Origin of the sequence: Rhodopseudomonas sp. WA056, assembly GCF_010906995.1 — a bacterium.
Taxonomy (GTDB): Bacteria; Pseudomonadota; Alphaproteobacteria; order Rhizobiales; family Xanthobacteraceae; genus Rhodopseudomonas; species Rhodopseudomonas palustris_G.
The window spans coordinates 1-55,769 of sequence record NZ_QPFS01000006.1 but is presented as its reverse complement, the minus strand read 5'-3'; the positions used below and the strand labels follow the sequence as shown (position 1 = coordinate 55,769).

Here is a 55,769-nt window from a genome sequence, read left to right as displayed (position 1 = left end):
CCGAGCAGGATCGACAGCAGCATGGTCATCACCAGCGCCAGAAACAGGCTGTGCTCGCCGAGCCCGATCACCCAGCTCCCGAACACGGTGCCGACGCCGGTCTGCGTCATCATGCCGATGATGGTGCCGACGATGGCGCAGGCCATGCCGACGGTGAGCGCCGATTTGGCGCTGTCCGCCAGCGAATCCCGGCACGCGACCAACGTCGCGCGGCCGCCGCGGGTGATCGCCGTGATTGCCACCAGCACCGCGACCACGATCAGGATCTGCATGATGTCGAGGCCGTCGCGCGACACCGCGCCGACCACCAGCGCCAGCCCGATCCAGAACACATAACGCAGCACCGGCCTGGAGAAGCCTTGCACGATGGAAGCGCCGAGGATCAGCGCCACCGTCAGCGCCAGCCCCATCGAGCCGGCATACAGCGGGGTGAAGCCTTCGAACAGCATGAACACCAGCGCCGCCAGCGGCAACACCAGGTACCAGCGGGCGACCACGGCGCGCCACGCGCTCGGGATCTCGGACTTCTTCATCCCGACCAGACCATGCTTGCCGGCCTCGAGATGCACCATCCAGAACGCCGACGCGAAGTACAGAAACGCCGGGATCACCGCCGCCTTGACGATCACCGAGTAATCGACGCCGAGCGTCTCGGCCATAATGAAGGCGACCGCGCCCATCACCGGCGGCATGATCTGGCCGCCCATCGAGGCGGTGGCCTCGACGCCGGCCGCGAAGGCGCGGCGGTAGCCGAACTTGATCATCAGCGGGATGGTGAACTGGCCGACGGTGACGACGTTGGCGACGCCGGAGCCGGAAATCGTGCCCATCAGCCCCGAGGCGAACACCGACACCTTGGCCGGACCGCCGCGGCTGCCGCCGAACAGGCCGAGCGACACGTCGGTGAAGAGCTGGATCATGCCGGCGCGCTCGAGGAACGAGCCGAACAGGATGAACAGGAAGATGTAGGTCGCCGAGACGTAGATCGGCACGCCGTAGAAGCCCTCGGTGCCGAACGACAGATGGGTGACGACCTGATCGAAATCATAGCCGCGATGATTGAGCGGCGCCGGCAGATACTGGCCGAAGAACCAGTACAGCAGGCAGACGCCGCACATGATCGGCAGCGCCGGCCCCATCAGCCGCCGCGTGCCCTCGAAGATCAGCACCGCCAGCAGCGTGCCGACCACCAGATCGAGATGGGTCGGGTCGCCATCGCGCAGGATCAGGTCGGCGTAAAAGATCCACTGATACAGCCCACACAGAAAGCCGAGCGCGCCGATCGACCATGCGATCGCGCGGCCGAGATCGGTGCGGGCGGTGAAATTGCCGATCAGCCCGAAGGTGAGCAGCAACAGGAAGCCGACATGAACCCCGCGCACCACCTGGCTCGGCAGCACGTTCCAGGCCGCGATGACGAGCTGGAAGCTGGCAAAGGCGATCGCCACCGCATAGGCCAGATGACGCCAGCCGCGCGGACCGAACCCGGCCGGAAACCCGTGCTCGAAATTGTCGAACTCGACCTTGACGGCTCCGGGAGCCTGTTCGACCGCAACCTCAGCCTTCAGCATGGACGCCCGTTTCCGCCGCGTGGTTCGTTGTGGGGTTTGTTATATCGGCGTCATGGCCGGGCTCGACCCGGCCATCCGTCCTCTTCGAAGAGCGATGGATGCGCGGGTCAGGCCCGCGCATGACGATATCACGGGTGTTCGAGGTCGCGCTTACTTCAGCACGCCCTTTTCCTTGAAGTACTTGATCGCGCCGGGATGCAGCGGGACGGGACTGTCGGCGGCAGCGGCCTCCAGCTTGATACCCTTGCCGGCCGCATGGGCGGTGGCGAGTTCCGGCAGCGATTCATAGACCAGCTTGGTCATCTGATAGGCGAGATCGTCGGACACCGCGCTCGAGGTCACCAGATAGTTGACCACAGCGGCGGTCGGCACGTCCTTGTCCTGCCCCTTGTAGGTGCCGGCCGGGATCGTCTCGGCAACGAACGGCGGGCCGATCTTGTCGACCACCTCCTTCGGCACCGCGACGACGTTGATCTCGGTGGAGTTCGACAGATCCTTGAGCGAGGCAACGCCTAAGCCAGCGGACTGCAGCGTGGCGGCAAGCTGGCGATTCTTCATCAGGTCGACAGACTCGGCGAATGGCAGATACTCGACCTTGCCGAGATCCTTGTAGTCCATTCCGGCCGCTTTCAGGATCGCCCGCGAGTTCAGCTCGGTACCGGACTTCGGCGCACCGACCGAAAGACTCTTGCCCTTCAGGTCGGCGAGGGTCTTGATGCCGGTGTCCGCGGAGGCGACGATCTGGATGTAGTTGGGATAGATCGCGCCGATCACCCGAAGCTTGTCGAGCTTGGCCTTGAAGCCGGCTTCGGCATCGCCGTCCCAGGCGGCTTTCAACGAATCGCCGAGGCTGAAGGCGATCTCGCCGCGGCCCTGCTGCAACAGGTTGAGATTCTCGACCGACGCCTTGGTGGCCTGCACCTGCGCCTTCACGTTCGGGATCTTCTCGCCGTAGATCTTGGACAGTGCGACGCCGAGCGGATAATAGACGCCCGAGGTGCCGCCGGTCAGCACATTGACGAATTGCTGAGCGCGGGCCTGCGGCGCCGCCAGGATCATGACCGCAGCCGCGGCGACACCGAACAATCGGACCTTCATGGACAGTTTTCTCCCCTGGGTTGTTTGATACAAACCTGACCGCCCGGACAGCCGCGGTCAACCCGCCAAATCGGCGATCCCGGCCGACGGCGGAACCCGAAGGCGCCGGCGCGGTTTGTATGGTCCCGTTCTGTCCAGCCGAGAGGTCGCCGTGCCGCCTCCCTCGACCCAGCCGTCGACGCAGCCGCTGGACGCGCTCAATTTCTTTCTCGCCGACGTCCGCGATGGTCTCGGCCCATATCTGGCGATCTATCTGCTGGCGGTACAGAACTGGAATGAGGCGTCGATCGGACTGGTGATGTCGATCGCCGCCGCGACCGCAATCGTGGCCCAGACTCCGGCCGGCGCCCTGATCGACCGCTCCACCGCCAAGCGTGGCCTGATCGTCGCGGCGGCGGTCGTCGTCACGGTGGCGTCGGTGCTGCTGCCATTGCTCGACAGCTTCGCCCTGGTCGCCGCCACCCAGGCGGTGGCGGCTGCGGCCGGCGCGATCTTTGCCCCCGCGGTGGCGGCGCTGACGCTCGGCATCGTCGGTCCCCGCGCCTTCGCCCGCCGGACCGGCCGCAACGAAGCCTTCAACCATGCCGGCAATGCGGTGGCGGCGACGGTCGCCGGCGCGTTCGCTTACGGGTTCGGCCCGGGCGTGGTGTTCTGGCTGATGGCCGCGATGGCGGTGGCCAGCATCCTCGCCACGTTGTCGATTCCGGCCGACGCGATCGACGACGAGGTCGCCCGCGGCCTTGGTGACGCCCCCGCGCCCGGCGCGCATCACGAGCAGCCCTCCGGCTTCAAGGTGCTGCTGACCTGCCGGCCGCTGTTGATCTTTGCCGGCGCGACCGTGCTGTTTCACTTCGCCAACGCGGCGATGCTGCCGCTGGTCGGGCAGAAACTGGCGCTGGTGAACAAGAACCTCGGCACCACGCTGATGTCGGTGTGCATCGTCGCCGCCCAACTGGTGATGGTTCCGGTCGCGGCGCTGGTCGGACACAAGGCCGACGTCTGGGGCCGCAAGCCGATCTTCGCGGTCGCGCTCGGCGTGCTGGCGCTGCGCGGCGCGCTGTATCCCTGGTCCGACGATCCATATTGGCTGGTCGGGGTGCAACTGCTGGACGGCGTCGGGGCCGGGATCTACGGCGCGCTGTTTCCGCTGGTGGTGGCGGACCTCACCCACGGCACCGGGCATTTCAACATCAGCCAGGGCGCGATCGCCACCGCCGCCGGCGTCGGTGCGGCGCTGTCGACCGGCTTCGCCGGCCTGATCGTGGTCAGCGCCGGCTACAGCGCCGCCTTCCTGGCGCTCGCCGCGATCGCCGCCGCCGCCCTGCTGCTGTTTCTGATGCTGATGCCTGAAACCCGCGATCGCGGCACGACCGCGCCGCCCGCAACGTCAGCGGTGCGAACCTCATCCGTCGCGTAGCGGCGTCGGCAGCCCCGCGCGGGTCAGCGGGGCGCCTCGGATCCGGTCAGCAGCCGCAACGCCTCGAGCAGCCGCCGCTCGTTGGTGGGCTTGCCGACGTTGGGCACTCCAGCCAGGATTGCGCCGCCGACGTTTTCCGGCTTGTCGTAAGCGCTGGCGATCGCGAACGGTATATTGTGAGCCCTGAGCTTCTCGGCGACCGGAGTAACGACTTCGCCTCCCAGGTTGACGTCCAGCATCGCCACCGTCGGCAGGCCGTCTTCCAGCAGCCGCAGCGCCTGCTGAACGCTCGGGACCGGACCAATGACCGTCCAGCCGTCGCCTTCGATCATCCGAGCGAGGTCCATGGCGATCAGGAATTCGTCCTCGACGATCAGAACGGTCTTCTGCACGAGCAACTTTCAACTCGGGAGCGGTGCACTCCTCAGCGGGATGGCGATCTCGGCTTTCAAACCATCGACCGCATAATCCAGTTCCGCCCGGCCGCCGAGGCTGTAGCCGGCGACCGCGCGGATCAGCTCCGTTCCGTACCCGGTCGTCTCCGGCGGCGTCACGGCCGGCCCTCCGGTCTCGATCCATTCGAGCCGGAGTTCGTCGGTGGCCGGATCGATCCGCCAGCTCACGCGGACCTGACCGCGGCCTGCCGCCAGCGCACCGTATTTGACGGCGTTGGTCGCCAGTTCGTGAATGATCAGGCTGAGCGACACCAGGGTACGCGAGGCGAGCTCGACGGCCGGCCCGGGCTCGATCGCGATCGCCGCCGGGCTGGACCGATACGGCGCAAGCACGCGATCGAACAGGCTGATCAGCGCGGTCTCGTCCTGCTTGGAGAAGGCGAGCTCCTCGGCCTCCATCAACGCGGTGAACCTGCCCAGGAAATCGTCGCGGAACTGGGCTGCGGAGCGCCCGTCCACCGCGGTCCGGCGGGCGATGGATTGAATGACGCCGAACAGGTTCTTCATCCGGTGCCGAATCTCGCCCAGCAGGATGTCCTTGGCGGCGTCGCGCTTGTAGCGCTCGGTGGCGTCGACGATCGACAGCAGCATCGCATGGCTGGCATTGTCCGGGTGCACCAGCGTCCGCGCCGTCAGCAGCATCGTTCTGGGCCCGAGCCCCGGGAAGTCGTGCTCGACCTCGTAGTTGATGATCGCTGTCGCCTTGGGAATGACCTCGAGCAGCAACCGGCGCAGGTCCGGAATGTCCCATTGCCCGTTGCCGAGTTCGAACAGCGGCTGGCCGATGGTCTCGTAACGGTCGACCTTGAATGTCTCGAAGAAAGACCGGCTGGCACTCTGGACCGTGAGACTGGCGTCCAGCACGAGCATCGGGTCGGCGACCGTGTCGACGATGCCCTGCGCCTGGACGTGGCTGGTGCGCAGCAGTCGATAAAGATCTTCCATATTCATACTGGCTACTCAGCAATGACGGCGCAGGCTATCGATAAAATCCAACAATCACAATCCGGTGTCGTTGTGGCTGTCGGCCGCGCTTCATATCGCGATGATAGTCAGATCAGGATACGCCTTCGGCGTGCAACCGAGAGTCAGACTGCGATGTTCCGCTTCCCAAACATGCCCGACTTCGACCGCCGCACGCTCCTGCGCGGCTTGCTCGGGGCCGGCGCGCTGGGGCTGGTTTCGCGCCGCTCCGATGCGGCGCAGCCGGTATCGTTCAGTTCCGATCCGTTCACGCTCGGTGTCGCATCCGGCGACCCGGCGCCGGATGGCTTCGTGCTGTGGACCCGGCTGGCACCCGAGCCGCTGAAGGCTCGCGGCGGCATGCCGGCCCACCCGGTCGACGTGACAGTGGAGATCGCCGACGATCCAGCGATGACCCGCATCCTGCGTAGCGAACGGACCATCGCCTATCTCGAACTGGCGCATGCGGTGCACCTCGAGGTCGAGGGGCTGTCGCCGGCGCGCGACTATTTCTACCGCTTCCGTGCCGGCGGCGCCGACAGCCCGATCGGTCGCGCCCGCACCTTGCCTGCGCCCGACTCAAAGCTGCAGCAGCTTCGCTTTGCCGCAGCCGGCTGCCAGCGCTGGGAGGGCGGCTACTATTCGGCGTGGCGTGCGATCGCCGAGGATCAGCTCGACTTCGTGTTTCACTACGGCGACTACATCTACGAATACGGCTTCGTGGAAACCGACAAGGTCGGCGCACCGTGGCCGCGCACGATGCCGAAAGACTTCGCCGCCTGCTACACGCTGACCGACTATCGCCGGCGCTACGCGCTTTACAAGTCCGATCCGGATCTCAAGGCCGCGCACGCCGCCTGCCCGTTTCTGCCGAGCTTCGACGACCACGAGATCGCCAACAACTGGGCCGGCGACAGCGACCCGAAACACACCCCGCCCGAGGCCTTTCTGTTTCGCAGGGCGATGGCGCTGCAGGCGTGGTACGAGCACATGCCGGTGCGCCGGGCGCAGCGGTCGCGCGGACCGGACGTTACCGCGTATCGCGGCTTCCGGTTCGGCGCGCTCGCCGACCTCGCAGTGCTCGACACCAGGCAATATCGCTCGCGCCAGCCCTGCGGCGACGGTCTCGTGACGAACTGCACCGAGGCCGAAGCGGCGGACCGCACCATGCTGGGCGCCGCGCAGGAGCAATGGCTCGCCGCCCGGCTGAAGCAGAGCGACGCCACCTGGCGGGTACTGGCGCAGCAGGTGCTGTTCGCGCCGCTGGACTGGCGCGGCTTTCCCAGGATCGCCGACACCGGCGTTCCGGTGACCGATGTCGATACCTGGAGCGGCGCCGCCGCGGCGCGCGACCGGGTGGTCGCGATGCTGAGCGATGCCGGAGCCAGCAATGTCGTGGTACTGAGCGGCGACCTGCACCGGGCGTTCGCGCTCGAGCTGCGTCGCGATTGGCGCGATCCCGGCTCGCGGTGCGTCGGCGTGGAATTTCTCTCGACGTCGATTTCCTCCGCCGGCGGCGCGCCCCAGACCGAAGCCGCACTGGCCACAATGTATCGCAACAATCCGCATCTGAAGTTCTTCAGCGATCAGCGGGGCTACACAAGGCACACCGTGACGCCGCAGCAATGGCTGGCGGAATTCCGCGCCGTCGACACCATCGCCGTACCCGGACACCCTGCACGGACCGTCCGCTCGCTCGTGGCCGAAGCAGGCCGGCCCGGACTCATCACTCGCTAACGACGATCACAGGACGTAGCACCGCCGCGCGCGGCCGCGCTGGTCCTGGTCGAATTGCGCGCGTAGGATCATGCTGGCTGCTTGATGTCGCCGGCTGCGCGCTGCACGTAGGCGCCGGACGCAACAGCCGAAGGCAAGCAGCGCCAAAGGAATCGATGATCGAATTCATCCCTCCGCGATCGCATATCGACCGGCGCAGCCTGCTGTGCGGGGGCGCCGCAGCGGTCGCGCTGCCGCTGCTGCCACGCACCGCATGTGCCGCCGACTGGCCGGCTCGGCCGGTGAGGCTGGTGGTACCGTTCTCGCCGGGCGGCACCACAGACATGCTGGCGCGGGTGATCGCCGCGCGCCTGACCGCGCATTACGGGCAGGACTTCGTCATCGACAACAAGGGCGGCGAGAGCGGCAACATCGCCGCGTCCTTCGTCGTCAAGGCGCCCGCGGACGGTTACACCTTCATCGTCGGCACCCCCGGCATTCACGCCACCAACCGGCTGGTGTATCGCTCGATGAGCTACGATCCGGTGACCGACTTCGCGCCGGTGATCGTCATCGCCCACGTCCCCAACCTGCTATCGGTCACCAGATCGCTGCCGGTCCACAGCGTCGCTGAGCTGATCAGCTACGCGCGTCAGCGTCCGCGCGAGCTGTTCTACGGCGTCTCGGCGCTGGGCTCGACCGGCCACCTGTCGACCGAATTGCTCAAGACCCTGACCGGGATTGAGATCACGCCGGTGCCCTACAAGGGATCGGCGCCGATGCTGCGCGATCTCGCCGAAGGCGGGGTGCATCTCACCATCGACAATCTCCCGGCGTCGAAGCCGCTGCTCGACGCCGGCAAGATCCGTCCGCTGGCGGTGACCACCGCCAGACGCTGGTCGCCGCTACCCGACCTGCCGACCGTCGCAGAGGCCGGCGTGGCCAACTTCGAAGCCGCATCCTGGTTCACCATCGGCGCGCCACGCGGGACATCCAGCGAAATCATCACCAACCTCAACGCCACCATCGCGGCCTTTCTCGGCAGTGACGCCGGGACAGCACAACTACGCCGGATCGGAGCCGAACCCGGCGGCGGCTCGCCGCAAGATATGCGCCATCACGTGCTGGCAGAGGTCGCCCGCTGGGACAAAGTGGCGAAGATCGCCGGAATCTCTCCGCTGTAATTGCTGGCCACGCGTTGCAGACGTGCAAGATGGATCAGCCCTCGCCCGGCTGGCGATCTGAATCGCGACGGCAGCATGAACCTAAGCCCGTCCAATCGTGCGCGTTTCAAAAGATCGCATTTGAATCATAGGCATCCGTTTAACCCTACCCGGGACTTAGTGTGGGTTTCGGTTTAATTCCACATTTTGAACGCTCTCCAACCCGTAAAGTTTGGCGCGTTATTTCGGGGGGTGGGACCATGAGAGCAACGACAGAAGCGGACGTGTGCGTATCTGCTGGCGGTTTCGGCCGCCGCAAGGTGGCACCGCGCGTCTGCATCGTCGATCGCAAGCCGCACTTGCGAGCTTTCCTGGCCGACGCGCTGGAGGAGTTTCGATTCGTGGCCGCGGAATGCGCCGGCGCGCTGGAACTGCCGGCGCGGCTGGCCGAGCATCGGCCCGACCTGCTGGTGATCGGCTCGACCATCGACGGCATCGAGGCGGAGGCGATTCTCGATACGCTCGCGGCGACCTGCTTTACCGGCAGCGTACTGACGATCGCGCCGCGCGAAACCATCATGTCGGACGCGATCCGCCGGCACGGCGCCGCACGCGGCCTGACGATGCTGTCGCCGCTGGCGGCGCCGTTCAGCGCCCACACGCTCGCCCTCAGTCTCGCGCCGCTGCTGCCGCAGGAACCGCCGCCCGAACCGGAGGTCGACGCCACCGAAGCGCTCAAGGCGGGCTGGCTCGAACTGTGGTATCAGCGCTGCGTCGATGCGCACTCGCTGACGCCGCAGGGCGCCGAAGCGCTGCTGCGGATGCGACATCCGAATTGGGGGGTGGTGTCACCCTCGGCTTTCCTGCCGGACGGCAGCGATCCGCATTTCCGGGCGCTGTCGGAATTCGTGATCACGCGCGTGGTTGCCGACTGGCACTATCTGCTCGAGCATCAGGGCCCGATCGACCTGTCGATCAACCTGCCGGTGAGTTTCCTCGGCAACGAGCAGGCGCTCGCCGACCTCGGCGCGTGGATGCCGCAGCACCCGGCATTCGGCGGGCTGATCGTCGAGGTCGACGCCGCCGAGGTGGTCGATCACCTGGTCGAACTGACCGAGATCGCGCGCCGGCTGCGGCTGCGCAACGTCGCGATCGCGATCGACAAGGTCGGTGCCGAGTGGCCGGCCCTGATGCATCTCGACGCCTTCCCGTTCGTCGAACTCAAGGTCGACCGCTCGTTCGTTACCGGCTGCGCCGACGACCGGCTGAAGCGTTCGGTATGCAGGCGGATCGTCGAGCTCGCCGGCGACTACGGCGCGCGCTGCACCGCGACGGGAATCGAGACCCGCGCCGATTTCCAGGCCGCGCACGAGCTCGGCTTCGACAAAATGCAAGGCTATCTGTTCGGCAAGCCGATGGGACTGAAGAAGTTCGCCCGCGCCGCGCATGCCCGTCCCGTCGCGATGCACGATTGAGCGCCTGCCACCATCAGGACAGCATCGCCTAGTCGAACGCCATTTCCAGGCACTTCGACACGTCGTCGCCGAGGCCGGACGCGATGGTGACGCAGCCGCGCACCCGGCGCTGCTTGGTGTCGGCCGCCCACACCACATAGCCGCCGGCGCCGAAGAACGCGTTGGTGTTGGCCGGCTCGGTCTCGGCACCGTCGAACTGATAATCGCCGTCGGCATCGAAGATCCGCGGCCGCCTGAAACAGCCGCCGTCGGTCTGGACGTTGATCACTTCCTTGTTGTCGCGCGTCATCGCCAGGCTGATGACGCAGCGGAAGTTCTCCGAGGTCTTGACGTTGAACAGATAGGCGTAGGACCGGCAGGTGGCGGTCACCAGCTTGCCGGGGCTCAGGCCGCGGCTGCACGAGATTCGCTGGTTGCTGCTCAGCCGGTACTCGTCGGCCGAAGCTGGCACCGCTGCGGCCGGCGACAGCATCGTGACGGCCAGCCCGGCGCAGATCCATCCAGCTCGCATGGCGCGTCCGTGCATCGTCATCCTCCTGCTGCGGTCGTCGGGCATCGATCGCGACTCGCGTGAGCGGACCATAGCGGCGCGCCGGTGCCCGCAAAATCACAAAGTCGCATCGCGCCGCGATGACACGCTTCCGACATCGAGGTTCGGCAATCTTGACGCAGGATCGTCGTTCGTGATTTGTTCAAGCTGCGCGTCATGCGGTGGCGATGGACGGTCCATTTCGAATCGCCGCCGACGCGCCCGCCTCGGAGCCCACCGATGACTGCCTCTCGCATCGCCCTGTTGCTGACCGCCGTGACGCTGGCGGTGCCGATCCCGGCCGTCCGCGCCGACACCGGCGGGCCGTGGATGCTGTCGACCGACACCGGCTACGGCTATACCCGCGACGGCAAGACGATGACGTACCGGATGGGCACCAACAACGCCAAGGACCTGTTCAAGGGCGCCAAGAAGGTGCCGCGCGAGACGCTGTTCTTCATGGGCGCCAACGGCCAGCTCTACATGCGCTCCGGACCGTTCCTCGAAGGCGACGGCCACTTCAGGTTCGGTGCCGATCAGTAGCGCCGAACTCGACTGCGCTTCAGCGCTGTGCGCTGGTTTCGAACGCGGCGAATAGTTCACGCGCGCCGGGATTGTTGCTGTTGGCGTCCATCCGCGCATCGGTGATCGCGAGCAGCTTCGCCACCGTGTTGTGGCGGATCGCCACCGGATTGCGCTCGTAGCCGGAGCGCTGGAAGAAGTTCGCGGTCGGCACCACCTCGCGCATCTCCTGCGGCATCGTCACCATGTCGAGCCCGGTGCTGTCGCCGGTGAGATTCATCATTTCGAGTTCGGCCGCGGTGAGCCGCTCGCGATAGCCCTTGCGCTGCGCGAACACCACCGAGGTCAGGAGCTTGTGGGTCTGCAGCAGCGGTCCGACGTCGACGTCCAGCACCAGCGCGTGCACGCCCCAACCTTGCGGGGTGCGGCCGAGCTTTTCGTGCTCGCTCCAGGTGCCCGGGATCGAGCGCGCGAACGCCACCATCCGCTTCACCACCGCGATCTTGCGATCGAGCGCCTGCCGCCGCGGGCCCGACATGGTCGCGGCCTTGTCGTTCAGCGATTTGATGATCTGATTGCCCTGCTCGGCCAGCAGCACCAGCGTGTTGGTGGTGAGGAGCTGATTGTAACCGATCGCGGTCGAGATCGCGCGCGAACCCGGCCGGGTCTTGCTGAGCCCCGACTGCATGTCGTGATCGCCGTTGCCGCCGGTCTCGAACGCATAGACCCGCACCGCCTGATCGCGGGTGAGGCCGGCTTCGCGCGCGGCACGGGCATAAGCGCGCTTGAACTCGGCTTCGCTCGACGGGCGCTGCGGCGTGAACTGATAGTGTTCGGCGGCGGCGCGCACGAAATCGGCGACCACCGGCAGCGACTTGCGCTCGCGCGGCGGTTCGGTCGACGGCTCCGGATCGATCGGCCGCTTCGGCCCGGTATAGACCGGCGGCTGCACCAGCACGTAGTCGTCCATCGTGATCTGCTCGCCGGTGCGGCGCTTGGCGTTGCGGATGCGGCGCCGCTCAGCGATCGCATCCCAATAGGCGCCGGCATCACGCTCGAATTCGGCGCGGGCGGCCTGATATTGCTGCAGCCGGTAGCGATATTCGGCGATCGCCTGCGGCGAGGCGGCCTGCGCCATTGCATTGGCGATCGACGACGGCAGCGGCACCGCGGTCTGGGCGAGCGCATGTGAGCCGAAAGCGAGCAGCGCGACCGGTGCGAGCCGGGCGAGATGGATGATCGAATGAGCCATGCCGCATCCTCGCCCGATAGGGTGAATGAACCGTTGCCTCACAGTTTGCGAGCCGCATCACAAGCTGTGAACCCGGCGATTGTTTGTTTGAGAAAACCGTTCCGCATTCGTGCGACAGCGCACGGCGCCAGGCTACTTCCAGGCGAACACCGGCTGTTCGAGCTCGGCGACGCGGGTGACGCGGCCGGCCAGCACTTCGCGAAACTGATAGATCAGCGCCGCGGTCGGAGCGTGGATGAAGTCGCCGTCGTAACGGAACCGGACCACGCGGCGGTCGCTCTCCGGGATCGAAGTAAAGTCGAACGCATCCGGCGGCGCAATCTCGCCGAGCCCGACATGATGCACCGAGGCGACTTCGTCCGGATTCGGCGCCAGCGGCCCCGCAGCCGCGGCCCACGCCACCACCGGCGTCACCAGATAGCCGGAGCGGGTCGGATAGTCGTCGAGGATGCCGAGCACGTCGCCGGCGCGCAGCGCGAGGCCGAGCTCCTCGTGCAATTCCCGCAGCGCGGTTTCGGGCGCGGTCTCGCCGGCATCGCAGCGGCCGCCGGGCAGCGCCCATTGATACGCATGCGAGCGCAGCCGCGGCGAGCGCCGTGTCAGCAGGAACGCCGCGCTGCCGTCGTCCGCCGCCACCAGCGCGATCGCAACCGCGGCGCGCTTCAATCCGGCCGGCGTCAGCCCGTGATCGTGACGCGGAAAATCCGCGCAGCGCGCGGCGATCAGGGCTCGGGTGGCGGCGTCGTGCGCGTGGCTCATCCGTCTTGACTACACTGCGCGCCTGACCGAGGAAACCGTCGCCGCGCCGCAAAAAGATAGGCCATGCGGCGACGGAGAGCCGATCGATGACCGAGACCACCACCGCCCGCAGCATGAAGGCCGACGGCTGGAGCGTGATCCACGACGACGGCTTCATCGATCTGGTCGGGCCGCTGTGGCACCGCTGCGTCGACGGCACCCACGAATACGCGATCGCGACCGCGGCCAAGCACCGCAACAAGCGCGGCCTAGTGCAGGGCGGGCTGATGATGACGCTGGCGGACCGCACCTCGGGCATCGCGGCGCGCGATCAGTCCGGCGCGCCGCATCTCGCCACGGTGCAGATGGACACGCATTTCGTCGATGCCGCCGAGATCGGCGATGTGCTGATCTCGCGGCCGCGGGTGGTGCGATCGACGCGCAGCCTGATCTTCACCTCGACCGAAGTCAGCGTCGACCGCCGCTGCATCATCCTCGCCCACGGCGTGTTCAAGATCGTGCGGCCACGCTGACGGCAGCTCTGCGTCTCAGGCCGCGCGGCACCACCGCGCCAGCGCGTCCAGCGTCACCAGCGAGTCCTCCGCTCCGGCGCCGGCGAGATGCCGATACGGCGCGTCCGGCTCGCCGAGATCGCTCAGAACCGCCAGCGCGCCGGGAAAATCGTCGCCCTCGGTATAGATCCCCGGGGTGACGATGGTCGGCAGCCCGGCGGCGCGCGCGGCGCGGACCCCATTGGTGGAATCCTCGAACGCGACGCAATCGGCGGCCGGCAGCTTCAATGCGTCGAGCACGTGGAGATAGATGTCGGGCGCCGGCTTCTTGGCCGGCACCACGTCACCGGCCCCGACGGCGTCGAACAGCGCCATCGCGTCCGGCCCGAGCGAGGACTGCAGCAGCGCCTCGACATTCGGCAGGCTGGTGGTGGTGGCGATGCCGAGCTTCACGCCGGCCGCCTTGGCCTCGCGGATCAGCCGCGCCACGCCCGGGCGGAGCGCCGTGCCGGCGGCGACCAGCGCGGTGTAGCGGTCGGTCTTGGCCCGGTGCAGGTCGGGGATCCGATCGGCCGCGCGCGCCGCGCCGTCCGGACCGGACTTCAGGAAGTGCGCGATCCGCTCCTTGCCGCCGGTGACGTCGAGCAGCCTGCGATACAGGGCCTCGTCCCAATGCCACGGCAGTTGCTCGGCCGCGAAGGTGGCGTTGAAGGCCTGACGGTGCAGTTCCTCGGTCTCGGCCAGGGTTCCATCGACGTCGAAGATCAGGGCTAAGGGTAACATAGAACCGCTTCACTCCCCGGCTGTGCCCGGCGTTCAAAAAATGAACAAAAAACACCCCTGACAATGCCTTAGGCAAGGTGTAAAGCAAACTTTACAATTACCAGCAAGCGTCCCGATGTCAGATATCGAACACGACTATTCGGCTCCGCGCCGCTGCGAGAAGTGCGGCGGTGAGATGAAGCTGATTGGCCGCCTGCCGCGGCGTCCCCAGCACCCGCCGCGGACCGTGTTCCGCTGCGGCGCCTGCGACAACGTGGTGCAGGAGTAGACCGGTTGCGTTGCAGCCCGACCCCGCTGTCGATCCGGTGAGGGTTCTCTGCGGTTTTGCAGCCGTCACGCCAGCGCGGCCTGCATCAGCCCCTCAAGTTGCTTGGCGGTGAACGGCTTGGCAAGACAGTACACGCGATTCTGAACCGTCATTCCCTCGCGCTCCAGCATCGCCGCATCGAATTCCGGCAGCATGCCGCTGATCACGATGATCGGCAGGCGCGGCTCGGCGGCCCGCACAGCCGCCAGGACGGTGAGATCGTTCACCTTCGGCAGGCTGAGATCAATCAGGACGATCGCCGGCGTACTGCGGGAGAGCAGATCGAGCGCGGCCGCACCGCTGTCGCACACAGTCACCCGGTGACCGGCTTTGCTCAGCACCAAAGTCAGCACCGTGCGCACCGCCGGCTCGTCGTCGACGACCAGCACCTCCATCACCACCTCTCGGCAGGGTTAGGACCGTGAGCGCCGCGACGCAGAACAAAGACCGGCGATGACGGTGTCAGACTGCCGCAGTTTGCGAAACGAGCGCAACTGGTAACGCTACGAGCGCGGGCGGCCTCTGCACAGAGTGAACATACGTCATCCCCTCCGGAGCCGAGCGCGTGCTTCCCGACCTCCTGCACCACAACCTCATCAGTGATGGGGTCGATGTCAGTGGGGAAGTCGTCCGTGATCAGCGCGGGATCACGCTCCGCGGCGCGGCTGCCGGCAGGCGGGGTCGAGCAGGCCTCACATGCGCATCGCGCGAGGCAATTGGGCGCGCGTTCAACTCATCGCGGCAAGTCAACTCTGAAAGAAGCAGCCCGGCTATGAGACGCTGCCGAAACGGCTCATCACGAGGGCGACATGGTCGGCAAATCGATCTGAAACGCGGCGCCGTGCTCGCTGCCGATCAGCTCGATCGTGCCGCCGAGCGTCGAGGCCACGAGGTTGAAGGCGATGTGCAGGCCGAGGCCGATGCTGCCGCCGTCGCGTTTGGTCGTGAAGAACGGATCGAAGATCCGTTCGGCGCGATCGGCCGGGATGCCGACGCCATCGTCCGCCAGTGTGATCCGGACCCGGTCCGGCGCGATCCGCGCGGCCTCCACATGCAGCACGCCCTCGGCGTCGCCCGGGTAGGCGTGGATCGCCGCGTTGAAGGCGAGGATGCCGAGCACCTGACCGAGCGCGCCGGGGCGGCTGATCAACGTGATCCCTTCCGGCACGTTCAGCTCCACCGTCAGGCCGCGGCGCGATAGCAGCGGCCTCAGCTTGTCGAAGCTGGTGGACAGCCAGCCCCGCAGCTCGAACCCTTCGCGCTGCTCGTTGGCCTGATCGACCGCGACCTGCTTGAAGGCGTGGATCATCTCGGAGGCGCGCAGCAGGTTCTGCTGCGTCATCCTCAGTCCTTGGTCGAGCCGGCCGATGCCGCGGGTCAGATCGGAGCGCCGCACCGCAGCGCCTTCAAGGGCGCGGGCAAGATCGCGGACGTCGGCCTGCATCGCGCTCGAGGTCGTCAACGCCAGCCCGATCGGCGTGCTGACCTCATGGCCGACGCCGGCGACGAGCTGCCCCAGCGCCGCCAGCTTCTCGGCTTGCACCAGATGCGCCTGGGTGGCTCGAAGCTCGCGCAGCGATGCTTCCGACCGCGCGGTCTCGCGCTGCAGCGCCTCGGTGGTGGCGAACTGCCGGCGCGCCCGATGTTCGCGGGCGCCGACCGCGTACAGCGACAGCAGATAGGAATTGCCGATCAGGAAGTGATTGATGAAGCCGAGTCCGGGCGACATCTCCGGCGCCAACCGCTCGGCGAAGGCGAACGCCAGCCAGGTCGTCACGCAGAAGATCAGCAGCGAGCCGATCCGCAGCGGCAGCATGGTCGAGACGAACAGGATGACGATGATCATCCCGGCGGACGCGTAGGTGAAGCCGGACGGCAGCACCAGATACACCGACGGCAGCACGCAGCCCGGTATCACGCAGTACAGCAGCAGGATGGTCTCGGCCCAGCGCCGCGCTATCCCCAGCAGCAGCGTCAGCGGCAGCAGCACCAGCAGCGCCGTGCCGCCGCGGATCGCCAGCGTGATCGGCACGACCTCGGGATACAGCATCCAGTCCCAGAAGGTGTAGCCCGCATAGGTCAGCGCGCCGAGGACCATCGCCGCCTGGGTCCAACCGATCTGGGACCGGACGTAGCTATCGACGAAGCGGCGCTCTTCCGCCGGATCGTCGAACCGCAGGCCGGCGGCTTTCAATAGATCGTGGAGCCACTGACGGCGCGGCGCCGGCCCGCCGCGAAGCGGCAGCGACAGGGGCTTCGGATCGGTTCGATCGCTCAACGACATGGGAAATGCAAAGCGGAACCGCCGCAAACCGCGGCCACATCCGGCGCGGCCCCGCTCAGCACGCGCAAGCCAGCGGTATCATTCGACGGGAGGTCGAGGCAAGCCGCACGCTCCTACAGGCGGAGTTAGAAACGGAGCCCGGCGATCAAGGGAAGGGGAGTGCCCTGGGGCGGGTTGCGCAGTCCGAAGCTATTGGCGTTGATTTCATGAGATATTTTCTATCAGGCTTTGCGGGAATGCCACACCCCAGTTACACAGGATAGCATCCCCCTTCGCCCGCCATTGAAGGCGCGGTACTGCCGCAGATTTCGCGCTTCAACGTCCTGCGTTCCAATCGTAGCATTCAAGGTGATCCGAGCTTCCAACAACGGAGTTGAGAACGTGGACAGCAACGGCCTTCCATGGGCGTGGATCACTATAAGCGTGACAGCAGGCGCTTCGCTCATTACGGCAATCCTGACCGCCTATCTGACCTCACGTTTCAGTAAGAGCCGAGAACATGAGGCGGATTGGCGACGGCTTAAATTGGCACGCTACCAAGAGTTTATGGATGCCGCTTCGGGTCTAATTGAAGGACGCTTCACGCCGGAAACGGTTGTCCGCTTTCATGATTCCGCAAACTCAATCCAATTGGTCGCGTCTCGTCCGGTATTGGAGGCGCTATGGGATTTTTTGGACGTGAACGCGTGTAGCAATCCAAATCGGAATGCAGAGACCTCAAGCGTCGCTTTGGATAAGTTGATACGAGCCATGAGGCGCGATGTTCGCCCTAGAGTAGAAGCGGACCCCGATCGGCAATTTGGCTTTATTCGCCCTCCTCCGAACCCTCCCATCCACCCCTGATAGAATGGAAAGCTCACGTTATGCGCTTGGAATTTTCGAGGGTCACAAACGCGAAGGGTAGGACGTGGAGGCTGCAACGTGAGTTTCTCCGTATGCCCCCGCGGCACCCGCCCCTCACCTGTTAACTTCGCCCATCAAGCGGCGTCGTCAATCCGCCGCAGTAGGTTAGCCACAGAGGACGGATAGGCGTCATCATCTCGCGGGCATTCAGATCTTAGGCAATGGCCTGAAGCGTCACAGCGCCTCCGGTACGGATGTCCGCGACAACCGGCGCTAGGTCTCGGGCACGCTGGTCAGCATTGGCCGCGACGGTGGTGATCACCGCGTGGTTGCCCTTCCCTGCCCGCCTCAAGCCGCTGCACTCGGATTGAGCCGCTTGACCCTTGGCTCGCCTCGCTGCCCCGTCTACCAGGAGCCTTCGCTTCATGGGGCAGACCAGCCGAAACAGCATTGTCGCGTGCCGTTGTTACACTGTCAGGCGCACGCAACTCACTGTAAGGGCTCAGGCTTTTGAATCTTCAGAAGGATGGTGCCCAGGGGCGGGATCGAACCACCGACACTGCGATTTTCAGTCGCATGCTCTACCAACTGAGCTACCTGGGCGTCGTCCGCCCGGTTCGAAACCGGGGGAGCGCCGGGTTATAGTCAGACACGGCGGCGCTGTCCACCCGTCGTGACGGTGTTTTGCCGGGGAAAAATTCACCGGATCGTCGCACAGCCGCCGCCCGGAATTCCGGCTCAATCCTCTTCGTCGTCGGCGGGCCGGCCGGGAATGGCGTAGGAGCCGGACAGCCAGCGATTGAGGTCGACGTCGCGGCAGCGCTCGCTGCAGAACGGGTGCGATTCGGCGGTCGCCGGCTTGCCGCACACCGGGCAGGGCTTGGCGCCGCGTGCGGGCCGCTCGACCGGATCAGCCGGCATTGAGCCAGCCATGGCGGATCGGGAAGCCCTCGCCGCCGAGCAGCGAAATCGTCTCATACAGCGGCAGCCCGACCACGTTGGTGTAGGAGCCGACCAGCTTGACCACGAACGAGCCGGCGATGCCCTGCACCGCGTAGCCGCCGGCCTTGCCGCGCCATTCGCCGGAGCCGACGTAGCCGGCGATGTCCTCTTCGGACAGCCGCTTGAACCGCACCCGGGTCTCGACCAGACGCTGGCGGAACGCCTCCTTCGGCGTGACCAGACAGACGGCGGTATAGACGCGGTGATTGCGGCCCGACAGCAGCCGCAGGCACTGCGAGGCTTCGTCGGTCAGCTCGGCCTTCGGCAGGATGCGGCGGCCGACCGCCACCACGGTATCGGCGGCGAGCAGATACGAGCCTCGCAGATCGTCGTCGAGCTGGATCGACTGCAGCGCCGCTTCGGCCTTGGCGCGGGCCAGCCGGTTGGCGCAGGCGCGCGGCAGCTCGCCGCGGATCGGCGTTTCGTCGACGTCCGCCGGCCGCAGCGCATCGGGCTCGATGCCGGCCTGGTTGAGCAGCGCGAGCCGTCGCGGCGAGCCGGAGGCGAGAACGAGTTTGGGGCGGCCGAGCATGCGGAACTTTTGATTCGACGGGGTGGCGGGAGAGAGCGCGGAACCTATCGGAAGGCGAGTGCCGGGACAACAGCACAGGCAGGGTAGCGCCCGGCAGAGGCTTCGGGTGAGTTGTCACCAAGCGCCGATACTTGCTTTTTTCGAAAAACCTTACGCCCCCCGAAACAGCCAATAGTGTGAAGAGGGAAACCAACGCCTTATCGGCTAAAGTCCCAGACGTTCGCAGTGCCGATCACACGTAGCCCATTGCTCATCAAAGGCGCGGCAACGCCAGCGGCCACCAACAATGCGGTGCAAATAACTGCCAAGGCCAGAAGACCGCGCCAACCGTATCCGCGCAGATACCGGCCGTTGCCAAACCCGAAGTCGTAATCAGGCGGCGGCTTCATGGCTTCCCCCTTGACTTCGAGGTCGCATCATCAGACGAGCAGCGCTCCAGGCACTTGATGATCCAAGCATTTAGAGACTGGCCGTTTTTCTTGGCGCGGATTGCGAGGCGATCCCGCAAGCTGTCCGGTAGCCGGAGCGTGAATTTACTTTCCCCCGTTCCAGCTTCGGGTAGTTCGCCGAACAACGCCTCAAAGAGATCAACGTCTGAACTACGATACCTTTGCAGCCACTCCTGCGCTTGCTCTGGCGTGTAAGGCGTCAAGCCTTCTTCGGGACCCTCAGGGCCATCATCCGCATAGTAATACAGAAAAAAGGCCCCAAACCGGTTTTGGTAAAGATGCTGACCATGCGTGAGCGGGTATTCATCCTCTGTCACATCCCATCCCGCCAATCGCGTCGCGGTTTCGGTATTGTAAGTCTTACCTTCGATGATCCTCTTACACTTATGCATATCCAGCTCCGACGAACATTAACAGATGACGGCACCTCAACATCAGGTGACGGCACCTGAGCATCAGATGACGGCATCTGTCAAGCACATGCCGTCACGTGATTCTCGAAAAATTTCGACTGGATCGCAGCTATTCATTCCCGCCGCTGTGGCGGCCGAAGCGTTTGTAGATGCGTTGCATCAGGGAGTCGGCGACCTCGCGGTAGGCGGCGAGCTTCTGGTCGCGGTTGCCTTCGGTGCCGGTCGGATCGTAGGTCGGCCAGTATTCGACGTCGACCGCGTGGGCGCGGGTCAACTCCAGCGCCTTGTGGTGCGCTTCCGGCGACAGCGTGACGATCAGGTCGAAGTTCAGGCCCTCGTAATCGTCGAGCTGTTCGAATGTGGTCGGCTTGTGCTTGGAGATGTCGAGGCCGCGCTCGGCCATCACCGCCACCGCGAACGGATCGAGCTCGTGGGTCTTCACTCCGGCGGAGCGCACATACATCGTCCGCGGCGCGATGCCGCGCAGCATCGCCTCGGCCATCGGCGAGCGCACGCTGTTCATGCCGCAGGCGAACAGCACGGCGTGCGGCAGGCCGGTCCGCGACGGCGGGGTCATCGCCGCCGTCCGCCGCTCGGCCCACGCCAGGTTGCCCCGCGCGCGCCGCGCATCGTCAGCCCTTCCAGTGCAGCACGGAGATCAGCGTGAACAGCCGCCGCGCGGTGTCGAAATCGATCCGCACCTTGCCGGCGAGCCGCTCCTGCAGCGTGCGCGAGCCTTCGTCGTGGATGCCGCGGCGCCCCATGTCGATGGCTTCGATCTTGTCGGGCGTGGCGGTGCGGATCGCCTGATAGTAACTGTCGCAGATCATGAAGTAGTCCTTCACGATACGGCGGAACGGCGTCAGCGACAGAAGATGGGTGATCACCGGCGCGCCGTCCTCGCGGCGGATGTCGAACATCAGCCGGTTGCCGGTGATGCCGATGTGCAGCGTGAACGGCCCCTCGCCCGCGCCCTCCGGCGCGAAAAGATTCTTCTCGACCAGATCGTAGATCGCGATGGCGCGCTCGTGCTCGATGTCCGGTCCCGAGCGCCCGATCGATTCCTCGTCGAGCGTGACCGCGACGATGCGATTGTTGGAATCGTCTGGTTCCGGATTGCTCATCGCTGATTCAGACGCAGTCCCACCGATCGCGCATGCGCGTCCAGGCCTTCGGCGTTGCCGAGCGCGATTGCGGCCGGCCCGAGCGCGGCGAGCTGCTCGGGACCGCATTTCAGGATCGAGGTCCGCTTCATGAAGTCGAGCACGCCGAGCCCCGACGAGAACCGCGCCGACCGCGCGGTCGGCAGCACGTGGTTGGAGCCGCCGACATAATCGCCGATCGCTTCCGGCGTATGGCCGCCGAGGAAAATCGCGCCGGCGTTGCGGATCCTGGCCGCGAACGCTTCCGGATCGGCGGTCATGATCTCGAGATGCTCGGCCGCGATCGCGTTGGCGAGCGGGACCGCATCGTCCAGCTTGGCGACCTTGATGATGGCGCCGAACTCGTCCCACGAGGCGCGCGCGATCTTGGCCCGCGACAAGGTGATGAGCTGCGACGCGACCGCACGCTCGACGTCTGCAGCCAATACGGCGCTATCGGTAATCAGAATCGATTGCGCGTTGGCGTCGTGCTCGGCCTGCGCCAGCAGATCGGCCGCGATCCAGTCCGGATTGGCGGTCTTGTCGGCGACCACCACGACTTCCGACGGGCCGGCGATCATGTCGATGCCGACGCGACCGAACACCAGCCGCTTGGCAGCGGCAACGTAGGCGTTCCCCGGGCCGACGATCTTGGCGACCGGCGCAATCGTCGCAGTGCCATAGGCCAATGCGGCCACCGCCTGCGCACCGCCGATGCGGTAAATCTCCGTTGCGCCGGCGAGCTGCGCCGCGGCCAGCACCAGCGGGTTGAGCGTGCCGCCGGGCGACGGCACCACCATCACCACGCGCTCGACGCCAGCCACCTTGGCCGGAATCGCATTCATCAGCACCGACGACGGATACGCCGCGGTGCCGCCGGGCACGTACAGGCCGACCGCCTCGATCGCGCTCCAGCGCCAGCCGAGTTCGACGCCGAGCGGATCGGTGAAGCGGTCGTCCTTCGGCAACTGCCGGCGATGGAAGAATTCGATGCGGTCGCGCGCCAGCTTCAGCGCGTCGATCGTCTCGGAATCGCACGCCTTCACGGCGGCTTCGACCTCTGCCTCGCCGACCCGCATCCCGGCTGCGTCCAGCGTCAGCCGATCGAACTTCTCGGTCGCCTCGAGCAGGGCAGCATCGCCGCGATGCGCCACATCGTCGACGATGGCGCGGGTGGCGGCCTCGATATCTGCCGCAACCTCCCGCTTCATCGCCAGGAAGGCTTTGAACTTGGGAGCGAAATCGGGACTGGCGTTGTCGAGACGAAGGGGCATGTCGATTGATCCGGCGGGCGGCTGCGGCGGGGCGGCCTCTGCTCAATGGCGCGGCGTCTTACCGTCGTCAACCCTCATAACCCGCGCGGTTTTCGGCGGCTAGCGCGACGTCTGCCACGGGCCGCCGGATCAGCCGAGCCCATCACGATCATCCGGCAAAGTCCCGGGGCCACCGACCGGATCCGGGCCGAGATCGGTCAGCGCGCATTCGAGGCATTCGACGTCGAGCCGCAGCACGCCGCCGCGGGAGAACATCATCACCACGCTGCCGCCCGGCGGCTCCGGCGCGGAATAGAATTCAAGGCCGATCAATTCCAGCGCTTCGGTCCCGGCGGTCATGTCGATTGCGCGGGACTTGCAGGCCAGTACCCGTTCGAACCGCAGCGCCGCGATCAGCCGGCCGGGCACCGGCTCGCCGGACAACGTCTGCTCCCAGTCCAGCCGGTGCAGCCCGATCACCAGACGCTTCTCGGCCTGACGCCAGACGATGTCGCCGATCTCGACACGGGCATCCTGGACGTGCGCGGAAATCACCGCGAGATCGTCGGGATCGAAGGCGAGCAGTTTGAGATCCGCCACAGCCGGCCCCTTTGCGGCGTCAGCCGCTGATGCGCTCGATATTGGCGCCGCAGGCCGACAGTTTCTCTTCGAGCCGCTCGAAGCCGCGATCGAGGTGATAGATACGATTGACCATGGTCTCGCCCTCGGCCGCGAGCGCGGCGATCACCAGCGACACCGAGGCGCGCAGGTCGGTCGCCATCACCGGCGCGCCGCGCAGCCGCTCGACGCCGTCGATGGTCGCGGTCTCGCCGTCGAGCGAGATCTTGGCGCCGAACCGCGCCAGCTCCTGGACGTGCATGAAGCGGTTTTCGAAGATCGTCTCGGTGATATGCGAGGCGCCCTTGGCGCGGGTCATCAGCGCCATCAGTTGCGCCTGCAGATCGGTCGGGAAGCCCGGGAACGGCGCGGTGGTGACGGTCACCGGGCTGATGCCGGCGCCGTTGCGCGACACCTTGATGCCGTCGTTGTTGACCGTGATGGTGGCGCCGGCCTCGGTCAGCACGTCGAGCGCTGCCTGCAGCAGTTCTGGGCGGGCGCCGGAGAGCTGAACCTCGCCGCCGGCCATCGCCACCGCCATCGCATAGGTGCCGGTCTCGATCCGGTCCGGCAGCACGGTGTGGCGGGCGCCGTGCAGCTTGGCGACGCCCTCGATGATGATCCGCGGCGTGCCGGCGCCGGTGATCCTGGCGCCCATCTTGTTGAGGCAGTCGGCGACGTCGACAATCTCGGGTTCGCAAGCGGCGTTGTCGATGATCGTGGTGCCATTGGCGAGCGCCGCCGCCATCACCGCCACGTGGGTACCGCTGACCGTGACCTTGGGGAACGGGATGGTGGCGCCCTTCAGGCCGCCCGGCGCCTTGGCAATGACGTAGCCGCCGTCGATCGTGATCTCGGCTCCGAGCTTTTCAAGTGCCATGATCAGAAGATCGACCGGCCGGGTGCCGATCGCGCAGCCGCCCGGCAGCGACACTTTGGCTTCGTGCATCCGCGCCACCAGCGGCGCGATCACCCAGAAGCTGGCGCGCATCTTCGACACCAGATCGTATGGCGCGGTGGTGTCGACGATGGACTTGGCGGAGATGTGCAGCGTCTGGCCCTGATATTCATGATCGCCCGGTCGCTTGCCGGCCGCCATGATGTCGACGCCGTGGTTGCCGAGAATACGCTGCAGCAGCGCGACGTCGGCCAGACGCGGCACATTGTCGAGGATCAGGGTTTCGTCGGTCAGCAGAGCAGCGATCATCAGAGGCAGCGCCGCGTTCTTGGCCCCCGAAATCGGGATGGTGCCCCGCAGCTCGTTGCCGCCGATGATCCTGATCCGATCCATGCCGATTCCCGCTGATTTGCCTTGGAATTATACGGCAGAAGCGCCGCCCGTGGCAAAAGCGTGGAATTTGAGGCGATTTCATGGGCGCCAGCAACGGCGCACCGCGCCTTTCAACGCCCAATCAGGGGCCGGGTGCCGTTCGCCGCGCACTCCGGGCGTTACCAGCCCTGGCCGTAAGTGCGGTAATCGCGATGGCGGGGCTCTCGGAACGCCGCGCGCGGATTGACGATGCAGTCGGCCAGACGCCCCGAAGCCGCCGCACGGCACTGACGGTATGAAGCATAGCTGCAATCGCCAGGATAGCCGTAGCCCGGGGAGGTCAGACAATACCCGTAAGTGCGCGCTTCCGCCGCCGGCGTCACCGCGAACAGGGCGGCCGCAACGACCGCAACCGACGACAATGCGAGCGCAGCAGCCCGCGAACGCGCGGCAGTCTTGACCTTGGACAACATGGAAGCTCCTCCTTGGATGTGCGGTGACAACCCGTCGCCGGATTTGTCGTTCCTGCCACGCCAGCGGTTCGCCCCCTTCGCGGCACGACAGGCCCTTTTTGCTCCCTGTTCGGGGGATCACGATTTGATACCCTGCCGACGCGGAAGTTATCGCCTCGGCGGCGCGCAACAGGAACGGCCCGAACAGCCGTTCGTTGGGACCTTATCGGTGCGATCGCACCATTTACCCAAGGAGGTCCTATGAAATCCCGACTTACCCGACTGACCGGTGTTGCCACTGCTGCGCTGCTCGCAACCACGATGGCCGCGGCTGCCCAGAGCCAGACCGACTCGCGCGGCAACGCGATGGGGTCGCAGAATGTCGACAAGGGCGCACCGCGCGCCGGGACCATGGCGCCCGGCACCACCACCGGCATGGGCGGCGACCGCATGAACGCCCCCAACACCCCGGCCGCTCCGCCCGCAGCCCAGGGCGAGGTCGGAACGCGCGGCAACACCAATTCCAATGGTGCGCCGGCCGGAAGCGTCGGCCGCTAAGGCACGACGGCCTGGTTTGCAAAGCCCTGGCGATTGGAGGCTCCGGTGTGACCGGGGCCTCTTTTCATTTTAGACAGCGGCCGAGCTGATGTTGATGGCGCGGAGGATGCTAGGCGACAATGGAGAGCCGCGTGGTCCGGGGACATCCGGCCGATCGTCCGCCGCGTCGGGTCCGCCATCGCAATCCGGCGGCCGGCTGTGTCAGTTGCCGCCAGCGTCGCCACGCCGGCCAGCAGGACCATGACTGCCGCCATCCGGTGCGTCTTGAACGATCCCAACCGGGCATGCGGCCACCGGCTCGGCGCGACCGCGAGCCTGCGCCTTGCGGCGCTTCAGATTGGCGCGCAACGCGTCGGCCAGCCGCTGCTCACGACTGGCTCCCCGAGGTGGCGAATCCTGCATATCGGCCATGGTGAATACCACTGAACTCCAGCCTCTATTCTTCGACATAATGGTCTCGGCATATTGCCGCGAGTGAGACAGCTATGACAATCGATGCTTCGGGGATCGCGCCGGCGGCGCAGCGGACGCTGGCCGTCTGGCATGACGTATTCGTCAGCCGGAACTCCGACCGGATGCGACCGCTGCTCGCCGAGGACGTCGTGCTGCACTCGCCCGTTGTCCGATCGCCGATTGGCGGGCGCACCGCCTGTCTGCTGGTTCTGTGCACCGTCTCCAGCATCTTTCAAGGATTTCGTTACCATCGCACCTATGTCGGCGGTCGTCAGGAGATCGCGCTGGAGTTCAGCGCGGCGATCGACGGCTGGGATCTCAAGGGTATCGACCTGATGCGGTTCAACGACGACGGCGAAATCGCCGAATTCGAGGTCTTGATCCGCCCGCTGCGGGCGCTGTCGGCGCTCGGCGAGGAAATCGGCCGCCGCATCGGCCCGCAACTCATGCAAATCAAACGTTCCACACCGATCCACTGAGCTCTCGCAGGGCGCGAACGCCCGAACGGGGCGCCCGAAGGAGCGCCCAAAGGGGCGATGCGCCCCATTCGCCATGGCGGGGACCGGTTTTTCCTCATCATCCGGCGTGATCCGCTTGCGCCGGATGATGCCCTGTGGCAAGGAACGGCCGCGCCGCGCGGGAGCCCCACTGGCTGATTCCCCGCCCGGTCGATGCTGCCGTAGCTCAGTGGTAGAGCACTCCCTTGGTAAGGGAGAGGTCGACAGTTCAATCCTGTCCGGCAGCACCAGCGATTTTCACAACTCTTCCCCAATTCGACCGAATCTTGCGCTCGGCGCGTGTCTCTGAAGCCGCTCGTCCTTGATCCCCAGGTAGGGATCGCCGGGAGCAGACGCGCCAAGGAACGCGACAGCGAGGCATAGCTTGCGACGACCGTGTCGTCTGCGCGCCTCAGTACGACTTCGCCAGACCGAGAACTTTCTCGGCGATGAAGCTGAGCGCCAGTTGCGGGCTGACCGGGGCGATGCGCGGGATCATCACCTCGCGCAAGTAGCGCTCGACGTGATACTCCTTGGCGTAGCCGAAGCCGCCATGGGTCATCACCGCCTGCTCGCAGGCGGTGAAGCCGGCCTCGCCGGCCAGATACTTCGCCGCATTGGCGGCGGCGCCGCAGGCCATGCCGTGGTCGTATTGCCAGGCCGCCGACATCACCATCAACCACGCCGCTTCCAGTTCGACCCAGTTCTTGGCGAGCGGATGCTGAATCCCCTGGTTCTGCCCGATCGGGCGGTTGAACACGATCCGGGTCTTGGCGTAGTCGGCCGCGCGCGACAGCGCCAGCTTGCCGAGCCCGACCGCCTCGGCCGCGATCAGGATGCGCTCCGGGTTCATGCCTTCGAGGATGTAGTGGAAGCCCTTGCCCTCCTCGCCGATCCGGTCCTCGACCGGGATCTCGAAATCCTCGAAGAACAATTCGTTGGAGTCGACGATCTTGCGGCCCATCTTCTCGATCTCGTGCACCTTGATTTTGGTGCGATCGAGATCCGCATAGAACAGGCTGAGGCCGTGGGTCGGCGATTTCACCTCTTCGAGCGGCGTGGTACGCGCCAGCAGCAGAATCTTGTTGGCGACCTGTGCTGTCGAGATCCACACCTTCTGGCCGTTGACGAGATAGCGGTCGCCCTTCCGCACCGCACGGGTCTTAAGCTGCGTGGTATTGAGGCCGGTGTTGGGCTCGGTGACTGCGAAGCAGGCCTTGTCGCGGCCCTCGACCATCGGCGGCAGCATCCGCCGGCGCTGCTCCTCGGTGCCGAACACGACGACCGGATTGAGGCCGAACACGTTGATATGCACCGCCGAAGCACCCGACATGCCGGCACCGGATTCCGAGATCGTGCGCATCATGATCGCGGCCTCGGTGATGCCGAGGCCGGAGCCGCCATAGGCTTCCGGCACGCAGATGCCGAGCCAGCCGGCGTCGGCCAGCGCCTTGTGGAAGTCGTGGGGAAAGCCGCCCTCGCGGTCCTTCTTCAGCCAATAGGCGTCGTCGAAACCGCTGCAGATTTTGGCGATGGCGTCGCGGATGGCTTGCTGCTGATCGGTGAGTGCGAAGTCCATGGTGGGTGATGTCCTTGGGTGCCGGCGGAGCCGTTCAGCGAATGCGCGACGACAGATTCCGTCGCACGGAACGGCGTTGCCTGGAGCGGCGCGCCTTCCGGGGGGCGCCATCATTGTTGTTTGTGCGGCAAAACGTTCCTATAGGTCGAATCCACTGTCAACAATCGCATCCGCAATGCGATGCGCCGGAATCGCGGAGCACGCCCGATGCGTTCGATGTTGTTCGTTCCAGGCGACAGCCCGCGTAAGTTCGACAAGGCCGTACAGGGCGCAGCCGACGCGCTGATCCTCGATCTCGAAGACTCCGTCGTGCCGGAAAAGAAGGACGAAGCCCGCACGCTGACGCGCACGATGTTGCAGGCCCCGCGCACCGGGCAGCAACTCTACGTTCGCGTCAACGCGCTCGACAGCGGCCGCACTCTCGACGATCTCGCGGCGGTGATGCCGGCGGCGCCGGACGGCATCGTGCTGCCGAAGTCACGCGGCGGCGACGAGGTGCGCACCTTGACGCTGTGGCTCGATGCGTTCGAGGCCGCGGCCCGGCTTGCGGCGGGCACAACGCGCATCGTGGTGGTGGCAACCGAGACCGCCGGCGCGATCTTCGGTCTCGGCAGCTACCAGGATTGCTCGCCGCGGCTCGAGGGGCTGATGTGGGGCGCGGAAGATCTCGCCGCCTCGCTCGGCGCCAGCCAGAACCGCAGCGGCGGCGAATTGCACTCGCCCTACCGATTGGCGCGCGATCTGTGCCTGATGGGCGCTGCAGCGGCGGGCGTCACCGCGATCGACGCGGTGTACACCGACATCGACGACCTCGCCGGGCTGGAGCAGGAGACACGCGCCGCGCGGCGCGACGGTTTCGGCGCCAAGGCGCTGATCCACCCCAAGCAGGTCGAGATCGTCAACGCCGCGTTTGCGCCGACCGCAGCGGAGCGCGCGTGGGCGGAAAAAGTTGTCGCCGCGTTCGCGGCCAATCGCGATGCCGGCACGCTGCGGCTCGATGGCCGCATGATCGACCGGCCGCATCTGCGCGCGGCCGAGAAAATCCTCGGCCGGCTGGCGCGCTGATGCCCGCGACGACGCTCAGCGGTCGAACACGGTGTTGCGCTGCGCATTGACCAGAATGAAGGTCGTCCGCTTCGGAATCTCCTTCAGGTTCTCGGCGCCGATGTAGGTCATCGCCGAGCGCAGGCCGCCGGCAATCTTCTCCACCGTGGCGCGGACCTCGCCGCGATACGGCACCTCGACGGTCTTGCCTTCCGCCGCGCGATAATCGGCGACGCCGCCGTGATATTTGTTCATCGCGGTCTCCGACGACATGCCGTAGAACACCATGCTGGTGGGCACCTGCCGGCCATCCTGTTCGACGCATCTCAGTTCGCCGCCGCACTCGTCGTGCCCGGCCAGCATGCCGCCGAGCATCACGAAGTCGGCGCCACCGCCATACGCCTTGGCGAGATCGCCGGGGACGACACAGCCGCCGTCCGAGCAGACGTGGCCTTTCAGCCCGTGCGCCGCGTCGGCGCATTCGATCACGGCGGAGAGCTGCGGATAGCCGACGCCGGTGAGATCGCGCGTGGTACACACCGAGCCGGAGCCAATGCCGACGCGGACGATGTCGGCGCCGGCGATCACCAGCGCCTCGGTCATCTCGGCGGTGACTACCGTGCCGGCCATGATGATCGCGTCCGGATTCTCCTCGCGCAGCTTGGCCACCGCGCGCACGAACGCCTCGGTGTAGCCGTTGGCAACGTCGATGTTCAGCATCGGCACCTTCACTTTGGCCTTCACGGCGGCGAGCCGCTCCCAATCGGCCGCGCCGGTGCCGACAGTGACGAACACGTTGGCGTCCTCGTCGCTCGACAGATACTCGGCCAACCGATCCGGATCATGGAACTTGTGCAGGGCGACCAGCGCGCCGAACGGCTTGAAGGCGCGCGCCATCTCCAACGTGCCGATGGTATCCATGTTGGAGGCGATCAGCGGAAACCCGGTCCAGGCGCGGCTGGAATGGCGAAAACGCAAGCTGCGGGTGATGTTGGCCTCGAACCGCGACGACAGCACCGAGCGTTTGGGCCGGATCAGCACGTCGCGAAAGTCGAGCTTCGGGTTCAAATCGATGTGCACGCGCGCCACTCCCGGTTTCATCGGCCGAACGTCGACCTTAGAAAGGAATCATTGCGCATTGGTTGGCGCACGGGAAGGGAGAACGGAATGCAAGTGGCAGTGATGGGGGCCGGCGCGGTCGGGTGCTATTTCGGCGGATTGCTGTCGCTGGCCGGCCACGACGTGACGCTGATCGGACGACAAAGCCATGTCGATGCGATCGAGGCGAACGGCCTGCTGCTCGACACCAAGGACGGCACCCAGCCCATCCCGGTGCGCGCCTTCACCGAACCCGGCACCATCGCCCCGCCCGATCTGGTGCTGTTCTGCGTCAAGTCGGCCGACACCGAGAGCGCGGGCCGCGCGCTGCAGCCTCGCCTGAAGCCGGACAGCGTGATCCTCAGTCTGCAGAACGGCGTCGACAACGCGACCCGGCTGCAAGCAGCGATCGGTCATCCGGTGATCGCCTCGGTGGTCTATGTCGGCACAGAGATGGCCGGCCCCGGCCATGTGCGGCATCACGGTCGTGGTGACCTGCTGATCGGCGCCTCGGCGCAGAGCGAGGCGATCGCTGCGATGCTGACGGCGGCGAAGATTCCCACCACGGTCGCAGCCGACATCGATCAGGCGCTGTGGTCGAAGCTGATTTTGAACTGCGCCTACAATGCGCTGTCGGCAATCGCCGACCTGCCCTACGGTCCGCTGCTTGCGGTCGACGGCGCCCGGGAGGTCGTGATCAATGTCATCAACGAGTGCATTGCCGTCGCACATGCAGGCGGCGTCAGCATTCCCGACGACGTCATGACCAGGACGCTGGCGCTGCCGGCAGCAATGCCGAGTCAGAAATCGTCGACCGCGCAGGATCTGACACGCGGAAAGCCGAGCGAGATCGATTTTCTCAACGGCACCGTGGCGCGGCTCGGCGCCGCGCGCGGCGTGCCGACCCCGACCAATCTGGCGCTGACGGTGATGGTCAAGCTGATCGAAACCAGCCGCGGCACCGCCTCGCACTGATCAAGGCGTCGTCTTGATCCGGCAGTTGTAGGCCTTGCGGAAGCCGGCGGCGCGCGCGTCGTCCTCCGAGCAGAACCAGCGGTTCGGTTTGGTCAGGCTGGCGTAGCTCGGACAACCGCGGATCTGATACAGGCCGACATTACCGGTGATGCGGGCTCGTCTGGCGATCTTGCCCTTGATGGTGCAGCCCGGCAGCATCGCCGGGGTATCAGGAAACATCGCTTCGATCAGCGCGGCGCGCTTGTCCTCACGACAAGCGGCGCCGCGCAGCGCGGCGTCCCTGTTCCAGCGCCTGAAGTCGTTCGGCGCCACGAAGCAGCCCTGCCACAATCCCTTGTGCTCATCCCTCGCTTTGGCCTCGTCGCCGGCGAAACGATCCTTGCCGCCGGTGACGGCGTTCAGTGCAAAGCCGTCCTGCACCATGCGGCGGCTGAGACTGTCGGTCTCACCGGCGATCGCGCAGGTGCCGAGGCGTCTTCCCTTGAACACCGGGTCGGGCCCCAGATCGCGACAAGCGACGCTGCGGCCACCGATCAGCTTGACCAGCGCATCGCGGGCCTCGATCCCGCAGGCCGACGGATCGGCGAACTGGTTGACACAGCGCTGATCGAGCTCCGGCGCATCGATCCCCTCCAGCCGGAACACCTTGTCGCCGAGCTGCACCGTATCGCCGTCCTTCACCACCGCATCGGCGGCGACCGCCGGCGACGTCATCATCGCCAGCCCCAGCACCATCACGATCAGTCGACGCATTCTCAAATCCTCGTCCCGCCTGGCGACCACTCCGGCCATTCACAGTCATACCAGCCGTGCGCCGAAATGGTAGTCGCCCAACGCCGGAGCGCTTTGCGAGCGCGCGGGCACTTGCTAGAACCGCTTCATGTCCGATCCAGCGATCCACGGTCCGGCGATGTCGTTCGACGACAAGGCGCGGATGATTCAGAACCGTCGTTCGATCCACGGCGCCATCATCGGCTTGCAGCTCGACCGCTATGCGCCGGCGGAGGCGTGGAGCAGCCTGCCGTATCACCCGGTGTTCGTCGGCGACGTCTCGACCGGGGTCATCCACGGCGGCGTCGTCACCGCGATGCTCGACGAAAGCTGCGGCATGGCGGTGCAGCTCGCACTGCCCGGGACAGCCGCGATCGCCACGCTCGATCTGCGGATCGATTACTTGCGGCCGGCGACGCCCGGACAAGAGATGCGCGCCCACGCCCATTGCTATCACATCACGCGCTCGATCGCGTTCGTTCGCGCCACCGCCTATCAGGACGCCGAGGACGTCCCGATCGCCACCGCCACCGCGATGTTCATGATCGGCGCCAACCGCACCGACATGCTACGGCAGACGCCGAAGGTGACGATGGACTCCCCACCGGAGCTGGTGGCGCCGGACGATCCCGACGGGCCGCTGGCGATCAGCCCGTATCCGCGCTTCCTCGGCATCCGGGTCGACGACGACGCGCGGGCGATGATGCCCTACAATCCGAAGCTGGTCGGCAATCCCATCCTCCCGGCGCTTCACGGCGGCGTGATCGGTGCATTCCTCGAGACGGCGGCGATCGTCAGCGTTCGGCGCGAGATGGGCCTCGCCGCCGCGCCGAAGCCGATCGGTCTGACGGTGAACTACTTGCGCTCCGGCCGGCCGCTCGACACCTTCGCCAAGGTCTCGATCGTCAAGCAGGGCCGCCGCGTGGTGGCGTTCGAAGCACAGGCCTATCAGCGCGATCCTGCCGAGCCGATCGCATCGTGCTACGGCCATTTCAAACTGCGCTCCGGCGTGGCCGAGTAGATCCCGCACTCGGCCTGCAACAATCACCGCCGACACCGGGGCAACGGAGCCGCGATTAAGCGGCGATTCACCACGCTTCGCCCGGCGGAACCGGTTTCACCCCGGATTCAGCATTGCAGGAATAGGTATCGCGCTGTCGCAACGGGCACTGGCCTCTCGCGGCACATTGCTGCGAGATCGACCCCCTCCGATGACCGCGAACAGCAAGATCGCGAACGCCGTCTACATCGAATTCGTTCGGTTGCTGTACACCGCGCGCTGGCCGATCGTGGTGGTCGGCTGCGCGACGCTGAGCACGGGCCTCGCCGTCGCCTGGCAGACCCGCGACGCGGTGATGGCGGTGATCGGCGTCACCGGCATGGCGGTGACGCTCGGCCGGCTGGCGCTGTGCTTCGCGTTCGACCGTGCCGTGGCGCGGCGACCGCTCGATGTCGCGACGGCGATGTTGTGGGAGCGCCGGCTCGCCATCGGCGTGATCGACCGGGGTCTGCGTCGGCGCCTTCGCGACGCGCTGCTTCCTATTGCCCGACCTCGCCGCGCACATGATCGCCGGGGGCCTGGTGTTCGGCTATTGCGCCGGCACCACCACGCGGTTTTCGATCCGGCCCTGGATCGTGCAGGCCTCGCTGGTGGTGTCGGTGACGCCGGCGATCGCGGCGGCGCTGTGGAATTTCGACCTGATGCACGGCGCGCAGGCGCTGCTGTTCCTGCTGTTCGCATTCGGCGGTCTCGAACTGATCGACTACATTCACGCCACCACCGCCGAGCAACTGACGCTGCGCGCCGAAGCGACGCGGCTCGCCCGAGCCGATGCGCTGACCAACCTGCCGAACCGGCGGCATCTGGTCGAACATTTCGACGAGCTCGCCCGGCGGCTCGCGCGCCACGGCGAGGGCTTTGCGGTGATCAGCCTCGATCTGGATTTCTTCAAGGAGGCGAACTACCGGTTCGGCCCCGCTGCCGGTGATGAGATCCTGCGCATCGTCGCCGGGCGGATGACCGAACTGCTCGCCGACGACGATCTCGCGGCGCGGATCGGCGGTGACGAATTCGTCGTGGTCCGGGCCAACGTCTCGGATCCGGCGGACGCCGATCGGCTCGGCCGGCGGATCGTCGCGTCGCTGTCGGAGCCCTATGCGGTCGCCGGCGAGGCGGTGATGCTCGGCGCCAGCTTCGGCAGCGCGCTGGCACCGACCGACGGCTTCACGCTCGACGAATTGCTGCGCAGGGCCGACGAGGCCCTGTATGCGGTGAAGCGCAACCGGCCGAGCCGAGTTCGCGAGGTCACCTCCTGCACCGATGATGCGCCGCTGGCGCCGGAGATCGGCACCATGCCCGAGCATGACCAAACCGTCCCGGCGATAGGACAGACCAGCGCCGACGTTGCCTGATCAGCGCCCGCCGTCGGCGAGCCGCCAGACGTGGCGGGCGATCATCAGATCCTCATCAGTCGGGATCACCCAGACCGACACCTTGCTGCCGGGCATGCTGATTCGCCCGGCGCCGGACAGGTTCGCATTGGCCTCGTCATCGAGCGCGACGCCGAGCCACACCGCCTGGGCGCACACCCGGCGGCGGATTTCCGCGGCGTGCTCGCCGATACCGCCGGTGAACACGAGCGCGTCGAGCCCGCCGAGCGCAGCCGCCAGCGAACCCAGCTCGCGTGCGACCCGATACACAAACAGCTCGATCGCCTCGCACGCTCTGGGATCGTCACTCGCCAGCAACGTCCGCATGTCGTCGCTGATGCCGGAGACGCCGAGCAGGCCGGACTTGCGATACAGCAGGTCTTCGACCTCACGCGGCGTCATGCCTTTCTCTTCGAGCAGATACAGCACCACGCCGGGATCGAGTTCGCCGCAGCGGCTACCCATCATCAGGCCGTCGAGCGCGGTGAATCCCATGGTGGTGGCGATGCTCCGGCAGCGCTGCATCGCGCACATGCTGGCGCCGGCGCCGAGATGCGCGACCACCACCCGGCCGTCCGCGACGGCCTGTCCGGCGACGTCCGGAAGCCGGCCGGCGACATATTCATAGGACAGTCCGTGAAAACCGTAGCGCCGCACGCCCTGCTCGGTCAGGCAGCGCGGCAGCGCGAAGGCGGTGGCAAGCTCCGGCAGCGGATGGTGAAAAGCGGTATCGAAACAGGCGACCTGCGACAGGTTCGGATGCAGCTTCGCCAGCGCCTCCATCGCCGCGACGTTGTGCGGCTGATGCAGCGGCGCCAGCATATCGAAGCCGCGGAGCTGGGCGATCACCGCCGGATCGACCTCGACCGGCCCGTCGAACAGCGCCCCGCCATGGACCACGCGATGGCCGACCGCCGCCAACCGCTGCTCCGGGAACGTGGACCCGATCCAGTCCAGCAGCACCGCCATCGCATCGTCATGGCTTGAGCCCTCGGGCAGATAGGCGTCGTGCCTGGTGGTCCCGTCGCTGTTCACCACCTTGAAATGCGGGCGATGGCCCAGGCTGCCAATGCCGCCCTCACAGATCAGGCACTCGGCGGTCGGTTCGGCATGAGCGTCGTACAACGCGAATTTGACGCTCGAGGAGCCGGCGTTCAGGATCAGCAGGGCATCGCTCACGCGGCACCTCCGGACAGGCTGGGCAGCGCCGCGGCCTTGTGCCGGGCGAGGAGCAGCGCGATCGCGCAGGAGCCGAGCCGTGCCAGCGTCTTGTCGGCGCGGCTGGTGAGGATGATCGGCACCCGCGCACCGAGTACGATCCCGGCGACCCGGGCGTGCGCCAGATATTCGAGTTGCTTGGCCAGCATATTACCCGCCTCGAGGTCCGGTACCACGAAGACATCGGCACGGCCGGCGACCGGCGAGACGATCCCCTTGGTCTTGGCGGCCTCTTCCGACACTGCGTTGTCGAACGCCAGCGGCCCGTCGAGAATGCCGCCTTTGATCTGGCCGCGCTCGGCCATTTTGCACAGCGCAGCAGCGTCCAGCGTCGAGCGGATGCTCTCGGTGACGGTCTCGACCGCCGACAGGATCGCCACCCGCGGCTCGGCGATACCAAGCGCATGAGCCAGATCGATCGCGTTCTGGATGATATCGCGCTTGTCGGCGAGCGACGGATAGATGTTGATCGCAGCATCGGTGACCAGCAGGGCGCGGGGATAGTCGGGCGCGTCGATCACATAGACATGGCTGATCCGCCGCGCGGTGCGCAGGCCGCGAGCGCCGTCGACCACCGCGCGCATCAGCTCGTCGGTATGCAGCGCGCCCTTCATCAACGCCTCGACTTCGCCGGATCGCGCCATCGCCACGGCGGCTGCGGCGGCAGCGTCGCTGTGCTCGACAGCCACGATCTCGTAACCTGACAGGTCCAGCGCCGCCTGGGTCGCGGCGGCGCGGATCTTGGCCTCCGGGCCGACCAGCACAGGCACGATCAACCCTTCGCGCGCCGCCTCGACCGCCCCGAGCAGCGACGCGGTATCGACCGGATGCACGACCGCGGTACGGATCGGCTCCAGTCCGCGCGTCATCTCGATCAGCCGTTCGTAGCGCTGCGCGGTGCGGTTGAGATCGATCTCGGGCAACAGGACGCGCGGTCGCGAGATCTTTTCGACAGGCGCGATCACTTCGGCGAGGCCGGTGATCACCTCTTCGCCGCGCTGATTGGTGGCGCGGCAGTCCAGCAACAGCCGCTTCTTGGCCGCATTCTTCTCTGTCACCTTTACCGTGACGGCGACGGTATCGCCGAGCACGACCGGCCTGACGAAGCGCAGCGATTGATCGAGATAGATCGTGCCCGGCCCCGGCAGTTGCGTCCCGAGCAGCGTCGAGATCAGCGATCCGCCCCACATTCCGTGCGCCACCACCTGATGGAACAGATCGCTCTTGGCGAAGGCGGCATCGACGTGCATCGGATTGACGTCGCCCGACATCACCGCGAACACCTCGATGTCGCGATAAGTCAACGTTCGCACCAGGCTCGCGGTATCGCCGATCGCGATCTCGTCGAAGGTGCGATTTTGGATGTACTCCATGTCTTTCTCCAGCCGGAACAGCGATCAGCCGATCACGTGATAGCCGGCGTCGATGTATTCGATATTGCCGGTCAGCGACCGCGCGGTGTCGCCGACCAGGAAGGCGGCGACCGCGCCGACGTCCTCGATGCTGACGAGCCGATGCGCCGGCAGCCGGGCGCGGGTGCGCTCCAAGAGTTCGTCGAACCGCGCGATGCCGGATGCGGCGCGTGTCATGAGTGGCCCGGGCGACAGCGCGTGGACGCGGATTTTCTTCGGCGCCAGTTCGGCCGCCATGTAGCGCACCGAGCTCTCCAGCGCGGCCTTGACCGGCCCCATCAGATTGTAGTCTTCGACCACTTTCTCCGAGCCGTAGAACGACACGGTGAGCAGGCAGCCGCCGTCCGGCATCAGCGGCTCGGCGAGTCTGGCCATCCGGATGAAGGAGTGGCACGACACGTCCATCGCCATCGCGAAGCCGGCCTGCGAGCAATCCACCACGCGGCCGTGCAGGTCCTCCTTCGGCGCGAACGCGATCGAATGCAGCAAAAAGTCGAGCCGCCCCCATTGCGTCCTGATCCGCTCGAACACCGCCTCGAGCTGCCCCGGTTCGCGAACGTCGCACGGCACCACGATCGGACTGCCGAGTTGCTCGGCCAGCGGCGTGACGTGAGGCGCGGCCTTGTCGTTGAGATAGGTGACAGCGATGTCGGCACCGGCATCGCGAAACGCGCGCGCGCAGCCGAATGCGATGCTCTGGTCGTTGGCAATCCCGACGACCAGCCCCTTCTTACCTTGCAAGCTCATTCGATCTCCGTAACCTCAGCACCGTGTCATCACCATGACAGGCACATGCGGCCAGCCGCCGGGCGCGGCCGGACGTCGCCCCTCACTTCAACAATTGCCGACGCATCCGTAATAGCTCTTTGCGCCGGGCGGGCGAGGTCTCCGGATAGCTCATTTTGAGCGATTCCATGGTCTCGGCGATCACCTGTGAGACGATCAGCCGCGCATTCTCCTTGTCGTCGGCCGGAACCGCATACCACGGAGAGTCCGCGCTCGAGGTCTCGCTGAGGCACTTCTCATAGGCCTCCATATAGTCGTCCCAGTAGCGCCGCTCTTCGAGGTCGGCGACGCTGAACTTCCAGTTCTTCTTGGGCTCGTCGATCCGGGCCAGAAAGCGCTTGCGCTGCTCGTCCTTCGACAGATGCAGGAAGAACTTCACGATCCGGGTGCCATTGGCGTGCAAATGCTGCTCCAGATTGCGGATCGAACGGTAGCGCTTGTGCCAGAACGTTTTACCGAAATGCGTACCGTTCGGCACCGCCTCGCTCTGCAGGATGTTCGGGTGGACCCGGACGATCAGCACCTCCTCGTAGTACGATCGGTTGAAGACGCCGATCCGGCCGCGCTCCGGCAGGTCGCGGGTGGTCCGCCACAGGAAATCGTGCTGCAGCTCGGTCGCGCTGGGGTGCTTGAAGCTGAACACCTGGCAGCCCTGCGGATTGATCCCCGACATCACGTGGCGGATCACCCCATCCTTGCCGGCGGCGTCCATAGCCTGGAAGATCAGCAGGACCGCATGGCGGTTGCTGGCGTAGAGCAGTTGCTGCAGATCGGCGAGACGCTGGACCTGGGCGCGGAGCATTTCCTGGTAATGCTCCTTGGATTCATAGAACGGATCGACCCTCGTGGGCCATTTGGCGAGGTCGACACTGGTGCCCTCCTCGACCCGGAATTGCTTGGTCCTGATCTTCATTCCTGTCCTTTCGGGCGCTGAACGGGCGGTCGCCCGCCGGAGACGACCGCACCGGTCCACGAATTATAACCATCTCGGCAGGGCTGCGAACACCGGGTCTCTGCGGGCATCACGATCAGTCAGGCTTCGTTCATCATCGGCGACTTATGGTTGCGGCCGAAGCCTCAGGAGCGCCGGAAGGTGCGGATGGGGACATAAAGCTACCTCATTCGTCCTTCATCTGCGCCGACCGGCGACCCCGTACGATCCCCCGAAGCGCTTGTGAAGCCTACGGAAATCACTATGGTGCGGGCCGCCGCGGACGCTGTGGGAGGCACGATTGGAGCCGTAGCCCACGTCGCACGGTGCGCAGCGCTGACAAGAGCGGTCGAGATGGAAACGTCCATTCCTAATAAAGTTCTCACCGCGCAACTGCGCCGGGGCCATGCGGCACGGCTCGCGCTGTTCGTGCTGCCGCTCCTGCTGTTGGCTCCCGCCATCTGGAACGGCTACCCGCTACTGCAATACGACACCGGCGGTTACCTCGCCCGGTGGTACGAGGGCTATCTGGTTATCAACCGGTCGACCTCCTACGGTATTTATCTTCATCTCGGCGAGCAGACCCAATTCTGGCTCAACCTCGCCTTCCAGGCGATCGTCTCGCTGTGGATCATCCAACTGACCCTGCGGGTGTTCGGCATCACCGGGCCGTTTCGGCTCGCCGCGATCGGGGTCGGCCTGATCGCCACCACGGCGCTGCCGTGGATCACCAGCATGCTGCTGACCGATATCTTTGCCGGGCTGTCGTTGCTGTCGCTGTTCCTGCTGATCGCCTATCGCGACCGGATCACGACGCTCGAAAAGATCCTGCTTTTCCTTTTCACAGCGTTCGCGGCCTCGACCCACAGCGCCACCATGATCGTGCTCGCCGGCGTGTGCGCCGCCGGCTGGGTGCTGCTGCCCTGGTTGCGCGGCCGGATCAGCGCGGCCGGTCTGACCCAGGCCAGCTCGGCGCTGGTGGTCGGCGCGCTGCTGGTGCTCGGCTGCAACTATGCGCTGTCCGGAAAGCTGACCTGGACGCCGGGCGGCTCCGGCGTGGCGTTCGGTCGGATGCTGCAGGATGGTATCGTCAAACGCTATCTCGACGACCACTGCCCGCGGCAACAGCTCAAGCTGTGCCCCTACAAGGACGAATTGCCGCCAACGGGCGACGATTTTCTTTGGGGCGGCAACAATATGTTCGACAAGCTCGGCCGTTTCGAGGGAATGAGCGGCGAGATGGAGTTCATCTCGCGTCAGGCATTGACGACATACCCGTGGATGCAGTTCAAGGCTGCCGCCAAGGCGACCTGGGACCAGCTCGTGCACGTCGCCACCGGCGAAGGCACCAACGGCTGGCTGCCGCACACCTACGGCATCATCGAACGCTACATGCCCGATCAGGCGCCCGCCATGCGTGCTGCAAAGCAGCAGCATTGGGATATCAATTTCAACGCAGTCAATTGGGTGCACGTGCCGGTCGCGCTGGGCTCGATGCTGCTGTTGCTGGGGCTCCTCGGCCACGCCGCATGGCAGCGCCGGCTCGACGACGTGACGCTGCTTGCCGGCACCGTGGCCCTGGCGCTGTTCGGCAACGCCCTGATCTGCGGCATCATCTCCGGCCCGCACGACCGCTACGGCTCGCGGATCGTCTGGACTGCCACCTTCGTGGTGATGATCGCCGCGGTGAAACACTTCCTCGCCGACCGCAGCCCGGCCGACGACGGCGCCGAATAAGATTCGGACGCAAACAGCCGCGCGGACAATTGCCCGGGCGGCTGTTCGCACTCAGCTAGATCAATTCCGGTTCGAACCCGAACTCGACTTCCAAGACGCTCCGAGAAACCTACCCGTTACGGGCAGGCATGCCGGCGACCGTCATAGCCGAGATAGGTACCCGACGCGGGGTCATAGGACCGGAAACGCTGCGAGCAGTAGGCGTGGGCATCCGCTCCGCGTGCCTGGGCCTGACTGTTGGCGATCGCACCACCGATGATGGCGCCCGCTGCCAACCCGCCGATTGCCGGGCCCCAGCCGTAGCCGCCGTGGTGCCGGTGGTAGTAACCACCGTGGCGTCCGCCGCGATGGTGGCCATGCCAGCCGTGACGAGGACCGTGGTGGCGCCACTGCACCTGCTGAGCGGCCGCGGGCGCCTGATGCGCGGCCGCACCGGCCATCGTCGGCGCAGCAGCCGCCGGGGCGGACGCAACTGCCAGTGAACCGATCACCAGCGCGGCTGCGGGTAGCAAATGCGAGATCTTCATCAATAATTCTCCCTGGCTTTCGAGCGATCGAGACGTCTGCGACAGGTCGGCGCCGGCAGACGATGTGCGGCGACAACGGCCGATACCAGCGACCGTTCCGTCATCCGGGTGCGACCCAGTGGCTCCGTCTGCGACCGCACACAACTCGGTTCCACAAATAGATGGAGGGAGACCTCCAATAATCGACGCGACCGCACGCGTCGTTCGAGCGGCTGAGCGGCTGCCTCCGTCCGGTCGAGACCGAGATGAGCTTCATCGAAGTACACACGCGACGCGACTCGGCGAGTAGCTGATCTTGCTGGAGAGCGTTGCGGCGCTGCCGTGCTTCGGCAGCACACGACCGATCGATCCATCTCGTTCGGGCTTACAGCGATTGCGATGCGAGCCAGCGCTTCCAGCGCGGTGCAGAAACGGGCCTGACGCCCGGCGCCCCGTGGTGTAGACAGCCTGCGAACCGCGACAGGAGATCGGCCGCAGATGCAGCGCACCAAGACCGCTCTGAAATATCTCGGCCTCGGAATCGCCGTGACCGTGGTGCTCGGGCTGGCGATCGCACCGTTCTCGAAGCGCCTGATCGAGCAGTGGTCTCGTAACGATGTCGAAGCACGGTCACGGCTTGTGTACCACGCCGTACAGACCCAAGTGATCTCCGCAATGGTCGAGAACGACGACGTTCAACTCTCGCTGCTGTTCAGCGCCATCGCGCTCGATCAACGCATTCTCGCGGTTGGCCTGTGTGGACCTCAGGACCGGCTGATCTCGCCGACCAAAATGATGCCGGCGGCGTTCTCCTGCGAGAAGGTTGCGCGCTCGGACGCCGAGAGTTTTTCGACGATCGCGATCGACAGCCACCGCATCATGGTCGGCGCGTTTCCGATCACGCACGGCAGCGCGAAGTCCTATCTCGTCATCCTGCACGATCTGAGCTTCATCGACAAACGCTCGGGCGAAGCGCGCGCGTTGATCATCGCCGCACTGCTCGGCGTCGCCGTCGCGATCGCAGGCGGCGCGATGGTTTTCGTCTTCATGACGCTGCGCGGCTGGATGGAATCACTGCGTCGCGCCGTCGACGACGTCCGCACCGGAACCAGTTCGCTCGCCGCGGCGCGCGACCACAGTGCGATCGATCTGCAGATCAAGAAGCTGCTCAGCGATGTCGAGATCGGCCGCAGCGCGATCAATGCCACGCAGATCGAATGGTCGCCCACGACGTTGCAGCAATTGCTACGCGACTCGCTGCCCGAAGCGGAGGTGCTGATCGTCTCCAATCGCGAGCCTTACATCCACAATCGCGACGGCGACGTGGTGTCGGTCCAGGTGCCGGCGAGCGGTCTCGTCTCCGCGCTGGAGCCGGTGATCCGTGCCTGCGGCGGCACCTGGATCGCGCACGGCAGCGGCAGCGCCGATCGCGAGACGGTCGATCGCCACGACCGAATCGAGGTTCCGCCGGATCGCCCCGCCTACAGCCTGCGGCGAATCTGGATCACCGACGAGGAGCAGGAGGGATTCTATTACGGCTTCGCCAACGAAGGACTCTGGCCGCTGTGCCACATCGCCTTCGTGCGCCCCACTTTCCGCGAGAACGACTGGCGCCTGTATCAGGCGATCAACGAGCGTTTCGCCGATGCCGTGGTTCAGGAAGCCAGGACCGACAACCCGATCGTTTTGGTGCAGGACTATCATTTCGCGCTGGCGCCGCGGATGATCCGCAACAAATTGCCGAAGGCGACGATCATCACCTTCTGGCACATCCCGTGGCCGAACGCCGAGACCTTCAGCATCTGTCCGTGGAAGGAAGAGATCATCGACGGCATGCTCGGCTCGACCATCCTCGGCTTCCACACCCAATTCCACTGCAACAACTTCTTCGAGACCGTCGACCGCTTCATCGAGAGCCGGATCGATCGCGAGCACGCCACGGTGACGCTCGGCGGCCACGAGACCATGGTGCGCGCCTATCCGATTTCGATCGAGTGGCCGCCGGCGGCGCTCGAAGGCCAGCCGCCGGTCGAGGTCTGCCGCGCCGAGGTGCGCGAGGCACTCGGCCTTGCACCCGAGACCCGGATCGCCGTCGGCATCGAGCGGTTCGACTACACCAAAGGCATTCTGGACCGGATGCGTGCCGTCGACGATCTGTTGACCAGGCAGCCGAACTGGAAGGGCCGACTGGTGTTCGTGCAGGTGGCGGCGCCGACCCGCAGCAAACTGTCCAGCTACTCGTCGCTGCAAGACGACGCCGTAGCGCTCGCCGAAGAAATCAATGCGCGCCACGGCGCGGCAGATTACACGCCGATCCGGCTGCTGATCCGCCACCACGGCGCGGCCGAAGTGTTCAAGCTGTTCCGCGCCGCCGACTGCTGCGTCGTCTCCAGCCTGCACGACGGCATGAATTTGGTCGCCAAGGAATTCGCCGCGGCGCGCGACGACGAGCGCGGCGTGCTGGTGCTGTCGAGCTTCACCGGCGCTTCCCGCGAGCTGGCCGCGGCGCTGATCGTCAATCCGTACCATCTTCACGAGATGGCTACCGCGCTCGATACCGCGCTGCGGATGCCGGACCGCGAGCAGCAGGAGCGGATGCGGGCGATGCGGCAGCAGATCCGAGAGTGGAACGTGTATCGCTGGGCGGCGCGGATGCTGATCGACGCTGCCGCGAGCCGGCGCCGGCAACGAATTCTCGACCTCGCAGGTGGCGCACGCTAGGGCTCGGGTTCTGATTGAATCAGGACAGCAGCTCTGGTTGTTTGCTTTGACGCGTCTTCGTCACGCGAACCGGTTTCCACCTCTTCGGCAACGGACTAAGCCATTTCGAGGCGGCCGGCGGGCCCCTCCGCAATCATGTCGACGAAGGCGCGATGCCGGGCGCGAATGTCGCTGAGGTCGCTGGGCGAGCCGACATCGCGTTCGGCGTCGCGCATCACCAGATCGGCGTGCTTGCGCACTGCCTCCATCCGATCCGGATCCCGCTCGCAACTCACCACCGAGGTCATCACCTCGATCATCCGGATCAGAATCGACGGCTTGCCGGCTGCGTTCTGGCGGATCATGTGAAACATCGCGTCGACCAGTTCGTCGTAGCAGACGTGGGGCACGACGAGCACAGTATGGTCGTCCCTGATCGAAACACCGGTCTGCAGCCGAAGCGGCTTCATCTCGCACAGCGCCGAACCGAGCCGATCGAGTACGCTGATCGCGGTGTGCGGATCGTTGATGCCGGGCGACAGCGCGCGTACGCCGACCTCGACCAGTCGGCGGACTGCGAACAGCAAATCGGTCGAGCTGGTGTGCTGCGGGCTCAGCGCGGTCGCGTTGCGGATCGCTTCGGTCGCCCCGTCCCGCAACGGCTTGATCATCGCGATCGGCGCACCGGGAAACACGTAGTCTCCCGGCCGTACCAACATCCTGATCGCGGTGTGGTGTTTGCAGGCCCATTCCGCCAGCCCGTCCTCGTCGAGCTGCTGCAAGTAGCCACGACGCTCGTCCTCGACCGGCTCCGCGCCGTGCCAGAACGCGGGCGGCGGCGGAGCAGGCTGGCGGTCGTCGGTGGCGAGCGTCCGCATCACGTTGTGGACATCCTCGCTGACCAGGCCGATTACCGTATCGACATTGATCCGGCCCGACATATGGCCGACGAAGTACACCAGTGTCGCGACGCAGACGAAGGCGAGCGCGATGCCGACGCTGACCGCGAGGTGCGGAATGAAGGCGCCCTCGTCCGGCATTCGGACACTGCGCAGCACCACCAGCGCATAGCAGAAGGTCCCAAGAAAAATCCCGAGCGTGACCTGATTGCCGCGGTCGCGGGTGAAGTTGCGTAGCAGCCTCGGTCCCATCTGGCCTGCCGCCAGCGAGAGCGCCGCGATGGTGATCGAGAACACCGTGCCGGCCACACTGATGGTGGAGGAGGCGACCGCGCCGAGCAGGGTTCGCGCCCCGGTGGCGCCGCCGTTGTATAGCCACCCCTCCGCCCAATCGGGGACGATGCCATCGCGATCGACCCCGACCAATGCCCAGGCCGAGATCACGCCGAACGCCACCAGCAGCGCCGGGAGAAGCCAGAACGATTCGGCGAGATCGTCGATCAATTTTCGAAGGCGCGCGCTCAATCCAATTCCTCGCTGGGTCGCCGCAGGGGCCGGCGAGACGAAGGCGGGTTACGAGTCATAAGTCGAGACCTCCGCAAGGGTTCCCGTCGCGGAACAGAAGCGGCTAGCCCACGACGGTAGGATGAAATCTCGGCGGCTCGCAGCGAGGGGCAAACGAATGAGGGCGGCGCGGAGCCCCCCTCATCCAACAGGTCAGGGATGGGTCGCTCATCCCTTGGCGATCGGCACCGCAACGAAGCGCGCCGCCGAGTCCGCGGTCTTCACCCGCATCAGCACGGTCTTCTTACCGTCCTTACTGGCCGCAACCAGCGCGTTCCGAACATCGCCGGTGTTGGCGACCGTCTTGCCGCCGACATCGAGGATCACGTCGCCGGTGCGCAGGCCCTTGTCGGCGGCCGGGCCTTCGGGATCGACGCCGGTGACGACCACCCCGACCTTGCCGGCACCGTCGACCTCGCCGGCCGGCACTACGCGCAGGCCGAGATATGGTCGTCCGGGGTCGCGCTCGGCGCCGCCGTTGTCCGCGACCTTCTGATGATCACCGGGCATTTCGGCGAGCGTCAGATCGATGGTCTTGGACTGCCCGTTGTGCAGCACGTCGAGCTTCACCGAGGAGCCGGGCGTGAGCGTGCTGATAGTGCGGGCAAGCGCGCGCGAATCCTTGACCTCCTTGCCATCGACCGCGGTGATCACATCGCCGGCCTTGATGCCGGCCTTCGCGGCCGGGCTGCCATCCTGCGGACTATCGACCAGTGCGCCGCGGGCCTGCTTCATGCCGAGGCTGTCGGCGATCTCGGCCGTCACCGGCTGCACCTGCACGCCGAGCCAGCCGCGGCTGACATAGCCCCTGTCCTTGAGCTGAGATATTACGAGTTTCGCCGTCGCCGCCGGGATGTCGAAGCCGATGCCGACCGAACCGCCGGACGGGGAGTAGATTGCGGTGTTGACGCCGATCACATTGCCGTTGGTATCGAACGCCGGACCGCCGGAATTGCCCTTGTTGATCGGCGCATCGATCTGCACGTAGTCGTCGTACGGGCCCGAGCCGATGTCACGACCACGCGCCGAAACGATGCCGGCCGTCACCGTGCCGCCGAGGCCGAACGGATTGCCGACCGCGATCACCCAATCGCCGACCCGCGCCGGGGAATCGGCGAAATTGACGTGCGGGAAATCGCTCTTGCCGTCGACCTTTATCAACGCCAGATCGGTCTTGGGGTCGATACCGACGACCTTGGCGGTGTAGATGGTGCCGTCGTCGGTGGTCACCTGCACCGACTTGGCTTGATCGACCACATGATTGTTGGTCACCGCGTAACCGTCGGCGGTGATGAAGAAGCCGGAACCTTCGCCGGTGATCGTCTGATGCCCCTTCGGCATGCCTTCGGGGCCACGGAAACCGAATTGACGCTCGAACTGCTGGAAGCCGCGCGGCAGGCGCATCTGATCGCCGTCACCATCGTCGCGCACCAGCGGCGTAACCTGGCGATCCTCGTCGATCTTGACCCGGACCGAAATCACCGCGGGCTTCACCTTGGCGACCAGATCGGCAAAGCCGGCCGGCGCCGGCTTGCCACCCTCGGCAGCGAAGGCCGGCGAAGTCAATGACGGCATCTCGCGGCTGAGAAATCCGGCGCCGCCGAGCGCCACCACCATGCTCAAGCCGGCAGCGGAAGCCAGCAGCGAGAGACGCCGCGGCCTCAACACTTTGCGGATATGAGCTTCGGTTTGAACTGATACGTGGTCGAAGTGGTCGCCTTCCATGACATGGTCTCCATCTGGTCGATCTGAGCGTGAATGATGCGACCGAATATAGGAGAGCGACCTTACGGCGAGCTGTTCCGAAAATTAACGTTCGGCAAGCTGCTATCACGCGCGCGCGAGGGACGACGTCGATCAGCGCGGCGCAGCGTCTGCAGCAAGCCGATTACTTACGGACTCGTAAGGCATGGCGACGAGTGAGCGATGGCGCGCGCCGCGGCACCCGCCGACTTCGGCACGCTCAGCGCCGCTTCATCGACACCGTGATCTGCCGGACGTCATTGCCTTGCGGCACGATCGTCACCGACTGCGACGCTCCGCGGGTCGCCACCGACAGCGACGCGTTGAAGCCCGGTCCGCCGACCTGCGCCGAGATGCTGCCCCCACGCGCCGTGCCCGACACGTTGCCGGTGACGTTGCGGGTCGCCTCGCTCCAGGTGCCGGACAGGCGACCGCCGGTCTCTTCCACATTGCTGGCGATATCGAACTTGTAGCTGGCGCTGGCACAGGTCAGCTTCTGCTGCATCAGCCTTCCACCGCCGCCCACCGCATAGGATGCACGGCAGCGGATCCGTTCGGCCGAGCCATCCGACATCTGCACCCGTCCCGAGCCGGCCCAGTAGCCCGCCAGACCGTCGAACACGCCCGCGGCGACGCCAGCGGTCGGAGCGAACAGCAGCGCACCGGCGAAACCGGCAGCGACAATTGGAGCGGCGAAACGAACGGTCATGGCGGGCCTCCGAGGGCGAACGACAGCATGCGGCGCAGAGCCCCGCCGCGCGGGTCTGGCACAACGATCGTGGCCGCAATCGGTTTCATCGGCCTGCCGGCCGCATTCCTATCCGAGGAGCAGCGCGATCAGCGTACCGACGACCACGCCGGCGCAGGCTCCGGACAGCACGAAAACCGAACCCCACAACAGAAAATAGCCGATCACCGCCCCAAGCGTCTTATCGAGATGATCGCCGTACATCCAGAATGACGCTGCACATCCAATCAGGACGACCGCGGCAGCCGCGACCCTGAACCACAGCGCCTGACGCGAGCCGCGCGCAACGAACCAAGCACCCCACCCGATCGCGGCGGCAAGCACAACCCAGGCGATGATCAAACGGACGGCCATGACGGTTCCCAGGGTACAGAGGACGGCCTACGCCGTGGAGTCGACGAACGGATGACGGATCGCCGCGGCCGCGGATTTCCACTACATTGTCTGCGCGCGGGCGTCCCCCTGCCGTGTGGTGAACCTTACGGAATTACCCTGCCGCCGATGTGATGGTGAATGGCCTCCTGTTCTGATCCTGCCCAGCGCAATTCGCCAGTGCCGTTGTTTCAGGGCCGCGGGCTGACCAAGCGATTCGGCAGCTTTGTCGCCAATCAGGCGATCGATCTCGACATCGCCAGCGGCGAGGTTCACGCTTTGCTCGGCGAGAACGGCGCCGGCAAATCGACGCTGGTCAAGCTGATCACCGGGCTGCTGCAGCCGGACGACGGCCGGATGATTTGGCGCGGGACGCCGATCGCGTTCACAGGCCCGGCGGAGGCGCGGACTTGCGGCATCGCCGCGGTGTCGCAGCACTTCGCCCTGTTCGACAATCTCACCGTCGTCGAAAACGTGGCCCTCGGGCTCGATCGCAGCACCTCGATCGGCAGGCTGGCGGCGGAACTGGAGCAGATCGCCGAACGCTACGGCCTGCCGCTCGATCCCAAGCGCGAGGTATGGCGATTGTCGGTCGGCGAACGACAGCGGATCGAAATCGTCCGCGCGTTGCTGCAGGACCCGCAACTTCTGATCCTCGACGAGCCCACCGCCGTGCTGACGCCGGCCGAGACCGACAGGCTGTTCGATGTGCTGGAACGGCTGAAGGCGGGTGGCCGCGCGCTGCTGTACATCTCGCACAAGCTCGACGAGGTGAAGCGGCTTGCCGGCATCGCCACCATCCTGCGCGCCGGCCGCGTCGTCGGAAGCTGCGACCCACGCCAGGAAAGCGCCGCCTCGATGGCCCGGATGATGGTCGGCGGCGACGTGACGGCGCCGAAACAATCCAGCCATCCGATCGGCGGCCCGTTGCTGAGCGTCAAAGGTCTTGCGCTGCGCCCCGACGATCCGCACGGCGTGACGCTGCGCGACCTCTCCCTCGAAGTCCGTGGCGGTGAGATCGTCGGCATCGCAGGAGTTGCCGGCAATGGTCAGGACGAGCTGTTCGCGGCGCTGTCCGGCGAGACGAGAATCGCGCAATCGGATGCGATCAAGATTGTCGGCGAGGCCGCCGGCAGCCTCTCGATCAACCAGCGGCGCCGGCTCGGCGCCGCCTTCGTGCCGGAACAACGGCTCGGCCATGCCACCGTGCCAACGATGAGCCTGTCCGACAACGCGCTGCTGACCGGGCATGCAAACGGGGGACTGGTGCGGTTCGGCCTGGTCGACCGCGGCGCTGCGCTGGCGCTGGTCGATCGGGTCAGCGAGACCTTCGACGTGCGCAAAGCCAGCCGCGATCCGGAAGCGGCGCGGCTCTCCGGCGGCAATCTGCAAAAATTCATCGTCGGGCGCGAGATCCTGCGGGAACCGCGCCTGTTAGTCGTCGATCAGCCGAGCTGGGGTCTGGATGCCGGCGCGGCCAGTGCGATCCGCCAGGCACTGCTCGATCTCGCAGCCCGCGGGGCGGCAGTGCTGGTGATCAGTCAGGATCTGGACGAACTGATCGAGATCGCCGATCGCATCGCGGTGATGTTTCACGGCCGGCTGTCGCCGCCGCGTCCCGTCGGCGAGGTCGGCCGCGATCAGCTCGGGCTTTTGATGGGCGGCAGCGGCTGGCCGACGGAGGTGCGCGATGTCGCTGGTGCTTGAGAGGCGCAGAGAACGATCGGTGGCGATCGCCCTCGCCTCGCCGCTTCTGGCGATCACGCTGACGCTGCTGACCCTGACGATCGTGTTCGCCGCGCTCGGCAAAAATCCGGCCACCGCGCTGGCCGTGTATTTCATCACGCCGCTCACCGATGGCTATTCGCTGCAGGAGATCGCGGTGAAGGCCTCGCCGCTGGTGATGATCGCGGTCGGGCTGGCACTCTGCTATCGCGCCAACGCCTGGAACATCGGCGCCGAAGGCCAATTGCTGATCGGCGCGATCGCCGGTAGCGGCCTGGCGGTGGTGACGCACGGGACTAATCCCGGGCCCTGGCTGCTGCCGGCGATGCTGCTGGCGGGGGCGCTCGCCGGTGCCGGCTACGCCCTGATCCCGGCGCTGTGCAAGGTGGGGTTTGGCGCGTCGGAGATCCTGATCAGCCTGATGCTGGTCTATGTCGCCGGCCTGCTGCTCGATTATCTGGTGCGTGGGCCGTGGCGCGACCCCGCCGGCTTCAACTTTCCAACCACCGCCGAGTTCGATCCCGCCGCGACGCTGCCGCTGCTGATCGGCGGCAGCCGCGTCCACGCCGGCCTGATCCTGATGCTGATCGCGGTCGCCGCCGCAGCGGTGCTGCTCGGCCGCACGCTGAAGGGCTTCGAGATCCGCGTGGTCGGCACTGCGCCGCGCGCGGCGCGGTTCGCCGGCTTCGATTCCGACCGCCTGGTGCTGACGACTTTCGCGATTTCAGGCGCACTGGCCGGCCTCGCCGGTATCATCGAGGTCGCCGGCCCGATCGGACATCTGCAGCCGGACATCTCGCCGGGCTATGGCTTCACCGCGATCATCGTGGCGTTTCTCGGCCGGCTCAATCCGCTCGGCATCCTCGCCAGCGGGCTGTTCCTGGCGCTGACCTTCATCGGCGGCGAGCAGGCGCAGATCGCGCTGAAACTGCCGCAGGATATGACCGGTGTGATCCAGGGAATCCTGCTGTTCTACGTGCTCGCCTGCGACTCGTTGATCCTGTACCGCGTCCGCTGGCGCGGCCCGCAAGGAAAGGCGTTGCATGGACCTCGTTGAAGCGATCCTGCTGTCGATCGTCACCGCCTCGACGCCGCTGCTGCTGGCGGCGAGCGGCGAGCTGGTCGCCGAGCGCGCCGGCGTGCTCAATCTCGGCGTCGAAGGCATGATGCTGATCGGGGCGGTATGCGGCTTCGCCGGCGCCTGGACGACCGGCTCGACCGCGATCGGCGCGCTGTGCGGCATCGTGGCCGGCATCGCACTTGCAGCGCTGTTCGCAGCAGCGGCGATCGGGCTCGCGATCAATCAGGTGGCCGCCGGCCTGGCACTGACGATCCTCGGCACCGGTCTCGCCGGCCTGATCGGTGCGCCGTTCGTCGGCGAGAACATCACCGCCGCACCGCATCTGTCGCTGCCGTGGCTCACCGACATCCCGCTGATCGGCAAGCTGCTGTTCGGCCAGGATACGCTTGTGTATCTGGCGATCGGGCTGATCGCGGCCATTGCCTACGTGCTGACCCGCACCCGAACAGGACTGATCCTGCGCGCGGTCGGCGACGATCCGGCCTCGGCGCATGCACTGGGCTACAATGTCGCGGCGATCCGGACGCTGGCGGTGCTGTTCGGCGGCGGCTGCGCGGGGCTCGCAGGCGCCTATCTGACGCTCGCCTATACGCCGTTCTACGCCCCCGGCATGACCGCCGGCCGCGGCTGGATCGCGCTGGCCCTGGTGGTGTTCGCCTCGTGGCGGCCCGGCCGGCTGGTTGCCGGAGCGGCGTTGTTCGGCGCGGTGTCGATCCTGCAATTGCACGCCCAGGCGTTCGGTCTTGGCGTTCCGTCGCAACTAATGTCGGCGCTGCCCTATCTTGCCACGGTGCTGGTGTTGGTGCTGATCTCGCGCGTCCGCCGTGGCGGGTCGGTGGCGCCCGCGGCGCTCGGAACCGTATTCGTGCCGGAGCGCTAGAGACGAGATCCGAGGGCCGCGCGACGGGGGCGCGGGGCTCTCATAAGACGATCCCCGAACGATGAAGCGGAGAATCGGATGAACAAGGCGATCATGGCGGCGGCGCTGGTGCTGACGGCGAGCAGCATGGGGCTGACGGCTGCGGCGGCCCAGAGCAAACCGGACAAGCTGAAGATCGGCTTCGTCTATGTCGGCCCGGTCGGCGACTTCGGCTGGTCGTATCAGCATGATCAGGCGCGCCAGGCGATCATCAAGGAATTCGGCGATCGTGTCGAAACCACCGTCCTGGAAAAGGTCGGCGAAGGCCCGGACGGCGAACGCTCGATCGAGCAGCTCGCCCGCGCCGGCAACAAGCTGATCTTCGCCACCTCGTTCGGCTATATGGATTCGGTGATCAAGGTCGCCAAGAAATATCCGGACGTGAAGTTCGAGCACGCCACCGGCTACAAGCGCGAACCCAACGTGTCGACCTATGCGGGCCGGTTCTACGAAGGCCGCATCATCCAGGGCATGATCGCCGCGAAGGTCTCGAAGAAGGGCGTGCTCGGCTATATCGGCTCGTTTCCGGTGCCCGAAGTGATCTCCGGCATCAATGCGACCATGCTGGCGGCGCAAAAGATCAATCCGAACATCAAGATCAAGATCGTCTGGGTGAACTCCTGGTTCAATCCCGGCAAGGAAGCCGACGCGGCCAAAGCGCTGATCGACCAGGGTGCCGACGTGATCATGCAGCACACCGACAGCGCCGCGGCGATGCAGATCGCCAACGAACGCGGCATCCACGCATTCGGGCAGGATTCCGACATGATCAAGTTCGGTCCGAAGGCACAGCTAACCGCCATCATCAACAACTGGACACCGTACTACGTGTCGCGCGTCAAGGCGGTGATGGACGGCAACTGGGCGTCGCAGGATATCTGGGAAGGCCTGAAGGACAAGATGATCCAGATGGCGCCCTACACCAACATGCCGGACGACTTGAAGAGGCTCGCCGCCGACACCGAGGCCGGCATCGTCGCCGGCACCATCAAGCCGTTCGCCTGCCCGATCGTCGATCAGGATGGCAAAGAGGTCGAGTGCAAAGGCGGCGATCAGCTCGACGACGGCCAGATCCGCGGCATGAACTTCTACGTCAAAGGCATCGACGACCAGATTCCGGGGAAGTGATTCAGAACCTCACCAGGGGAGAGGAGAGCAGTGCCTCTCCCCGATACTGACGTCATACGCGGGCTTGACCCGCGTATCCATCGCGCGCGAAGCGGGCTTGCTACGACTTTGCGGAGACGATGGATTGCCGGATCAAGTCCGGCAATGACGTTGGTGGAAACTGATGTCACGCCTGTCCATCTGAAACGCCTGCCCAACGTGCAGGCCTGCTCGCTCAATGCAGCCGCGGTGCCTTGAGCAACTTGGCGCGATCGGAGGAATGCAGCACCACATCGAATGTGGCGCCGCCGCTGAACAGCGTCAGCGGCACCTCGACGCCAGCGGTACCGAGCGCCCAGACCTTGCGATAGAACTCTGCCTCGCTCGTGACCTTGTCGCCCGCGACGGCGAGGACGACATCGCCGGTCTTCAGCTCGGCGCGCGCCGCCGGCCCCTTCGGCGCAATCCCGACCACCACCACCTTGTCCTCGATCTCGGTCGAATACAGCCCGAGCCAAGGCCGCACCGGCTTGTTGGGCCGGCCGAACTTGCGCAGGTCGTCGAGAACCGGCGGTAGCAGATCGATCGGCACGCTCATATTGTAATGTTCATCCGAGCCGCTGCGCTCGATCTGCAACGAGCCGACGCCGATCAATTCGCCGGTCGCGGACAGCAGCGCGGTGCCGCCCCAGTTCGGATGCGACGGCTCGGTGAAGATCGCATCGTCGAGCAGATATTCCCAATAGCCGGCGAACTCCTGGCGCGCGGCGATGCGGCCGGCGACGGAGCGCGTGCGACCGCCGACGCCGCCGATGATGACGCGCTCACCCGCTTTGGCGTACGTTGAGCGGCCGAGCGACAGCGGCGGCAGATCGATCGGGCCGAGCGCCTGGACCAGGCCAAAGCCGCTTTCCTGATCGAAGCCGAGCGGATGGCCTTCGACGACCCGGCCGTCTCCGAGATGCAGCCATACGGTTTCGGCTTCAGTGATCAGATAGCCGATCGTCAGCACCAAGCCATCGTCGATCAGCACGCCGTTGCCGGCGCGCTCGGTGCCGAGCGTGCCGGCCGTGTAGGCGTCCGCCGGAATGATGGCATGCAGCCCGAGCACTGCGGACAGAGCGCGATCAAGATCGAAGCCGAAATCGGCCGAGCGTGGCCGGATCGCGGCCGGGACGTTCCATTCGGGGAGCGAAGGCATCCGGCGTCTCCTGTTGCGCAACACCGCGTGCGACCGGAAATATCGGGGCCTGCCCGGCGATTTGCAAGCCGGCGTCACAGTGCCGCGGGTGGCGCAATAGAGAGGCGCCGGTCGCTTCGGGCTCCGCCTTCCTTGTGGACGCTCGTGCTCTCGACGATCCTGCGCCAGCTTTCGGTCTCCGCCGCCAGCATGGCGCCGAACTGCCCGGCGTCGCCCTGTAGCGCGATCGCGCCGAGAGCGGCGATCCGCTGTCTGATCGCCGGTTCGTCCAGTGCCGCGTTGATCTCGCGGTTGAGCAGATCCACCACCGGCTGCGGCGTGCCGGGCGGCGCACCATTGCTGCTCTCGCCGCCGGACCGACAAAGCTCTTCTGCCGATCGAATCCTCCACATTTCATCCTGCTGGATTTTTCGACAGCCCAGACCGGCACCTGATCGCACGCACGAGCCGAGATGTCGGTGAAGGCCGGCGAATAGGAAGGCGCGGTTGTCGGCATTAGCGATAAGTTGTCGTTAATTCCGCCGTTTCATACTCGCAACCGAGGGCCGGCCGTGTCCGCGCGGAGCGCTGCCATCGGCGCCGAGGTAGCGCCTCCGGCAAGGTTAACGAAGTCCTTCCAAATCGAGCGATGCAAGGTTGAACCGATGACCGACTTTGCCTTCGCGCCGCGCCGCGCCGCCCCTTCGACCGATGCCCCGCAGCTCAAGGCGCTGCAGCTCGGCCTGCTGTGGCTGGTCGGCGCCAGCGGCGCGATCGTGTTCATCGAGCCGAGCCCCTACGAGATCGTCATCGTGCTGGCGCTTGCGGTGTTCGCCGTCACCGGCGGACTGCGCGTTGCACCGGCTCTGATCGTGCCGGTCGGCCTGTTGCTGGGGATCGAACTGGGCTACAGCATCGGCGCGGTCGGACTGATGAACGACTCCATCATTCTGAACTGGATTTTGACCTCGTGGTACATGGCGGTGACCGCGGTGTTCTTCGCGATGGTGTGCCTGCAAGACACCCGCGAACGTGCAGAAGCGATCGCCAACGGCTACCTGATCGGCGGCATCATCGCCTCGCTGGCCGGCATCGCCGGCTATTTCAATTTGCTGCCGGGCGGCCAGGATTTGCTGACATACGCCGGCCGCGCCCGGGGCACCTTCAAGGATCCGAACGTGCTCGGCGCGTTTCTGATCTTTCCGGCGATCTACAGCCTGCAGCGGGCGATCGAAGGCCCGTTCTGGACGATGATGCGCAATGGTGTCGCGTTCGGCATCATTTCGCTGGCGATCTTCCTGGCCTTCTCGCGCGCGGCCTGGGGCATGCTGGCCGGCGCCTCGCTGCTGACCGTGGCGCTGATGTTCATCACCGCACCCACACAACAACGGCGGCTGCGGATCGTCGTGCTCGCGGCACTCGCTCTCGCGGTGCTCGGCGCCACCGTCGCGGTGCTGCTGTCGTTCGATCGCATCGACGCTCTGTTCAGAGAGCGCGCCAGCCTGGCGCAGCCCTACGACAGCGGCCGGTTCGGCCGCTTCGGCCGCCATTTGCTCGGCGCCAAGATGGCGCTGGACTACCCGACCGGAATCGGGCCGCTGCAATTCCGCCGGTACTTTCCGGAGGACACTCACAACTCGTTCCTCAACGCCTTCATGTCGGGCGGCTGGATCAGTGGCACACTGTATCCGGCTCTCGTGTTCGTGACCGCTGCCTATGGTCTGCGCGCCGTGTTCGTGCGCACACCGTGGCAGCCCGTCACCATCGTCGTGGCCACCGCAATGATCGTGACGCTGCTGGAGAGCTTCATCATCGACACCGACCACTGGCGGCACTATTTCCTGCTGCTGGGCTTGACTTGGAGCCTCGCGATCGCCAGCACTCGATTCAAGGACGGCGGATCAAGTCCGGCCACATCCACCACGGGCTGATCGCCCGCACAGGGCCCAGACGCACCAGATGGACAAACCCTACATC

57 protein-coding genes and 2 tRNA genes (1 of these 59 running past the window's edge) are annotated in these 55,769 nt (G+C 66.0%); 23 read left to right on the top strand and 36 right to left on the bottom strand.

Going from position 1 to position 55,769, the window contains the following annotated elements:
- Together DU475_RS02750 and DU475_RS02745 are read right to left on the bottom strand one after the other, a co-directional pair.
- Positions 1-1,571, bottom strand: partial view of a TRAP transporter permease gene (locus DU475_RS02750; protein ID WP_164630535.1) — the 5' portion only. The gene continues 550 nt to the left of window position 1, outside the view; only the first 1,571 of its 2,121 coding nucleotides appear in the window; its start codon is at positions 1,569-1,571; its stop codon lies beyond the left edge, outside the window.
- Between the two features lie 150 nt (positions 1,572-1,721).
- On the bottom strand, positions 1,722-2,669 hold the full coding sequence (locus DU475_RS02745; RefSeq protein ID WP_142883574.1) for a TAXI family TRAP transporter solute-binding subunit: 948 nt from the start codon (positions 2,667-2,669) through the stop codon (positions 1,722-1,724).
- 151 nt (positions 2,670-2,820) lie between these two features.
- Between DU475_RS02745 and DU475_RS02740 the strand changes: the two genes are divergently transcribed.
- Positions 2,821-4,086, top strand: a complete 1,266-nt coding sequence (locus DU475_RS02740; protein WP_164630533.1) for an MFS transporter — start codon at positions 2,821-2,823, stop codon at positions 4,084-4,086.
- A gap of 23 nt (positions 4,087-4,109) precedes the next feature.
- Here the strand turns inward: DU475_RS02740 and DU475_RS02735 are convergent, their stop codons facing one another.
- Both DU475_RS02735 and DU475_RS02730 read right to left on the bottom strand, forming a co-directional pair.
- Positions 4,110-4,478, bottom strand: coding sequence for a response regulator (locus DU475_RS02735; protein ID WP_349644154.1), 369 nt, complete (start codon positions 4,476-4,478; stop codon positions 4,110-4,112).
- A 9-nt stretch (positions 4,479-4,487) separates the two neighbouring features.
- The gene (locus DU475_RS02730) at positions 4,488-5,492 is read right to left on the bottom strand and encodes a PAS domain-containing HWE histidine kinase family protein (RefSeq protein WP_164630529.1); all 1,005 of its coding nucleotides are present in this window, start codon (positions 5,490-5,492) and stop codon (positions 4,488-4,490) included.
- 147 nt (positions 5,493-5,639) lie between these two features.
- On the opposite strand from DU475_RS02730, the gene DU475_RS02725 reads away from it, so the two are divergent.
- The 3 genes from DU475_RS02725 to DU475_RS02715 all read left to right on the top strand — a co-directional run bounded on the left by DU475_RS02725 (position 5,640) and on the right by DU475_RS02715 (position 9,858).
- A complete protein-coding gene (locus DU475_RS02725) occupies positions 5,640-7,241 on the top strand; it encodes an alkaline phosphatase D family protein (protein WP_047308647.1) in 1,602 nt (533 codons plus the stop codon).
- A 155-nt stretch (positions 7,242-7,396) separates the two neighbouring features.
- Positions 7,397-8,404: a Bug family tripartite tricarboxylate transporter substrate binding protein gene (locus DU475_RS02720; RefSeq protein ID WP_164630527.1), complete on the top strand. Its 1,008-nt coding sequence runs from the start codon at positions 7,397-7,399 to the stop codon at positions 8,402-8,404.
- Between the two features lie 239 nt (positions 8,405-8,643).
- Positions 8,644-9,858, top strand: coding sequence for an EAL domain-containing response regulator (locus DU475_RS02715; RefSeq protein ID WP_164630524.1), 1,215 nt, complete (start codon positions 8,644-8,646; stop codon positions 9,856-9,858).
- 28 nt (positions 9,859-9,886) lie between these two features.
- Here the strand turns inward: DU475_RS02715 and DU475_RS02710 are convergent, their stop codons facing one another.
- Positions 9,887-10,384, bottom strand: a complete 498-nt coding sequence (locus DU475_RS02710) for a hypothetical protein (RefSeq protein ID WP_142883581.1) — start codon at positions 10,382-10,384, stop codon at positions 9,887-9,889.
- 243 nt (positions 10,385-10,627) lie between these two features.
- Between DU475_RS02710 and DU475_RS02705 the strand changes: the two genes are divergently transcribed.
- Positions 10,628-10,930 (top strand): hypothetical protein, encoded by a 303-nt coding sequence (locus DU475_RS02705; protein WP_164630522.1) that lies wholly within the window; start codon positions 10,628-10,630, stop codon positions 10,928-10,930.
- 19 nt (positions 10,931-10,949) lie between these two features.
- On the opposite strand, the gene DU475_RS02700 is transcribed toward DU475_RS02705, so the two are convergent.
- Both DU475_RS02700 and DU475_RS02695 read right to left on the bottom strand, forming a co-directional pair.
- Entirely contained in the window at positions 10,950-12,161 is a 1,212-nt protein-coding gene (locus tag DU475_RS02700; RefSeq protein ID WP_164630520.1) for a hypothetical protein, read from the bottom strand.
- Positions 12,162-12,293: 132 nt separating this feature from the next.
- Complete coding sequence (locus DU475_RS02695; protein WP_013504367.1) at positions 12,294-12,920, bottom strand: NUDIX hydrolase; 627 nt, start codon at positions 12,918-12,920, stop codon at positions 12,294-12,296.
- 86 nt (positions 12,921-13,006) lie between these two features.
- Here DU475_RS02695 and DU475_RS02690 point away from each other — a divergent pair, with 86 nt between their 5' ends.
- Complete coding sequence (locus DU475_RS02690; RefSeq protein WP_013504368.1) at positions 13,007-13,432, top strand: PaaI family thioesterase; 426 nt, start codon at positions 13,007-13,009, stop codon at positions 13,430-13,432.
- Between the two features lie 15 nt (positions 13,433-13,447).
- Here DU475_RS02690 and DU475_RS02685 read toward each other — a convergent pair whose 3' ends face one another.
- Positions 13,448-14,194: an HAD family hydrolase gene (locus tag DU475_RS02685; protein ID WP_164630518.1), complete on the bottom strand. Its 747-nt coding sequence runs from the start codon at positions 14,192-14,194 to the stop codon at positions 13,448-13,450.
- A 115-nt stretch (positions 14,195-14,309) separates the two neighbouring features.
- On the opposite strand from DU475_RS02685, the gene DU475_RS02680 reads away from it, so the two are divergent.
- Entirely contained in the window at positions 14,310-14,462 is a 153-nt protein-coding gene (locus DU475_RS02680; protein WP_155413309.1) for a hypothetical protein, read from the top strand.
- Positions 14,463-14,527: 65 nt separating this feature from the next.
- Here DU475_RS02680 and DU475_RS02675 read toward each other — a convergent pair whose 3' ends face one another.
- Positions 14,528-14,896, bottom strand: coding sequence for a response regulator (locus tag DU475_RS02675; RefSeq protein ID WP_013504370.1), 369 nt, complete (start codon positions 14,894-14,896; stop codon positions 14,528-14,530).
- A 401-nt stretch (positions 14,897-15,297) separates the two neighbouring features.
- Positions 15,298-16,785 carry a sensor histidine kinase gene (locus DU475_RS02670; protein ID WP_164630516.1) on the bottom strand — a complete coding sequence of 496 codons (1,488 nt, stop codon included), beginning with the start codon at positions 16,783-16,785 and terminating at the stop codon, positions 15,298-15,300.
- A 381-nt stretch (positions 16,786-17,166) separates the two neighbouring features.
- Here DU475_RS02670 and DU475_RS02665 point away from each other — a divergent pair, with 381 nt between their 5' ends.
- A complete protein-coding gene (locus DU475_RS02665; protein WP_164630514.1) occupies positions 17,167-17,628 on the top strand; it encodes a hypothetical protein in 462 nt (153 codons plus the stop codon).
- A gap of 527 nt (positions 17,629-18,155) precedes the next feature.
- Here the strand turns inward: DU475_RS02665 and DU475_RS02660 are convergent.
- The 11 genes from DU475_RS02660 to DU475_RS02610 all read right to left on the bottom strand — a co-directional run bounded on the left by DU475_RS02660 (position 18,156) and on the right by DU475_RS02610 (position 24,780).
- Positions 18,156-18,231 (bottom strand) — tRNA-Phe (locus tag DU475_RS02660).
- 135 nt (positions 18,232-18,366) lie between these two features.
- Positions 18,367-18,549 (bottom strand): DNA gyrase inhibitor YacG, encoded by a 183-nt coding sequence (gene yacG, locus DU475_RS02655; RefSeq protein WP_164630512.1) that lies wholly within the window; start codon positions 18,547-18,549, stop codon positions 18,367-18,369.
- Complete coding sequence (locus tag DU475_RS02650) at positions 18,539-19,162, bottom strand: Maf-like protein (RefSeq protein WP_012497704.1); 624 nt, start codon at positions 19,160-19,162, stop codon at positions 18,539-18,541. The genes yacG and DU475_RS02650 overlap by 11 nt, the downstream gene beginning before the upstream one ends.
- A 197-nt stretch (positions 19,163-19,359) precedes the next feature.
- Positions 19,360-19,551, bottom strand: coding sequence for a hypothetical protein (locus tag DU475_RS02645; RefSeq protein ID WP_164630510.1), 192 nt, complete (start codon positions 19,549-19,551; stop codon positions 19,360-19,362).
- The gene (locus DU475_RS02640) at positions 19,548-20,003 is read right to left on the bottom strand and encodes a toxin-antitoxin system HicB family antitoxin (RefSeq protein ID WP_164630508.1); all 456 of its coding nucleotides are present in this window, start codon (positions 20,001-20,003) and stop codon (positions 19,548-19,550) included. Before DU475_RS02640 ends, DU475_RS02645 begins: the two co-directional genes overlap by 4 nt.
- 130 nt (positions 20,004-20,133) lie before the next feature.
- On the bottom strand, positions 20,134-20,601 hold the full coding sequence (locus DU475_RS02635) for an arsenate-mycothiol transferase ArsC (RefSeq protein ID WP_164630506.1): 468 nt from the start codon (positions 20,599-20,601) through the stop codon (positions 20,134-20,136).
- A gap of 55 nt (positions 20,602-20,656) precedes the next feature.
- Entirely contained in the window at positions 20,657-21,148 is a 492-nt protein-coding gene (locus DU475_RS02630) for a UPF0262 family protein (RefSeq protein WP_013504375.1), read from the bottom strand.
- Complete coding sequence (gene hisD, locus DU475_RS02625; RefSeq protein ID WP_013504376.1) at positions 21,145-22,440, bottom strand: histidinol dehydrogenase; 1,296 nt, start codon at positions 22,438-22,440, stop codon at positions 21,145-21,147. Before hisD ends, DU475_RS02630 begins: the two co-directional genes overlap by 4 nt.
- Before the next feature lie 129 nt (positions 22,441-22,569).
- A complete protein-coding gene (locus DU475_RS02620) occupies positions 22,570-23,019 on the bottom strand; it encodes a DUF2948 family protein (RefSeq protein WP_047307451.1) in 450 nt (149 codons plus the stop codon).
- A gap of 19 nt (positions 23,020-23,038) precedes the next feature.
- On the bottom strand, positions 23,039-24,328 hold the full coding sequence (murA, locus tag DU475_RS02615) for a UDP-N-acetylglucosamine 1-carboxyvinyltransferase (protein ID WP_047307452.1): 1,290 nt from the start codon (positions 24,326-24,328) through the stop codon (positions 23,039-23,041).
- Between the two features lie 158 nt (positions 24,329-24,486).
- Positions 24,487-24,780 carry a DUF3551 domain-containing protein gene (locus tag DU475_RS02610; RefSeq protein WP_142883590.1) on the bottom strand — a complete coding sequence of 98 codons (294 nt, stop codon included), beginning with the start codon at positions 24,778-24,780 and terminating at the stop codon, positions 24,487-24,489.
- Positions 24,781-25,020: 240 nt separating this feature from the next.
- Here DU475_RS02610 and DU475_RS02605 point away from each other — a divergent pair, with 240 nt between their 5' ends.
- From DU475_RS02605 to DU475_RS02590, 4 genes are all read left to right on the top strand, one after another.
- Positions 25,021-25,317, top strand: coding sequence for a hypothetical protein (locus tag DU475_RS02605; protein ID WP_047307454.1), 297 nt, complete (start codon positions 25,021-25,023; stop codon positions 25,315-25,317).
- A gap of 264 nt (positions 25,318-25,581) precedes the next feature.
- Positions 25,582-25,743, top strand: a complete 162-nt coding sequence (locus DU475_RS24565) for a hypothetical protein (RefSeq protein ID WP_205524193.1) — start codon at positions 25,582-25,584, stop codon at positions 25,741-25,743.
- Between the two features lie 59 nt (positions 25,744-25,802).
- Positions 25,803-26,249, top strand: a complete 447-nt coding sequence (locus DU475_RS02595) for a nuclear transport factor 2 family protein (protein ID WP_164630504.1) — start codon at positions 25,803-25,805, stop codon at positions 26,247-26,249.
- A gap of 194 nt (positions 26,250-26,443) precedes the next feature.
- A tRNA-Thr gene (locus tag DU475_RS02590) sits at positions 26,444-26,518 on the top strand.
- Positions 26,519-26,679: 161 nt separating this feature from the next.
- On the opposite strand, the gene DU475_RS02585 is transcribed toward DU475_RS02590, so the two are convergent.
- Positions 26,680-27,846: an acyl-CoA dehydrogenase family protein gene (locus tag DU475_RS02585; RefSeq protein WP_164630502.1), complete on the bottom strand. Its 1,167-nt coding sequence runs from the start codon at positions 27,844-27,846 to the stop codon at positions 26,680-26,682.
- Between the two features lie 207 nt (positions 27,847-28,053).
- Between DU475_RS02585 and DU475_RS02580 the strand changes: the two genes are divergently transcribed.
- A complete protein-coding gene (locus tag DU475_RS02580) occupies positions 28,054-28,911 on the top strand; it encodes an HpcH/HpaI aldolase/citrate lyase family protein (protein ID WP_047307458.1) in 858 nt (285 codons plus the stop codon).
- A gap of 15 nt (positions 28,912-28,926) precedes the next feature.
- On the opposite strand, the gene DU475_RS02575 is transcribed toward DU475_RS02580, so the two are convergent.
- Complete coding sequence (locus DU475_RS02575; RefSeq protein WP_047307459.1) at positions 28,927-29,970, bottom strand: GMP reductase; 1,044 nt, start codon at positions 29,968-29,970, stop codon at positions 28,927-28,929.
- 87 nt (positions 29,971-30,057) lie between these two features.
- Between DU475_RS02575 and DU475_RS02570 the strand changes: the two genes are divergently transcribed.
- Positions 30,058-30,963, top strand: a complete 906-nt coding sequence (locus DU475_RS02570; protein ID WP_164630500.1) for a ketopantoate reductase family protein — start codon at positions 30,058-30,060, stop codon at positions 30,961-30,963.
- Here DU475_RS02570 and DU475_RS02565 read toward each other — a convergent pair whose 3' ends face one another.
- Positions 30,964-31,716, bottom strand: a complete 753-nt coding sequence (locus DU475_RS02565; RefSeq protein ID WP_013504387.1) for a thermonuclease family protein — start codon at positions 31,714-31,716, stop codon at positions 30,964-30,966.
- Positions 31,717-31,843: 127 nt separating this feature from the next.
- On the opposite strand from DU475_RS02565, the gene DU475_RS02560 reads away from it, so the two are divergent.
- Complete coding sequence (locus DU475_RS02560; RefSeq protein ID WP_041807551.1) at positions 31,844-32,755, top strand: PaaI family thioesterase; 912 nt, start codon at positions 31,844-31,846, stop codon at positions 32,753-32,755.
- A 222-nt stretch (positions 32,756-32,977) separates the two neighbouring features.
- Here DU475_RS02560 and DU475_RS24185 read toward each other — a convergent pair whose 3' ends face one another.
- Positions 32,978-33,223 (bottom strand): hypothetical protein, encoded by a 246-nt coding sequence (locus DU475_RS24185; protein ID WP_246700226.1) that lies wholly within the window; start codon positions 33,221-33,223, stop codon positions 32,978-32,980.
- 74 nt (positions 33,224-33,297) lie between these two features.
- On the opposite strand from DU475_RS24185, the gene DU475_RS02555 reads away from it, so the two are divergent.
- Positions 33,298-34,146, top strand: coding sequence for a GGDEF domain-containing protein (locus DU475_RS02555; protein ID WP_246700225.1), 849 nt, complete (start codon positions 33,298-33,300; stop codon positions 34,144-34,146).
- Here the strand turns inward: DU475_RS02555 and DU475_RS02550 are convergent, their stop codons facing one another.
- From DU475_RS02550 to DU475_RS02535, 4 genes are all read right to left on the bottom strand, one after another.
- Positions 34,147-35,343, bottom strand: a complete 1,197-nt coding sequence (locus DU475_RS02550; protein ID WP_164630498.1) for an acetate/propionate family kinase — start codon at positions 35,341-35,343, stop codon at positions 34,147-34,149.
- A complete protein-coding gene (locus DU475_RS02545; protein WP_164630496.1) occupies positions 35,340-36,755 on the bottom strand; it encodes a bifunctional enoyl-CoA hydratase/phosphate acetyltransferase in 1,416 nt (471 codons plus the stop codon). Before DU475_RS02545 ends, DU475_RS02550 begins: the two co-directional genes overlap by 4 nt.
- A gap of 24 nt (positions 36,756-36,779) precedes the next feature.
- Positions 36,780-37,541 (bottom strand): enoyl-ACP reductase FabI, encoded by a 762-nt coding sequence (gene fabI, locus DU475_RS02540; RefSeq protein WP_047307464.1) that lies wholly within the window; start codon positions 37,539-37,541, stop codon positions 36,780-36,782.
- 82 nt (positions 37,542-37,623) lie between these two features.
- Positions 37,624-38,493, bottom strand: coding sequence for an ADP-polyphosphate phosphotransferase (locus DU475_RS02535; RefSeq protein ID WP_013504393.1), 870 nt, complete (start codon positions 38,491-38,493; stop codon positions 37,624-37,626).
- Between the two features lie 372 nt (positions 38,494-38,865).
- On the opposite strand from DU475_RS02535, the gene DU475_RS02530 reads away from it, so the two are divergent.
- Positions 38,866-40,248, top strand: coding sequence for a hypothetical protein (locus DU475_RS02530; protein ID WP_164630495.1), 1,383 nt, complete (start codon positions 38,866-38,868; stop codon positions 40,246-40,248).
- A gap of 116 nt (positions 40,249-40,364) precedes the next feature.
- On the opposite strand, the gene DU475_RS02525 is transcribed toward DU475_RS02530, so the two are convergent.
- A complete protein-coding gene (locus DU475_RS02525; protein WP_164630493.1) occupies positions 40,365-40,775 on the bottom strand; it encodes a BA14K family protein in 411 nt (136 codons plus the stop codon).
- A gap of 477 nt (positions 40,776-41,252) precedes the next feature.
- Here DU475_RS02525 and DU475_RS02520 point away from each other — a divergent pair, with 477 nt between their 5' ends.
- Complete coding sequence (locus DU475_RS02520; protein WP_164630491.1) at positions 41,253-43,475, top strand: alpha,alpha-trehalose-phosphate synthase (UDP-forming); 2,223 nt, start codon at positions 41,253-41,255, stop codon at positions 43,473-43,475.
- A 95-nt stretch (positions 43,476-43,570) separates the two neighbouring features.
- On the opposite strand, the gene DU475_RS02515 is transcribed toward DU475_RS02520, so the two are convergent.
- The 4 genes from DU475_RS02515 to DU475_RS02500 form a co-directional block, all read right to left on the bottom strand.
- Positions 43,571-44,878, bottom strand: coding sequence for a DUF2254 domain-containing protein (locus DU475_RS02515; protein WP_164630490.1), 1,308 nt, complete (start codon positions 44,876-44,878; stop codon positions 43,571-43,573).
- Between the two features lie 207 nt (positions 44,879-45,085).
- Positions 45,086-46,642 (bottom strand): Do family serine endopeptidase, encoded by a 1,557-nt coding sequence (locus tag DU475_RS02510; RefSeq protein WP_164630488.1) that lies wholly within the window; start codon positions 46,640-46,642, stop codon positions 45,086-45,088.
- 238 nt (positions 46,643-46,880) lie between these two features.
- The gene (locus tag DU475_RS02505) at positions 46,881-47,369 is read right to left on the bottom strand and encodes a hypothetical protein (RefSeq protein ID WP_164630486.1); all 489 of its coding nucleotides are present in this window, start codon (positions 47,367-47,369) and stop codon (positions 46,881-46,883) included.
- A 108-nt stretch (positions 47,370-47,477) separates the two neighbouring features.
- Entirely contained in the window at positions 47,478-47,762 is a 285-nt protein-coding gene (locus DU475_RS02500) for a hypothetical protein (RefSeq protein WP_142883605.1), read from the bottom strand.
- Between the two features lie 159 nt (positions 47,763-47,921).
- On the opposite strand from DU475_RS02500, the gene DU475_RS02495 reads away from it, so the two are divergent.
- The 4 genes from DU475_RS02495 to DU475_RS02480 all read left to right on the top strand — a co-directional run bounded on the left by DU475_RS02495 (position 47,922) and on the right by DU475_RS02480 (position 52,633).
- Positions 47,922-49,487, top strand: a complete 1,566-nt coding sequence (locus DU475_RS02495) for an ABC transporter ATP-binding protein (RefSeq protein WP_164630484.1) — start codon at positions 47,922-47,924, stop codon at positions 49,485-49,487.
- Positions 49,471-50,562 (top strand): ABC transporter permease, encoded by a 1,092-nt coding sequence (locus tag DU475_RS02490; protein WP_164630482.1) that lies wholly within the window; start codon positions 49,471-49,473, stop codon positions 50,560-50,562. Before DU475_RS02495 ends, DU475_RS02490 begins: the two co-directional genes overlap by 17 nt.
- On the top strand, positions 50,549-51,466 hold the full coding sequence (locus DU475_RS02485) for an ABC transporter permease (protein WP_013504403.1): 918 nt from the start codon (positions 50,549-50,551) through the stop codon (positions 51,464-51,466). Before DU475_RS02490 ends, DU475_RS02485 begins: the two co-directional genes overlap by 14 nt.
- 78 nt (positions 51,467-51,544) lie before the next feature.
- Positions 51,545-52,633, top strand: coding sequence for a BMP family ABC transporter substrate-binding protein (locus tag DU475_RS02480; protein ID WP_164630480.1), 1,089 nt, complete (start codon positions 51,545-51,547; stop codon positions 52,631-52,633).
- A 214-nt stretch (positions 52,634-52,847) separates the two neighbouring features.
- On the opposite strand, the gene DU475_RS02475 is transcribed toward DU475_RS02480, so the two are convergent.
- Both DU475_RS02475 and DU475_RS02470 read right to left on the bottom strand, forming a co-directional pair.
- A complete protein-coding gene (locus DU475_RS02475) occupies positions 52,848-53,813 on the bottom strand; it encodes a S1C family serine protease (protein WP_142883610.1) in 966 nt (321 codons plus the stop codon).
- Positions 53,814-53,887: 74 nt separating this feature from the next.
- Entirely contained in the window at positions 53,888-54,253 is a 366-nt protein-coding gene (locus DU475_RS02470; protein ID WP_349644153.1) for a tripartite tricarboxylate transporter substrate-binding protein, read from the bottom strand.
- A gap of 204 nt (positions 54,254-54,457) precedes the next feature.
- On the opposite strand from DU475_RS02470, the gene DU475_RS02465 reads away from it, so the two are divergent.
- Positions 54,458-55,723, top strand: a complete 1,266-nt coding sequence (locus tag DU475_RS02465) for an O-antigen ligase family protein (protein WP_013504406.1) — start codon at positions 54,458-54,460, stop codon at positions 55,721-55,723.
- Positions 55,724-55,769 lie beyond the last annotated feature (46 nt).

Bases quoted from the DNA above. Each gene is read 5' to 3' on its own strand.
- DU475_RS02710 (WP_142883581.1), bottom strand. From the start codon at position 10,384: ATGCACGGACGCGCCATGCGAGCTGGATGGATCTGCGCCGGGCTGGCC.
- DU475_RS02700 (WP_164630520.1), bottom strand. From the start codon at position 12,161: ATGGCTCATTCGATCATCCATCTCGCCCGGCTCGCACCGGTCGCGCTG.
- DU475_RS02680 (WP_155413309.1), top strand. From the start codon at position 14,310: ATGTCAGATATCGAACACGACTATTCGGCTCCGCGCCGCTGCGAGAAG.
- DU475_RS02545 (WP_164630496.1), bottom strand. From the start codon at position 36,755: ATGGAGTACATCCAAAATCGCACCTTCGACGAGATCGCGATCGGCGAT.
- DU475_RS02585 (WP_164630502.1), bottom strand. From the start codon at position 27,846: ATGGACTTCGCACTCACCGATCAGCAGCAAGCCATCCGCGACGCCATC.
- DU475_RS02475 (WP_142883610.1), bottom strand. From the start codon at position 53,813: ATGCCTTCGCTCCCCGAATGGAACGTCCCGGCCGCGATCCGGCCACGC.
- DU475_RS02505 (WP_164630486.1), bottom strand. From the start codon at position 47,369: ATGACCGTTCGTTTCGCCGCTCCAATTGTCGCTGCCGGTTTCGCCGGT.
- DU475_RS02670 (WP_164630516.1), bottom strand. From the start codon at position 16,785: ATGTCGTTGAGCGATCGAACCGATCCGAAGCCCCTGTCGCTGCCGCTT.
- DU475_RS24185 (WP_246700226.1), bottom strand. From the start codon at position 33,223: ATGGCGAGCCGGCGCTCCCACAACATCGCCGTCGCGACATCGAGCGGT.
- DU475_RS02510 (WP_164630488.1), bottom strand. From the start codon at position 46,642: ATGGAAGGCGACCACTTCGACCACGTATCAGTTCAAACCGAAGCTCAT.
- DU475_RS02520 (WP_164630491.1), top strand. From the start codon at position 41,253: ATGCAGCGCACCAAGACCGCTCTGAAATATCTCGGCCTCGGAATCGCC.
- DU475_RS02580 (WP_047307458.1), top strand. From the start codon at position 28,054: ATGCGTTCGATGTTGTTCGTTCCAGGCGACAGCCCGCGTAAGTTCGAC.
- DU475_RS02690 (WP_013504368.1), top strand. From the start codon at position 13,007: ATGACCGAGACCACCACCGCCCGCAGCATGAAGGCCGACGGCTGGAGC.
- DU475_RS02640 (WP_164630508.1), bottom strand. From the start codon at position 20,003: ATGCATAAGTGTAAGAGGATCATCGAAGGTAAGACTTACAATACCGAA.
- DU475_RS02495 (WP_164630484.1), top strand. From the start codon at position 47,922: ATGGCCTCCTGTTCTGATCCTGCCCAGCGCAATTCGCCAGTGCCGTTG.
- DU475_RS02500 (WP_142883605.1), bottom strand. From the start codon at position 47,762: ATGGCCGTCCGTTTGATCATCGCCTGGGTTGTGCTTGCCGCCGCGATC.
- DU475_RS02465 (WP_013504406.1), top strand. From the start codon at position 54,458: ATGACCGACTTTGCCTTCGCGCCGCGCCGCGCCGCCCCTTCGACCGAT.
- DU475_RS02645 (WP_164630510.1), bottom strand. From the start codon at position 19,551: ATGAAGCCGCCGCCTGATTACGACTTCGGGTTTGGCAACGGCCGGTAT.
- DU475_RS02715 (WP_164630524.1), top strand. From the start codon at position 8,644: ATGAGAGCAACGACAGAAGCGGACGTGTGCGTATCTGCTGGCGGTTTC.
- DU475_RS02535 (WP_013504393.1), bottom strand. From the start codon at position 38,493: ATGAAGATCAGGACCAAGCAATTCCGGGTCGAGGAGGGCACCAGTGTC.
- yacG (WP_164630512.1), bottom strand. From the start codon at position 18,549: ATGCCGGCTGATCCGGTCGAGCGGCCCGCACGCGGCGCCAAGCCCTGC.
- murA (WP_047307452.1), bottom strand. From the start codon at position 24,328: ATGGATCGGATCAGGATCATCGGCGGCAACGAGCTGCGGGGCACCATC.
- DU475_RS02570 (WP_164630500.1), top strand. From the start codon at position 30,058: ATGCAAGTGGCAGTGATGGGGGCCGGCGCGGTCGGGTGCTATTTCGGC.
- DU475_RS02720 (WP_164630527.1), top strand. From the start codon at position 7,397: ATGATCGAATTCATCCCTCCGCGATCGCATATCGACCGGCGCAGCCTG.
- DU475_RS02595 (WP_164630504.1), top strand. From the start codon at position 25,803: ATGACAATCGATGCTTCGGGGATCGCGCCGGCGGCGCAGCGGACGCTG.
- DU475_RS02745 (WP_142883574.1), bottom strand. From the start codon at position 2,669: ATGAAGGTCCGATTGTTCGGTGTCGCCGCGGCTGCGGTCATGATCCTG.
- DU475_RS02555 (WP_246700225.1), top strand. From the start codon at position 33,298: ATGATCGCCGGGGGCCTGGTGTTCGGCTATTGCGCCGGCACCACCACG.
- DU475_RS02675 (WP_013504370.1), bottom strand. From the start codon at position 14,896: ATGGAGGTGCTGGTCGTCGACGACGAGCCGGCGGTGCGCACGGTGCTG.
- DU475_RS02525 (WP_164630493.1), bottom strand. From the start codon at position 40,775: ATGAAGATCTCGCATTTGCTACCCGCAGCCGCGCTGGTGATCGGTTCA.
- DU475_RS02560 (WP_041807551.1), top strand. From the start codon at position 31,844: ATGTCCGATCCAGCGATCCACGGTCCGGCGATGTCGTTCGACGACAAG.
- DU475_RS02725 (WP_047308647.1), top strand. From the start codon at position 5,640: ATGTTCCGCTTCCCAAACATGCCCGACTTCGACCGCCGCACGCTCCTG.
- DU475_RS02485 (WP_013504403.1), top strand. From the start codon at position 50,549: ATGGACCTCGTTGAAGCGATCCTGCTGTCGATCGTCACCGCCTCGACG.
- fabI (WP_047307464.1), bottom strand. From the start codon at position 37,541: ATGAGCTTGCAAGGTAAGAAGGGGCTGGTCGTCGGGATTGCCAACGAC.
- DU475_RS02635 (WP_164630506.1), bottom strand. From the start codon at position 20,601: ATGACCCCGCCGTCGCGGACCGGCCTGCCGCACGCCGTGCTGTTCGCC.
- DU475_RS02530 (WP_164630495.1), top strand. From the start codon at position 38,866: ATGGAAACGTCCATTCCTAATAAAGTTCTCACCGCGCAACTGCGCCGG.
- DU475_RS02490 (WP_164630482.1), top strand. From the start codon at position 49,471: ATGTCGCTGGTGCTTGAGAGGCGCAGAGAACGATCGGTGGCGATCGCC.
- DU475_RS02480 (WP_164630480.1), top strand. From the start codon at position 51,545: ATGAACAAGGCGATCATGGCGGCGGCGCTGGTGCTGACGGCGAGCAGC.
- DU475_RS02730 (WP_164630529.1), bottom strand. From the start codon at position 5,492: ATGAATATGGAAGATCTTTATCGACTGCTGCGCACCAGCCACGTCCAG.
- DU475_RS02610 (WP_142883590.1), bottom strand. From the start codon at position 24,780: ATGTTGTCCAAGGTCAAGACTGCCGCGCGTTCGCGGGCTGCTGCGCTC.
- DU475_RS02685 (WP_164630518.1), bottom strand. From the start codon at position 14,194: ATGTTACCCTTAGCCCTGATCTTCGACGTCGATGGAACCCTGGCCGAG.
- DU475_RS02695 (WP_013504367.1), bottom strand. From the start codon at position 12,920: ATGAGCCACGCGCACGACGCCGCCACCCGAGCCCTGATCGCCGCGCGC.
- DU475_RS02705 (WP_164630522.1), top strand. From the start codon at position 10,628: ATGACTGCCTCTCGCATCGCCCTGTTGCTGACCGCCGTGACGCTGGCG.
- DU475_RS02630 (WP_013504375.1), bottom strand. From the start codon at position 21,148: ATGAGCAATCCGGAACCAGACGATTCCAACAATCGCATCGTCGCGGTC.
- DU475_RS02605 (WP_047307454.1), top strand. From the start codon at position 25,021: ATGAAATCCCGACTTACCCGACTGACCGGTGTTGCCACTGCTGCGCTG.
- DU475_RS02650 (WP_012497704.1), bottom strand. From the start codon at position 19,162: ATGCTCGGCCGCCCCAAACTCGTTCTCGCCTCCGGCTCGCCGCGACGG.
- DU475_RS02565 (WP_013504387.1), bottom strand. From the start codon at position 31,716: ATGCGTCGACTGATCGTGATGGTGCTGGGGCTGGCGATGATGACGTCG.
- hisD (WP_013504376.1), bottom strand. From the start codon at position 22,440: ATGCCCCTTCGTCTCGACAACGCCAGTCCCGATTTCGCTCCCAAGTTC.